The sequence below is a fragment of the Mesorhizobium sp. M1295 genome, from assembly GCF_040318135.1.
Classification (GTDB): Bacteria; Pseudomonadota; Alphaproteobacteria; order Rhizobiales; family Rhizobiaceae; genus Mesorhizobium.
The window spans coordinates 225,028-267,907 of record NZ_JAMYLU010000006.1; the positions used below are offsets into that span (position 1 = coordinate 225,028).

General features: G+C 62.9%; 45 protein-coding genes (1 of these 45 cut by a window edge). 17 read left to right on the top strand and 28 right to left on the bottom strand.

From position 1 onward, the window contains the following. From NKH29_RS11725 to NKH29_RS11770, 10 genes are all read right to left on the bottom strand, one after another. Window positions 1–84, bottom strand: partial view of an ABC transporter ATP-binding protein gene (locus NKH29_RS11725; RefSeq protein ID WP_352963652.1) — the beginning only. 981 nt of this gene lie to the left of the window's left edge; the window shows 84 of its 1,065 coding nt (coding positions 1–84); its start codon is at window positions 82–84; the stop codon falls past the left edge of the window. Between the two features lie 15 nt (window positions 85–99). Beyond that, window positions 100–894, bottom strand: coding sequence for an ABC transporter permease (locus NKH29_RS11730; protein WP_352494691.1), 795 nt, complete (start codon window positions 892–894; stop codon window positions 100–102). Then, window positions 891–1,784: an ABC transporter permease gene (locus NKH29_RS11735; protein WP_352494690.1), complete on the bottom strand. Its 894-nt coding sequence runs from the start codon at window positions 1,782–1,784 to the stop codon at window positions 891–893. The genes NKH29_RS11730 and NKH29_RS11735 overlap by 4 nt, the downstream gene beginning before the upstream one ends. Before the next feature lie 72 nt (window positions 1,785–1,856). After that, window positions 1,857–2,963, bottom strand: coding sequence for an ABC transporter substrate-binding protein (locus NKH29_RS11740; RefSeq protein WP_023719042.1), 1,107 nt, complete (start codon window positions 2,961–2,963; stop codon window positions 1,857–1,859). 244 nt (window positions 2,964–3,207) lie between these two features. Further along, window positions 3,208–4,380, bottom strand: a complete 1,173-nt coding sequence (locus NKH29_RS11745; protein ID WP_023719041.1) for an iron-containing alcohol dehydrogenase — start codon at window positions 4,378–4,380, stop codon at window positions 3,208–3,210. 37 nt (window positions 4,381–4,417) lie between these two features. Beyond that, complete coding sequence (locus tag NKH29_RS11750; RefSeq protein ID WP_352999631.1) at window positions 4,418–4,909, bottom strand: DUF2569 domain-containing protein; 492 nt, start codon at window positions 4,907–4,909, stop codon at window positions 4,418–4,420. A 42-nt stretch (window positions 4,910–4,951) separates the two neighbouring features. Then, window positions 4,952–6,340 carry an aldehyde dehydrogenase family protein gene (locus NKH29_RS11755; protein WP_352494687.1) on the bottom strand — a complete coding sequence of 463 codons (1,389 nt, stop codon included), beginning with the start codon at window positions 6,338–6,340 and terminating at the stop codon, window positions 4,952–4,954. Between the two features lie 137 nt (window positions 6,341–6,477). Next, on the bottom strand, window positions 6,478–7,848 hold the full coding sequence (locus tag NKH29_RS11760; RefSeq protein WP_352999633.1) for a glutamine synthetase family protein: 1,371 nt from the start codon (window positions 7,846–7,848) through the stop codon (window positions 6,478–6,480). A gap of 84 nt (window positions 7,849–7,932) precedes the next feature. After that, a complete protein-coding gene (locus NKH29_RS11765) occupies window positions 7,933–9,501 on the bottom strand; it encodes an amino acid permease (protein WP_352494685.1) in 1,569 nt (522 codons plus the stop codon). A 22-nt stretch (window positions 9,502–9,523) separates the two neighbouring features. After that, complete coding sequence (locus NKH29_RS11770; RefSeq protein WP_352484629.1) at window positions 9,524–10,348, bottom strand: N-formylglutamate amidohydrolase; 825 nt, start codon at window positions 10,346–10,348, stop codon at window positions 9,524–9,526. A gap of 145 nt (window positions 10,349–10,493) precedes the next feature. Between NKH29_RS11770 and NKH29_RS11775 the strand changes: the two genes are divergently transcribed. Next, window positions 10,494–11,321 carry a MurR/RpiR family transcriptional regulator gene (locus NKH29_RS11775; RefSeq protein WP_023719035.1) on the top strand — a complete coding sequence of 276 codons (828 nt, stop codon included), beginning with the start codon at window positions 10,494–10,496 and terminating at the stop codon, window positions 11,319–11,321. A 34-nt stretch (window positions 11,322–11,355) separates the two neighbouring features. Here NKH29_RS11775 and NKH29_RS11780 read toward each other — a convergent pair whose 3' ends face one another. Beyond that, entirely contained in the window at window positions 11,356–11,499 is a 144-nt protein-coding gene (locus tag NKH29_RS11780) for a hypothetical protein (RefSeq protein ID WP_352484631.1), read from the bottom strand. 338 nt (window positions 11,500–11,837) lie between these two features. On the opposite strand from NKH29_RS11780, the gene NKH29_RS11785 reads away from it, so the two are divergent. Both NKH29_RS11785 and NKH29_RS11790 read left to right on the top strand, forming a co-directional pair. After that, entirely contained in the window at window positions 11,838–12,653 is an 816-nt protein-coding gene (locus NKH29_RS11785) for an SDR family oxidoreductase (protein WP_023719033.1), read from the top strand. A gap of 39 nt (window positions 12,654–12,692) precedes the next feature. Next, window positions 12,693–13,187: a MaoC family dehydratase gene (locus NKH29_RS11790; protein ID WP_031194015.1), complete on the top strand. Its 495-nt coding sequence runs from the start codon at window positions 12,693–12,695 to the stop codon at window positions 13,185–13,187. Window positions 13,188–13,214: 27 nt separating this feature from the next. Here NKH29_RS11790 and NKH29_RS11795 read toward each other — a convergent pair whose 3' ends face one another. Continuing rightward, on the bottom strand, window positions 13,215–13,916 hold the full coding sequence (locus NKH29_RS11795) for a hypothetical protein (RefSeq protein WP_156948069.1): 702 nt from the start codon (window positions 13,914–13,916) through the stop codon (window positions 13,215–13,217). Window positions 13,917–14,109: 193 nt separating this feature from the next. Here NKH29_RS11795 and NKH29_RS11800 point away from each other — a divergent pair, with 193 nt between their 5' ends. Continuing rightward, window positions 14,110–14,751 carry a TetR/AcrR family transcriptional regulator gene (locus tag NKH29_RS11800; protein ID WP_352590534.1) on the top strand — a complete coding sequence of 214 codons (642 nt, stop codon included), beginning with the start codon at window positions 14,110–14,112 and terminating at the stop codon, window positions 14,749–14,751. 191 nt (window positions 14,752–14,942) lie between these two features. Further along, the gene (locus NKH29_RS11805; protein ID WP_352484636.1) at window positions 14,943–15,182 is read left to right on the top strand and encodes a DUF680 domain-containing protein; all 240 of its coding nucleotides are present in this window, start codon (window positions 14,943–14,945) and stop codon (window positions 15,180–15,182) included. 100 nt (window positions 15,183–15,282) lie between these two features. On the opposite strand, the gene NKH29_RS11810 is transcribed toward NKH29_RS11805, so the two are convergent. Genes NKH29_RS11810 through NKH29_RS11835 form a run of 6 tightly spaced genes read right to left on the bottom strand, consistent with a single transcriptional unit; the run spans window position 15,283 to window position 21,093 of the window. Further along, complete coding sequence (locus tag NKH29_RS11810) at window positions 15,283–15,507, bottom strand: hypothetical protein (RefSeq protein WP_023719028.1); 225 nt, start codon at window positions 15,505–15,507, stop codon at window positions 15,283–15,285. Window positions 15,508–15,560: 53 nt separating this feature from the next. Next, window positions 15,561–16,139, bottom strand: a complete 579-nt coding sequence (locus NKH29_RS11815) for a sarcosine oxidase subunit gamma (RefSeq protein WP_023719027.1) — start codon at window positions 16,137–16,139, stop codon at window positions 15,561–15,563. Beyond that, window positions 16,132–19,116 carry a sarcosine oxidase subunit alpha gene (locus NKH29_RS11820; RefSeq protein ID WP_352791353.1) on the bottom strand — a complete coding sequence of 995 codons (2,985 nt, stop codon included), beginning with the start codon at window positions 19,114–19,116 and terminating at the stop codon, window positions 16,132–16,134. Before NKH29_RS11820 ends, NKH29_RS11815 begins: the two co-directional genes overlap by 8 nt. Continuing rightward, entirely contained in the window at window positions 19,113–19,409 is a 297-nt protein-coding gene (locus NKH29_RS11825) for a sarcosine oxidase subunit delta (RefSeq protein WP_023719025.1), read from the bottom strand. Before NKH29_RS11825 ends, NKH29_RS11820 begins: the two co-directional genes overlap by 4 nt. An 8-nt stretch (window positions 19,410–19,417) precedes the next feature. Beyond that, complete coding sequence (locus NKH29_RS11830; RefSeq protein WP_352484640.1) at window positions 19,418–19,840, bottom strand: hypothetical protein; 423 nt, start codon at window positions 19,838–19,840, stop codon at window positions 19,418–19,420. Next, window positions 19,840–21,093, bottom strand: coding sequence for a sarcosine oxidase subunit beta (locus tag NKH29_RS11835; protein WP_352791351.1), 1,254 nt, complete (start codon window positions 21,091–21,093; stop codon window positions 19,840–19,842). The genes NKH29_RS11830 and NKH29_RS11835 overlap by 1 nt, the downstream gene beginning before the upstream one ends. 268 nt (window positions 21,094–21,361) lie before the next feature. Between NKH29_RS11835 and NKH29_RS11840 the strand changes: the two genes are divergently transcribed. The 8 genes from NKH29_RS11840 (at window position 21,362) to NKH29_RS11875 (ending at window position 28,425) form a co-directional block, all read left to right on the top strand. Next, on the top strand, window positions 21,362–22,120 hold the full coding sequence (locus NKH29_RS11840; protein WP_352999635.1) for an SDR family oxidoreductase: 759 nt from the start codon (window positions 21,362–21,364) through the stop codon (window positions 22,118–22,120). A 109-nt stretch (window positions 22,121–22,229) separates the two neighbouring features. Continuing rightward, window positions 22,230–22,628, top strand: coding sequence for an SET domain-containing protein (locus NKH29_RS11845; protein WP_352791348.1), 399 nt, complete (start codon window positions 22,230–22,232; stop codon window positions 22,626–22,628). A gap of 265 nt (window positions 22,629–22,893) precedes the next feature. Beyond that, window positions 22,894–23,166 (top strand): 30S ribosomal protein S21, encoded by a 273-nt coding sequence (gene rpsU, locus NKH29_RS11850; RefSeq protein WP_023675331.1) that lies wholly within the window; start codon window positions 22,894–22,896, stop codon window positions 23,164–23,166. A 161-nt stretch (window positions 23,167–23,327) separates the two neighbouring features. Next, a complete protein-coding gene (locus tag NKH29_RS11855) occupies window positions 23,328–24,173 on the top strand; it encodes a tetratricopeptide repeat protein (protein WP_352791346.1) in 846 nt (281 codons plus the stop codon). Between the two features lie 136 nt (window positions 24,174–24,309). Further along, entirely contained in the window at window positions 24,310–24,783 is a 474-nt protein-coding gene (locus NKH29_RS11860) for a DUF992 domain-containing protein (RefSeq protein ID WP_023719019.1), read from the top strand. A 470-nt stretch (window positions 24,784–25,253) separates the two neighbouring features. Then, on the top strand, window positions 25,254–25,901 hold the full coding sequence (locus NKH29_RS11865; RefSeq protein WP_352791344.1) for a DUF433 domain-containing protein: 648 nt from the start codon (window positions 25,254–25,256) through the stop codon (window positions 25,899–25,901). Further along, a complete protein-coding gene (locus NKH29_RS11870; RefSeq protein WP_352791342.1) occupies window positions 25,898–26,305 on the top strand; it encodes a DUF5615 family PIN-like protein in 408 nt (135 codons plus the stop codon). Before NKH29_RS11865 ends, NKH29_RS11870 begins: the two co-directional genes overlap by 4 nt. A gap of 653 nt (window positions 26,306–26,958) precedes the next feature. Then, the gene (locus NKH29_RS11875; RefSeq protein WP_352484644.1) at window positions 26,959–28,425 is read left to right on the top strand and encodes an MFS transporter; all 1,467 of its coding nucleotides are present in this window, start codon (window positions 26,959–26,961) and stop codon (window positions 28,423–28,425) included. Between the two features lie 18 nt (window positions 28,426–28,443). Here the strand turns inward: NKH29_RS11875 and coaBC are convergent, their stop codons facing one another. From coaBC to ubiE, 3 genes are all read right to left on the bottom strand, one after another. Beyond that, entirely contained in the window at window positions 28,444–29,907 is a 1,464-nt protein-coding gene (gene coaBC / locus NKH29_RS11880; protein WP_352484645.1) for a bifunctional phosphopantothenoylcysteine decarboxylase/phosphopantothenate--cysteine ligase CoaBC, read from the bottom strand. A 66-nt stretch (window positions 29,908–29,973) separates the two neighbouring features. Next, entirely contained in the window at window positions 29,974–31,548 is a 1,575-nt protein-coding gene (gene ubiB, locus NKH29_RS11885; RefSeq protein ID WP_352484647.1) for a 2-polyprenylphenol 6-hydroxylase, read from the bottom strand. 70 nt (window positions 31,549–31,618) lie between these two features. Next, complete coding sequence (ubiE, locus tag NKH29_RS11890) at window positions 31,619–32,395, bottom strand: bifunctional demethylmenaquinone methyltransferase/2-methoxy-6-polyprenyl-1,4-benzoquinol methylase UbiE (protein WP_352484649.1); 777 nt, start codon at window positions 32,393–32,395, stop codon at window positions 31,619–31,621. A 168-nt stretch (window positions 32,396–32,563) separates the two neighbouring features. Between ubiE and NKH29_RS11895 the strand changes: the two genes are divergently transcribed. From NKH29_RS11895 to NKH29_RS11905, 3 genes are all read left to right on the top strand, one after another. Beyond that, window positions 32,564–33,538, top strand: coding sequence for an adenosine deaminase (locus tag NKH29_RS11895; protein WP_352484651.1), 975 nt, complete (start codon window positions 32,564–32,566; stop codon window positions 33,536–33,538). 136 nt (window positions 33,539–33,674) lie between these two features. After that, window positions 33,675–34,304 (top strand): uracil phosphoribosyltransferase, encoded by a 630-nt coding sequence (gene upp, locus NKH29_RS11900; RefSeq protein ID WP_023675320.1) that lies wholly within the window; start codon window positions 33,675–33,677, stop codon window positions 34,302–34,304. A gap of 100 nt (window positions 34,305–34,404) precedes the next feature. Then, a complete protein-coding gene (locus NKH29_RS11905; protein WP_023719011.1) occupies window positions 34,405–34,965 on the top strand; it encodes a TIGR02281 family clan AA aspartic protease in 561 nt (186 codons plus the stop codon). Between the two features lie 3 nt (window positions 34,966–34,968). Here NKH29_RS11905 and deoA read toward each other — a convergent pair whose 3' ends face one another. From deoA to NKH29_RS11935, 6 genes are read right to left on the bottom strand one after another with little or no spacing between them, the layout of a single operon-like run. Further along, window positions 34,969–36,285: a thymidine phosphorylase gene (gene deoA, locus NKH29_RS11910; protein WP_023719010.1), complete on the bottom strand. Its 1,317-nt coding sequence runs from the start codon at window positions 36,283–36,285 to the stop codon at window positions 34,969–34,971. Continuing rightward, window positions 36,285–37,103: a purine-nucleoside phosphorylase gene (locus tag NKH29_RS11915; RefSeq protein WP_023719009.1), complete on the bottom strand. Its 819-nt coding sequence runs from the start codon at window positions 37,101–37,103 to the stop codon at window positions 36,285–36,287. The genes deoA and NKH29_RS11915 overlap by 1 nt, the downstream gene beginning before the upstream one ends. Continuing rightward, window positions 37,100–37,492, bottom strand: coding sequence for a cytidine deaminase (gene cdd, locus NKH29_RS11920; RefSeq protein ID WP_352642860.1), 393 nt, complete (start codon window positions 37,490–37,492; stop codon window positions 37,100–37,102). Before cdd ends, NKH29_RS11915 begins: the two co-directional genes overlap by 4 nt. A gap of 6 nt (window positions 37,493–37,498) precedes the next feature. Next, window positions 37,499–38,470, bottom strand: coding sequence for an ABC transporter permease (locus tag NKH29_RS11925; RefSeq protein ID WP_023719007.1), 972 nt, complete (start codon window positions 38,468–38,470; stop codon window positions 37,499–37,501). Window position 38,471: 1 nt separating this feature from the next. Then, window positions 38,472–39,611: an ABC transporter permease gene (locus NKH29_RS11930; RefSeq protein WP_352484653.1), complete on the bottom strand. Its 1,140-nt coding sequence runs from the start codon at window positions 39,609–39,611 to the stop codon at window positions 38,472–38,474. After that, entirely contained in the window at window positions 39,608–41,140 is a 1,533-nt protein-coding gene (locus NKH29_RS11935; RefSeq protein WP_023719006.1) for an ABC transporter ATP-binding protein, read from the bottom strand. The genes NKH29_RS11930 and NKH29_RS11935 overlap by 4 nt, the downstream gene beginning before the upstream one ends. Window positions 41,141–41,321: 181 nt before the next feature. Between NKH29_RS11935 and NKH29_RS11940 the strand changes: the two genes are divergently transcribed. Continuing rightward, window positions 41,322–41,531, top strand: coding sequence for a SlyX family protein (locus tag NKH29_RS11940; RefSeq protein ID WP_031194007.1), 210 nt, complete (start codon window positions 41,322–41,324; stop codon window positions 41,529–41,531). Between the two features lie 67 nt (window positions 41,532–41,598). On the opposite strand, the gene NKH29_RS11945 is transcribed toward NKH29_RS11940, so the two are convergent. Further along, window positions 41,599–42,588, bottom strand: a complete 990-nt coding sequence (locus NKH29_RS11945) for a BMP family lipoprotein (RefSeq protein WP_023719004.1) — start codon at window positions 42,586–42,588, stop codon at window positions 41,599–41,601. Between the last annotated feature and the right edge of the window lie 292 nt (window positions 42,589–42,880).

Below are 42,880 nucleotides of genomic sequence, written 5' to 3' on the forward strand. Positions count from 1 at the left end.
GACGTCGAGGTTGAAATCCTGCACCACGGTGATGGCGCCGAAGGATTTTTGCACCTGCTGTATTGAGAGGAATGGCTCGGCCATGACTTTTTCTTTCGATCAGTTCGGGCGGTTTGCCGATTTCGGCGCGAAGCGCGACAGGATCTGGATCAGCGACATGCAGCCCCAGGTGATGGCGAACGAAATGATCGCCAGTGCCGACGGCTCATAGGCACTGTTGGCGCCGATGTTCTGCAGATAGGGGCCGAAGGCTGGGCGATTCAACAGCGAGGCCATGGTGAACTCGCCGATGACGATGGCAAAACTCAGGAACGCGCCGGATAAGACGGCGATCAGTACGTTCGGCAGGATGATGCGGGCGATGATGGTGGTCCAGCCGGCGCCGAGGATTTGTGCGGCTTCGGTGAGCGTTCTGACGTCGATGGTCCTGAGACCGGTATCGACCGCCCGGTACATATAAGGCAGCGCCAGCACTGCATAGCCGATGACCAGCAGAACATCGGTGCCGCGCGCTGTCGCCAGGAAAGGCAGCGTTGAATTCGAACCGAACATTCTGATGTAGCCGAAGACGATGACGATAGCGGGAATAACCAGCGGCAGCAGAGTGATGAACTCTATGAGCGGCCGCAGATTCGGTAGCCGCAGCCGAATCCAGTAGGCCGTCGGGACAACGAGGAGCACGCCCAAAAGAATGGTGAAAACCGCCACAACGACGGAGTAGGTAAATGTCGTCTGGAAATTCGGATCTTCGAAGACTGAGCGGTAGGCGTCAAAGGAGTATTCCCCGCGCCGCTTACGCAAGGAGAATTCAAAGGTCGCCAAAAGCGGCAGGACAAAATAGGCGGTTCCCACGCCAAAAACGAGCCAAGCCCAAAAGCGGCTGCCTTGCTTCATTTCAGCCACCGCTCGGCTCGCCGTTGGAACAAGATATAGAAGAGGTTGGCCAAGCCGGTGATGACTATCATGCCGAATGCAAGCGCGTAGCCTAGATTCGGATTGTAAAGCACGTCGCCGCGAATCTGCGCGAACAGCTGGATGGGCACGATGTTGAGTGACGGCCCCGTCAGTGCATAGGCTGTTGCGACCGCCCCGAACGCGTTGGCAAAGAGGAGGACCGTCGTACCGAGAAAACTCGGCCATAAGACCGGGATGACCACCATGCGCCAATATTGCCAATTGCTTGCGCCGAGCGTGGCGGCAGCTTCACCCCATTCCTTCTTCAGCCCATCGACCGCCGGCGTGATGATGACAATCATCAATGGAATCTGGAAATAAAGGTAGGTGAGGATTAGGCCCCAAAACGAAAAGATACTGAAGCCGAGCGAATAGATGTTGATGCCGAAAATGTCTCGCAACAGGATTGTCGCCACTCCGAGCCGACCTAGCGTCGCGATGAACGAGAATGCCAGCGGCACGCCGGCGAAATTCGAGGCGACGCCCGAGAAGGTCAAGGTCGCCGAGCGTAACCACGACGGCAAACCTCCGCGAACGACTGCCACGGCCATTGCCAGGCCGATCAAGGCGCCAAGGATCGCAGAAACAAAGCTGATCTGAATGGATACCCAATAGGCCGCCGCGAGCTTGGGTTGCGACAACGCTATGATGTTATCGAGCGTATAGTCGCCAGCTGCATTTTTGAACGCGCCCGCGACCAGCCCTACCGTGGGCAAGATCAGAAAGAGCAGCGCGAAAATGAAGAACGGAGTTACGCCTAACCAATGCAGTGGCAGCCGAAGGCGGCTGATCTCCGGCGCGCCAGGACTGACGCTGGCTGTCTGGGACATTGTGGAATCTGCCATGGAGTTCCCGAAGTTGGCATAGGGCGCCGGGCGGCGAACCGCCCAGCGCCCTATGAATTACTTCACGACGGCGCCAACGATGGCATCCCAGTTCGTGCTGATTTCCTTCTTGGCAGCGTTCTGTTCCTCCAAAGTAGGGAAGACCGCTTTTTCATAGTTCTCGGCGGCCGGCAGCTTGTCCAGCATCTCCTTCGGGATCACGCCCTTCTTGGCGAGATCGTTGAAGCGGATCGGGTGGCAGTAGCCCTTCAGCCAACCGAGCTGGCCTTCGTCCGAATAGAGATACTCCATCCACAACTTGGCGGCATTCGGGTGCGGCGCATAGGCACTGATCGCCTGAACGTAGACGCCTGCGACCACCGCTCCCTTTGGCACGACGATTTCAATTTCCGGATTGCCGGCCATCTTGTCGCGCATGGCAAGCAGGTTGTAGTCCCAGTTCATCACGATCGGCGTCGTGCCCTGGGCGACAGCTGCCGCTTCAGCGTCGACCGGCACGAAGTTGCCGGCATCGTTGAGCTGCTTGAAGAATTGCAGACCCTTGGCGGCGGCGTCCTGGCCGCCGGTACCACCAGCCGCGAGGCCCGAGGCGTAGACCGACATGACGGCGTTGTTCGACGTGCGCGGGTCACCGGCGAGCGCCACCGAGTTGGCATATTCCGGCTTCTGCAGGTCAGCCCAGTCCTGTGGCGCGTTCTGCACGACGGCTTTGTTCACGCCGAAGGCGAGCACGCCGTAGTAGTCGCCGGTCCAGAAGCCATCGGCATCCTTGGCGCTGTCAGGGATCGTATCCCAGGTCGACACCTTGTAGGGTTGGATCAGGTTATCTGCCTTGGCGGACGGGCCGAAAGACAGGCCGACGTCGATGACATCAGGCGCCTGCGGGCCTTTATTGTCCTTGTTGGCCTTGATCGCCTCGATCTCGTCGCCGGAGCCGGCATCGGGATTGAGTTCGTTGACGGTGATCCCCGGATATTTTGCCTTGAAGCCGGCGATGACGTCGCCATAGCCGCACCAGCTGTGCGGCAGGGCGATCGTGGTGAGCTGGCCTTCCGCCTTGGCTGCGGCGACCAGTTCATCCATGGACTGGGCCGACGAGATGGCAGAGGTCGCCATCAGGGCGACGGCCGAAAGGGAAAGCAGTTTTCCCGTGAATTTGAACATGTGTTCTCTCCGTTGAACTGACGCCGTTGGACGCCTGCGATGCGGTATCGTTTTCGTGTGACAGCCAGATGAAAGCTTTGTGAAAGCGATGCCCTGCAGTACGAAAAAGTAAACTCTTTTTAACCGGCTGTAGCAATCGCTACGCCGTTATTTTTCCGGCTAACTAGTTTCGGCCTTGCCTTTCATCCTTTCCCCCTTTCTTCGCCTCTTTTTTCCCAAATGGATTTGCAATGCTGAAGTTGCCTCAGACGGCGCCGGCGATGGCGTTTTCCAGCAGCGTCAGCGCCGCCTTCTTGGTCAGCTTGACCGGGTTGCCGCCGGCGGTCGGATCGACCACCGCCATGTCGGCGATCAGGCCCTTGCGCTTCTTGTCCATGTCGAGCCCCTTGATCAGGCCGGGCAGCGCGTGCGGCACCTTGAGCTCCTTGCGCAGCTTGACGATCGCCTTGGCAAAGCCGTCGAAACCGCCCTTGATGCCGCAATAGGCGGCGAGCCGGGCGATGCGCGGCTCGATCGCCTCGCGATTGAAGGCCAGCACATAGGGCATGAACACTGCGTTGGTCATGCCGTGGTGGGTGTCGTAGAGCGCGCCGATCGGATGCGACAGCGAATGAATGGCGCCAAGCCCTTTCTGGAAGGCGGCGGCCCCCATGGCGGCGGCGCTCATCATATTGGCGCGGGCGACCAGATCCTTGCCGTTGGCATAGGCTTTCGGCAGGTTTTCGAAGACCAGCCTGATGCCTTCCACGGCGATGCCGTCGGCCATCGGGTGATAGCCCGGCGCGCAATAGGCTTCGAGGCAGTGGGCGAGCGCATCCATACCGGTGCCGGCGGTGATGAAACCGGGCATGCCGACCGACAGTTCCGGATCGGCAATGACGATCGCCGGCAAAAGTTTCGGATGGAAGATGACCTTCTTGGTGTGGGTCGCTTCATTGGTGATGACGCCGGCGCGGCCGACCTCCGAGCCGGTGCCGGCCGTGGTCGGCACCGCGATGATCGGCGCGATCGCATCGGCATCGGCGCGCGTCCACCAGTCGCCGACATCCTCGAAATCCCAGACCGGCCGCGTCTGCCCGGCCTGGAAGGCGATCAGCTTGCCGAGGTCGAGTGCCGAGCCGCCGCCAAAGGCGATGACGCCGTCATGCTTGCCCTTCTTGAACACGGCGATGCCGGCGGTCAGGTTGGAATCGACCGGGTTCGGCTTGACCTCGGAAAACACGCCATACGGCACCTTGGCGTCGTCGAGGATCTTCAGCGTCGAGGCCACCACCGGCAGCTTGGCCAGTCCCGGGTCGGTGACGAACAGCGGCCGCTTGATGCCGGTCGCCGCCAGCACCTCCGGCAGTTCCTTGATGCGTCCGGCGCCGAAGCGGACGGTCGTCGGGTAATTCCATTTGGAAACGAGTTTTGTCATTTCGACCTTCTGACTGCTTTCATGCTCTCGGCTGTTGTTAATTCACAAAGGTATTGGCCACACGGTCTGACCGCATCATGTACGGAATCCAGATGGCTGCGGCCCAGACCGAACGGTAAATGTCGCGCATCGTTTCTTTATCGAACGCATCGTCCAGCGATGGAAAGCTGTCGGGAAAAGCCAGATACCCGGCCCATGAATCGACAACGGAATATATCGGCATCGCGAATGCCCAAATCATGTACCAGCCGGGGAATATCTGCCAGCACTTGAACATGAAGAACAATAATAGGGCCGGGGCCGTAAGGTTTAGTATGCCGGATATCACCAATTCGACAACAATCAGCACACCTTGGGACAAACTGAAGGCCTGCCAGTTCTGTAACATGCCGAGATAGTCGGTATTGTGCAATTGTACCAACCCTAGTATCGGGGTGAGCATTAACCCGAGCATCGGCAGGACAAGCCAACCGCCGATACCCTCGGGACCTTCACGATCCGGCAGCGCCGATTGTTGCGTGTCCGCCATTACTCCCTCTCAACAGCGATCGTTGGCTTGCCGATCGCCACCTTAGATCACCTCGCGCAGATGGTATGATTTCGGCCTGGTCAGATTGTCGTAGCCGATGGCCGACAGTGCCGCGCCCTTGCCGGTGTCCTTGACGCCGGTCCAGACCAGCGCCGGATCGAGATAGTCGCAGCGGTTCATGAACACGGTGCCGGTCTCGACGCGATCGCCGATCGCCGCCGCATGGTCCGTGTCGCGCGTCCAGATCGAGGCCGTCAGCCCATAGGGGCTGTCGTTCATCAGCGCGATCGCCTCCTCGTCGTGGCGCACCTTCATGATACCGACGATCGGGCCAAAGCTTTCCTCGCGCATCACGCTCATCTGGTGGTCGACCTGGGTAAGCACTTCCGGCGCCAGATAGGGCGAGCCTTGCCTGTCGTTAGCCACCTTCATGTCGATGTGCGCCTTGGCGCCCTTGCGTAGCGCCTCCGCCTTTTGCTCGCGGATCAGGTCGGCGAAGCGCGCCTGCGCCATCGGCCCCATGGTGGTCGCCTGGTCGAGTGGATTGCCGACGACGTAGTTCCTGGTCTCGGCGATGAAGCCTTCGACGAATTCGTCGTAGACCTTCTCGTGGACATAGACGCGCTCGATGCCGCAGCAGCACTGGCCGGAATTGAAGAAGGCGCCGTCGACCAGATTGGCAACGGCATGGTCCATCTTGGCGTCCGGCAGCACATAGGCCGGATCCTTGCCGCCAAGCTCGAGGCCGAGCGTCATGAAGGTGCCCGCCGCCGCCTTTTCGATGGCGCGGCCGCCGGCGACCGAGCCGGTAAAGTTGACATGGTCGATCTTGCCGGAGCCGAGCAGCCTTTCGGTCTGCGCATGGTTCAGAACGAGGTTCTGGAACAGGCCCTTGGGCAGGCCGGCTCTGTCGAACGCCTGCTGAAACCGTTCGCCGACCAACAATGTCTGTGCCGCGTGCTTGAGGATGACGGCGCTGCCCGCCATCAGCGCCGGCACGATCGTGTTGACGGCAGTGAGATAGGGATAGTTCCACGGCGCGATCACCATGACCACGCCGAGCGGCACCTTCTTCACATAGCGGCGAAAGCCGTGCTTCGGGTTGGAAGCCATGACCGGCTTCAGTGCCGCCTCGGCGATCTCGACCATGTAGCTGACGCGTTCCTTGACGCCGCCGAACTCACCGCCATAACGCACCGGCCGGCCCATCTGCCAGGCGATCTCCGGCACGATCTCGTCGCTCATGGCGACCAGCGCTTCCAGCATGGCAAGCATGTACTTGCCGCGCTCGACGACCGGCGTCTGCGCCCACTTCTCCTGCGCCGCCTTGGCGCGTTCGACCGCGGCACCGATCGCCTGGTCCGTGGCCAGAGGCCGTTCGGCATAGATCGAACCGTCGATGGGGGATTTTATCTTGACCGTTTCGGTCATGCCTTGGGTCCTCGCATTCTACAATAATTCTCGTTGGTGACGCCGCTCTGGAAGGGACGAAACACCGGCGTTGGCCCCGTTCTTCACAGCGAGCGGGTAAAGGTGAGGGGCGGGCGGCGCCGACGTTGCCAGGTCATTTAATACCGCTCGAACCCCCTGTGCAGTTCCCAGTCGGTAATCCGGCGGTCGTATTCGAACTGTTCCCAGTGTGCCGTGTGGACGTAATGTTCCAGCACATCGTCGCCGAGTGCCTGCCTCAGCATCTTCGATTCCACCAGCGTCGCGGTAGCGTCGCGCAATGTCTTTGGAATTTCAGGCAACTGCGAGGCCTGGTAGGCGTCGCCGACGAAGGGCTTCTGCAGTTCAAGCTTTTCATCGATGCCGGCAAGCCCGGCCGCGATCAGCGCGGCGAAAGCCAGATAGGGGTTCAAATCGGCACCGCCGATGCGGCATTCCATGCGGATGCCCTTGGTGCCCTCGCCGCAAAGACGGAAACCGGCGGTGCGGTTGTCCTCGCTCCACATGATCTTGGTCGGCGCAAAGGTGCCGGCCTGGAAGCGCTTGTAGGAGTTGATGTAGGGCGCCAGGAACCAGGTGAATTCCTTGGCATATTTGAGCTGGCCGGCCGCCCATTGCTGGCCGAGTGTCGACAGCGTCCACTCAGCATTTTTGTCGTAGAACAACGGCGTCTTGCCGTCGGCGCTCCATAGCGAATTGTGGATGTGGCTGGAATTGCCGGCGAGTCCGTAATTGTACTTGGCCATGAACGAGATCGCCTTGCCTTCGGACTCGGCGATTTCCTTCGCGCCGTTCTTCAGGATGACGTGGCGGTCGGCCATGTCGAGCGCCTCGGCATAGCGAACATTGATCTCTTCCTGGCCGGGACCCCACTCGCCCTTGGAATTCTCGATCGGGATGCCGGCCGCCTCCATCTCGTTGCGCAGCCGGCGCATGACGCCCTCTTCCTTGGTGGTGATGCCGATCTGGTAGTCGCCGATATAGGGCGATGCCGTCTCGAGGCGTTGCCAGTGCTTCCTGCGGGCGGAATCGTAGGTCTCGCTGAACAGATAAAATTCGAGCTCGGACGCGAAATAGCCGATATAGCCGCGTTCCTGCAGCCGCTTGACCTGCTTCTTCAGCATGGCGCGCGGCGAATGCGCCAGGTCGTCATGGGTGTGGTGGTCGAGCACGTCGCAGATCACCAGCGCCGTCTTCTCCAGCCACGGAATGCGCCGCAGCGTCGCAAGGTCCGGCTTCATGACGAAATCGCCATAACCCTTCGACCAGCTCGCCGCCTTGTAGCCGGGCACCGGTTCCATATCGATGTCGGCGGCCAACAGGTAGTTGCAGCCATGCGTCTCGTCATGCGCGGAATCGACGAAATACCGGGCCAGGAACCGCTTGCCCGCAAGCCGCCCCTGCATGTCGACGATGCAGGCCAGCACGGTGTCGACCTCGCCGCTGGAGACCGCTTGCTTCAACTGATCGAACGAGAAATTTCCGGCCATTCTTACGGCACTCCAGCGCTAGTCGTTTTGAAAAGGGAATGAAACCATGGCCGGCGCGATGCCGGCCATGGTCATGAGAGAGCGTCAGGCGCCGGCTTCGCCGACAGCTATCTCGGCTGCCTTGATCGCCGCCTGGCGCTTCGCGATCTGGTCGCCGATGGGCGGACCCTGGAAGCGGCGGTTCTCGAAACCGAACCAAAGCACCGCAGTCAGTACAATGAAGCCCAGGGTGATATAGAGCACTTTGTCGTTCGGCGGCTGGATGGCGATGTAGAAGATGATCGCCATGCCGATGACCGACAGGATGCAAAACAGCTTGAACAGGCCGGCACCGAGATTCCATGGGCCGGGATTCGGCCATTTCGCCGTTCCGAAAGCCATCATGCCGAGCGCGATCGGAATGGTGAAGGACAGGAACAGGAACACCAGCGTCGAATTGACGACGATGGTGTAGATGTTGGTGCCGCCGATCGAAATGAACTGGGCAAGAAAGACATAGATGATCTCGAGGATCGCAGCTGTCCAGATGGCATTGACCGGCGTGCGCCAGGTTGGGCTGACTTTGGCGAGCCCGGCCGAACCGACCGGCATGCCGCCGTCGCGAGAGAAGGCAAACAGCATGCGCGAGGCCGAGGTCACCGTAGCGAGGCCGCAGAGGAACTGCGAGATCAGGATGGCCAGATAGAGCAGTGTCCTTAACCATCCTGGCAAGATCGCGTTCATGGTTTCGAAGAACACGGCCCACCCTTGCTTGGCGCCTGCCGCCATATCCGGAATTGCCAGCACGATCGCGCACAGCATCACCCAGCCGATCAGCGACGACCAGAGCACGGATGAAACGATTGCCCGCGGAACCGAGTGCGCCGCCCTCAACGTTTCTTCCGAGGTATGCGCCGACGCATCATAGCCAGTAATGGTGTAAACCGGCAGCAGCAGGCAGAGCAGGAAGAGATACGTCATGGAATCGGACTGCGGGAAAACACCGCCGCCCGCATCGCCCGAATAGTTCGTGAACGTCCACAACCGGGTGATGTCGATCGCTGGAGCAAACACCAGGCAGGCGACGATCAGCACCGCCGTCGCTCCGAGAATCAGGAAGCCGGACGCATCCGTCAGCATGGCGGTCAGCTTGATGCCGAAATGGTTGAACAGCGCCTGAAGGACCGTGATAATGGCAACAAAACCAACGACTTGAGCCGGAGACGCAACACCGTCGGTGGTAAGCCCTGCGCCGAAGGTCCCGTAGAAAAACAAAGACGTTCCGATGTTGATCGCGCCGAGCACGGTGATCAGGCCGAGCAAATTGAGCCATGCGGTAAGCCAGCCAGTGAAACGGTTCCCCAGAATGGATGCCCAGTGATAGAGGCCGCCGGCGGTCGGAAATGCCGAGGCGATCTGGGCCATGGCGAGCGCGAAAAATCCCGAAACCATGCACCCGACGATCCAGCCGATACCAGCGCCGGCGCCACCGATGGACGATGTCGCCTGCGCGAAGGAATTGATGCCGCCTGAGAGGATGCAGATGATCGAGAACGAGATCGCGAAATTCGAGAAGCGGCTCATGCTTCGCGACAGTTCCTGAGCATAGCCCATTCCGTGGAGAACTTTCAGGTCCTCCTTCTTGTCACCTTCGCTGTAACCCGGTGCTACCATTTTGAAGTCCCCTTTTGGTTTCTTAGCTGGCCGATTGAACTGACTTTCCGACTGCGCTTGGTCTGGAGGCCTTGGCCGCTTCGGGCTCCAGATTGAGAAAAATACCCGTGAGCAGATCCGCCCATTTCCGCTGCCCGGCTGCGCCGGAGATCTCGTCGTTGCGGATTTCGATCATTGCGCAGGGCAGCCCGCGCGAGCGGGCATGGCGTTCCAGCGTGAAATAGACGCGGTCGGCCGGCGAATAGGGTTCGTTGACGCCGACGGTGACGCCGGCGACCCGCTGCAGCGCCGCGATCAGCGGCGCCGCCAGCCGGCGGTCCTCGTCGTGGATAACGCCGATATGCCAGGGCCGGCTGCTGCCCTTGTAGACCGGGGTGAAAGAATGGACCGAGACCAGCCGCGTCTCCCGTCCGGCCGCCAGGCGCTCGTCGATGATCGTCGCGATCCGGTCGTGGAACGGCCGCCAAGCGAGCGCGATGCGCGCCTCCCGCTGATCGGCCGAAAGCCCCTGATTGGCCGGGACCACGGTTTTTTCGCTGGCGCTGACCGTCACTATCAGGTCCGGTGCATCGAGCGGGCGGTTGCAGTCGATGACGAGCCGCGAAATGCAGGTCTCGACCAGCGTCGCATCGAGTGCCTCGGCCATGCGGCGCGCCACCGGCAAGGCGCCGGGATCCCAGGCGATGTGGCGGGAAAGCTCCTCGGCGGCAAGTCCGAGCGTTCCGAATTCCGGCGGCAGGAAATTGGAGGCGTGGTCGCAGGTTAGCACGAAAGGGCTCAATCCGCCGGGGTTCGTCACCCTTACGGTTTCAGGCGATGCAAGGCTGGCGGGCCGTGCTGTCTCCATTGTCTGCCGTCCCCGGGGAGCGCTGTACCGTATGTTACGTATTTTGCCTCATTGCGTCCCTACGGATGATTTCATACAGTTTGGCCGGCTTTGTCAAACGCGATTTCGATAATGCGGTAACGGCCCGGCCAGGGTGGGGAAAAACATGGTTTCCAGCATTGCCGAACTGATCTCCGACCGCATCGGCACCATGCCGGCCGGCGAGCGGCGCGCAGCGCAAACGCTGATCGCCAGCTATCCGCTGATCGGGCTGAAGACGGTCGCCGAATTCTCGGCTGCCGCCGGCGTATCGTCGCCGACGATCCTGCGTTTCGTCGCCCGGCTCGGCTTCCAGAACTATCCGGAATTCCAGTCGGCGCTGCAGGACGAACTGGCGGCGCAATTGCAGTCGCCGGCCTCGCGCACGCTCAATCCGCCATCGCCGGGCAGCAGCGCCGTGTCGCCGATGCTGGAAGCGACGCTCGACAATATGCGCGAGACCTTCCGGCACCTTTCGGATAAGCAGCTTGCCGACATCGTCGCCAAGCTGGCCGACCGGCGCGGCAAGACATTCCTGATCGGTGGCCGCTTCACCGACCCGCTGGCGCGCTACATGGCCGCCCACCTCGCCATCATCCAGCCCAACGTTTTTCACCTCGGCGGGCAGGAAAGCGTCTGGCGCGACCGGCTGATCGACATGGGTAAACGCGACGTGCTGGTGATCTTCGACATCAGGCGCTACCAGGACAGCCTTGTCCGCTTCGCCGAGACGGCCAACCAGCGTGGCGTGCAGATCGTGCTGTTTACCGACCAGTGGCTGTCGCCGATCGCCCGCTTCGCCCGCCACGTCATCGCCGGGCGCACCGCCGTGCCTTCGGCCTGGGACTCATCCGCCGCACTTTTCGTCGTCGTCGAAACGCTGATCGGCGCCGTCACAAGGCAGCTCGAGGCCGACGGCACCAAACGCATCCGCGAGTTGGAAAGCCTACGGTAGAGCGGCCCTTCGGGCGAACGGTCTTCGTTGGGGTCTAGTCAACCAAAAGGCTGACCATCTGCAGGATCAGGATCAGCAAAAAGACGCCAAAGACAGACGCAAAGACCGCTGCCAACAGGACGATGCGTTGTTTCTTACCCACAGCTCCCTCGGGAAGGCATAGCTCCCCCACGATCACGAACGTCAGTCCTGCCTATCGCTCGGCTACCGTCCCAAGTCCTCAAGATCTGCCTGCGGCTTGGGCGGAGGAGTAATGACGAGTTGCTTCACGCGCGAAATGAACCGCTGGCCAAGGTGCTCGCTTAGGGGGACGGCTGCATCATTCATCCGACCCATGTCACGGCCGAATGACCACCTTGCTGCTGGGGCTTAACCATTTCAGCCGCAAGGCGTGCCATCGCCCCACTCCAGCTACTTTACCCGTGGCAAGGGTGATCGAAGTTCGGCTAGCCTTGGCGACGCGAAGCCGCTCATTGACCCACCATCAAACAGCGGTGAACTGCGCGGAGGAATTCGATGAGCTATCTGGACGAGCTGTTCTCAGTCGCCGGCAAGACGGCGCTGGTCACCGGCGCCGCCACCGGCATCGGCCGCATGGCGGCGACCGCTCTGGTCAGGGCCGGCGCCTCGGTGATGATTGCCTCGCGCAAGGGCGAGGATTGCGCCAAGGTAGCGGACGAGCTGAACGGGCTTGGGGCATCCGGCCGGGCCGAGGGTTTCGCCGGCGACGTCTCCAGCGAGGCCGGCATTGCAGCGCTTGTCGCCGAGGTCAGGGCGCGGACCGAACGGCTGCATATCCTGGTCAACAATGCCGGCATCTCCTGGGGCGCGCCGCTGGAAAGCTTTCCCTATCATGCCTGGGCCAAGGTGTTCGGCGTCAACGTCACTGCGGTCTTCTATGTGACGCGCGAATTGCTGCCTCTGCTCGAGGCTGCTGCCAGCGAGGCCGACCCGGCCCGGGTGATCAATCTCGGATCGGTGATGGGCACGCAGCCTTTGGCCGAAGACGCTTACTCCTACTCGGCCTCGAAGGCTGCGGTTCACCACCTGACACGCATCCTGGCGATCGAGTTGGCCGCCCGACGCATCACCGTCAACGCCTTTGCGCCCGGCCCTTTCCAGAGCCGGATGACGGCCTTCGCCACCGGCACCGAAGACCAGGCAAGACATGTCGGCAACCACGTTCCGATCGGCCGCATCGGCGCGCCGGATGACATTGCCGGCGCAACGCTCTATTTGTGCAGCCGTGCCGGCAGCTATGTCACCGGCGCCATCCTGCCGATCGATGGCGGGCAGTCGGTGCAACACGGGCTGACATTGTTCAAGGAATGAGACGCACGCCATCCGGCGAGTGAAATGCCGGGGGTGAAGATGGAGGACATCAGCGTGGAACCGATCAGTCTCGATGTGCTTCTGGCCAACGTCGGCAAGGAAGTCGGCGTGTCGCCATGGCGGGTGGTCACGCAGCGCATGATCGACCAGTTCGCCGATGCCACCGACGACCATCAGTTCATCCATTGCGATCCGGAGCGCGCCAGGCGCGAGACGCCGTTCGGCGGCACCATCGCGCACGGCTTCCTGTCGCTTTCGCTGTTGTCGGCAATGACCTTCGAAACCATGCCGCCGCTGGAAAACAGCAAGATGGGCGTCAATCACGGCTTCGATTCGCTGCGCTTCCTGGCGCCGGTGAAAACCGGCTCGCGCATCCGCACCCGCTTCGTGCTGGCCGATGTCAAGGTCAGGCCGTCGGGCTGGGTGCAGACTGCGCACGACGTGACGATCGAGATCGAGGGCTCGAAAAAACCGGCGCTGACCGCGCGCTGGCTGACGCTGACGCTGATCGAACGCCAGCCGGAAGCGGTTTGACTGGCATCCGGGCCTGGGAACCTAAATCTATTTGGCTTCGGCCGCGACGTACTTCATGTGGCGGCTCACCTGCAGCGCAATGTAGACGACCAATGAGCAACCGATTGGGAACACGATCTCGTTGAGGCCGGTTGCGATAGCCTGTGGCAGTGCCAGAGCAGCGTCGTTCGCCGCGGCCGTCTCAATCGTCAGCACCGTGATGCCGCCACCGAATACCGCGCCTATCAGGGCGCCTGCCAGCGCGAAATGAAGCGGTCGGGGTTCTTCCTTCGATGCCAGCGACGCCAGTATCCAGCCGAGCAGCCCGTATTCGATCGCCCGCAGGACGCCCAGCGTCGTGAGCGACAGGATGGCCGGCTTTGCCGCCGCGTCGAGCGCGCTGACCATGACCTTTTGCGTCCCCTTGGCGATGCCCATGGCCAGCGGTGCCGAGATCGCGGCGATCAGGCCGCCGAGCGAGGCTCGCACTTTGGCGAGCGCCGTGCCGAGGCTGACGCCGGCGCAGACGAAGAACGACCAGGTCACGCCTTGCGCCAGTTCGATCAGGATCAGCGTCGTCGCCGGGTAGGAACCTGCCGCAAATCTGACGGTCAGAATGAGAGCCTCCATGGCGAAGCCGAGCGCGATCGCCAGCCATGCGACCATGACGACGCGCCTGAGCGCCATCCTGGCGCGATGGGAAAGCGGGTTCACGTCCGGCACGCCGGACGAAAGCTCAGTCAGGGCCATGTTGGCCTCCCAGATCACAATTCTTGCAGAGCCGCGAATTAGCGTTTGTCTGTAACAGTCCGATGTTGCCGGCTTTATTGCCGGGTTACATCGTTTTGTGACGTCAAGCTTCTGCTTCGTGCCACCCTTGCCCGACGTCGTACAGCGTATATATGCTGCATCCAGCCATCAGTTATTAAAGGCAGTCGAACAATTGCAGCTAAGCGTCCAGGAGCGCCGCGAAAAACAAAAGGCCGAACTGCGTTCCGAACTTGTCGACGCCGCGCACAAGCTTGTCCAGGAAGAAGGCTATGACGGCCTCACCATCCGCAAGCTCGCCAAGCGCGTCGGCTATGCGCCGATGTCGGTCTATTCCTATTTCGCCGACAAGCAGGACATCCTGTTCGCGTTGGCCGAAAACGCCTTCGAGACCCTGGCCAGGCACATCGAAAATCATACGGCCGACGACCCGATCGAGGCGCTCAAGGCGGTGCTGGTCGAATATGCCGCCTTCGGGCTCGAGAATCCCAACGAATACCGCACCGTCTTCATGACCGAAAAAGTCAGGCCGCCGGCCGGCAAGACGTTCGCCGAAATGCAGAGCGGCAACCCGGCGATGAAAGTGCTGATCGAGAGGGTCGAGGCCTGCGTTGCCGCCGGCAGGCTCAAGGGCGATCCGCGCGCCATCGCCACCATGCTGTGGGCGGTCGGCCACGGCGCCATCTCGCTGCTGATCACCTTCCCGTTCTACCCGTTCGGCGACCAGACGACGTTCATCACACGGATCGGCAACATCATGCTCGAAGCGATCGCCGCGCACGAGATTGCGCCCCTCGGCCCGCCGGTCAACTGCTGAGGAGCGGCGCTCCTCCCGATCTGTAAAATCTTTCTCCGAACGATCCGCGCTCCGGTGCCGAGCGTCCGGCAATTCCTGCGCCTAATTTCTCCGTACGTGTACGATTTTTGCTTGAACTCCCTCAGCCTTGGGCGTATCTGTACGCAATACCGTACATGTACGAATTCACTAGCTGGAACCGGAGACCGATCATGAAGAAGGCAATTCTCACGCTCGCCGCCCTGCTGGCGCTCTCTGGCGCCGCAATTGCCGGCAGCAATCAGACAGGCAAGCAAGAAGCGGCCTGCATCGACACCAAGACCGATGTGAAGCTCGATTGCGCGCCGACCGGATCGCTTGAAAATGCCGATACCGAGACCCACAAGGCCGGCAGCAAGGGCCCGAGGCTCGGCATCGGCATCGACCCGTGGATCGTGCCCAGCAGCTTCTGAGCCGACCGGCGATAATATGCGGCGATGAACCGAAAGGGCGGCAGCAATTTCCGGCCGCCTATCTTGCCGGCCTCAGCCCTGCTTTATCGCGCCGTGCAGATCACTTCTTACGCTTCTGTCCCGCCACCCTCTTCGCCTTGCCGGGTCTTGCCGGCGCGCCGGGAATGGCCGTTCCGGTGATCGACACCGGATCGCTGGCCGGAAACGTATCCTCGAGGCCTTCCTCGAGTTCCTCTTCGACATCCGCCTCAGTGCGCTGCTCGTGTTCGAAAGAGCGCACGGCCGGCGTCTTGGCCGGCAACTTCGGCGCGGAGTTCGACGGCATTTGCATTCTCCCTCGGCTCGCTGTCGCAGAACTGCTGGGCGCGGCGAACATTGCTATGCTGCCGCGTCGCGCGCTGCCTCCGACAGAAAAGTAAAGACATAGTCGGAGAAGGAACGCCAGCATTCGACGCGGAACGCGTCGGCCGCCGTGCGCAACAGCACGATTTCGACCTTGCCGAGAATGGTGCGCGATGCCGCCCCGATCGGAAAGGCGTCGAGCGACAAATCCTGCGGGCAGCCGGCATTGATCGTCGTCGCGGCAGCCGGTCCGGTGACCGATACGGCGACGTTGCGGTGCGAGATGCCGACCGCCGAATGCAGCGCGGAAATCTTGGCGCAATCGGCGAGTGGATCTTTGCCGCTTTCATCGATGACCAGCCATTCGTCCGGCCCGAGCCACAAGGCGGTCCGTCCAGCCTTTGCCGCCGAGGTTTTCGGCCTTAGCGGCAGGGCGATGCCAAGTGCTTTCGAAAGTGCCGCGATCGAGGCGTCCGGCGCGCGCAGCGATATGCGTTCGGCCGGCGGCAGCACGACAAGTGTGACGCCGGTGGCGGAAAGCGACTGGCCGGCGACAGCCGGACGGCGTTCGACCGACGGCCCGGCGACGGCGGTTTTCACTGCGGCCTTAGCCATTGAGGCGCTCCCCCTTCTCGTCGAAGAACACCATACCGGTAACCTCCACCTCAATCACCCCGTTCGGCATCGGTACATAGAGCGTCTTGCCTATGCAATCGCGGCCGCCGGCAACCAGCCCCAGTGCGATCGAGCGGCCGCAATTTTGCGACCAATAGCTCGACGTGACATGGCCGATCATCTTCATAGGGATTGCCTGCTTCGGGTCCGCGACGATCTGCGCGCCCTCCTCCAGCACCACCTTGGCATCCCTGGTCTTCAGGCCGACAAGCTGCTTGCGGCCCTTGGCGACCAGATCCGGCCGCTCCATGCCGCGAATGCCGACGAAGTCGGCCTTCTTCTTGCCGACCGCCCAGTCGAGGCCGGCGTCGTTCGGCGTCACCGTGCCGTCGGTATCCTGGCCGACGATGATGTAGCCCTTTTCGGCGCGCAGCACATGCATGGACTCGGTGCCATAGGCACAGGCGCCGTGCTTCTGGCCCTCGGCCCATAGCGCTTCCCAGACCGCCTCGCCGTAATCGGCCGGCACGTTGACTTCGAAGCCGCGCTCGCCGCTGAACGACATGCGAAACAGCCTGGTCGGTACGCCGCAGATCCGGCCTTCGCGCACCGACATATGCGGCAGCGCCTCGTCCGACATCTCGATGCCTTCGACCAGCGGTGCGATGATGTCGCGAGACTTCGGCCCCTGCACGGCAATCACCGCCCACTGCTCGGTGATCGAGGTCAGCCAGACGTTGAGATGCGGGAACTCGGTCTGGAGATAGTCCTCCATATGGTTCATGACGCGCGGCGCGCCGCCGGTCGTCGTCGTCACATGGAAACGGTCGGGTGCAAGCCTGCCAACGACACCGTCGTCATATATGAAACCGTCCTCGCGCAGCATGATGCCGTAGCGGCAGCGGCCGGGCTCGAGCTTCTCCCATGGATTGGTGTAGAGCAGTTCCATGAATTTGGCCGCATCCGGCCCGACCACCTCGATCTTGCCCAGCGTCGAGGCGTCGAACAGGCCGGCCGTCTTGCGCACCGTGACGCATTCGCGGTCGACGGCCGCATGTATGTCCTCGCCCGGCTTCGGGAAATACCAGGCGCGCTTCCACTGGCCGACATCCTCGAACATCGCGCCTTGACGCTCTGCCCAGGGATGGATCGCCGTCTTGCGGGTCGGGTCGAACAGGGGACCCCGCGCATGCCCGACGATCGAGCCGAACGTCACCGGCGTATAGGGCGCACGGAACGTCGTCAGCCCGACCTGCGGGATCGGCTTGCCCAACGTCTCGGCGGCAATCGCCAGGCCGTGCATGTTGGAGGTCTTGCCCTGGTCGGTCGCCATGCCGTTGGTGGTGAAGCGCTTGACGTGCTCGATCGAGCGCATGCCCTCATGCACCGCCTGGCGGATGTCCTTGGCGGTGACGTCGTTCTGGAAGTCGACGAACGCCTTTACCGTCGTTTCTGCCCCGGCGCCGGGCGCCGCACCCAGCATGCCGCGCGACCAGCTCTCGCTGGCATCGACTTTCGGCTTGGTTCCCTTGGCTGGCTTGCTGCCGGCGTCCTTGGCGCCCGCTGCATAAGCCTCGTCGATCGTCGCCGACAGCCCGTCGGTGCCGTTGCAGGCGCCGACCGATACGCAGTCCTGCGCATAAATTCCGGGCACGAAGCGCTTGGTCTCGTCGTTGAAGGCGACCTTGCCGCGCGATTGCGAGAACAGATGCACCGATGGCGTCCAGCCGGCCGACATCAGAATCGCGTCAACCGGGATGGTGCGTTCGCCGCCGCCATTCTTCGGCTGCACAGTCATTGACGACACCCGCAGCTTGCCGCCGGCGCGGATCACCGCGCGACCGAAATTAACCTCGATGCCAAGCGCCCTCGCCTCGTCGATCGCCGGCCCGGTCGGATTGTCGCGCAGATCGACGATCGCCGCCACGTTGATGCCGGCCTTCTTCAGGTCGATCGCCGCCGCATAGGCGGAATCGTTCGCCGTATAGACGCCGATATTCCTGCCGACCGCGACGCCGTAATGGTTGAGATAGGTGCGCGCCGCCGACGCCAGCATGACGCCGGGACGGTCGTTGTCGGCAAACACCATGTGGCGCTCGATGGCGCCGGTCGCCAACACCACGCGTTTGGCGCGAACCTGCCACAGCCGCTCGCGCGGCAGGTCGCGGCCGGGGCTCTGCAGATGGTCGCTGACGCGCTCAACCAGTCCGACGAAATTCTGCGCGTAATAGCCGAAGGCCGTGGTGCGCGGCAGTACGCGGACATTGTCCATCGCGCTCAACTTGGCGAGAGCGGATTGCGCCCAGGAAAAGCCGTCCTGGCCTTCGATCTTCGCCCCGCTCTCGAAGCGAAGGCTGCCGCCGAATTCCGCCTGCTCGTCGGCAAGGATGACGCGCACGCCGGTTTCGGCGGCAGCCAATGCCGCGGCAATACCCGCCGCACCACCGCCAAGCACCAGCACCTCGCAATGGGCGAAGCGCGCCGAATAATGGTCGGGATCCGGCTGGTCGGGGGCGACGCCGAGACCGGCCGCGGCCCGGATCTTAGGCTCGTAGAGGTTCTTCCACGCAGCCTTCGGCCACATGAAGGTCTTGTAGTAGAAGCCGGCCGAAAGCATCGGCGAGGCGATGCTGCTGACCGCACCGATGTCGAAGGCGAGCGACGGCCAGCGGTTCTGCGACTGTGCCGTCAGCCCGTCATAGAGTTCCTGTACCGTGGCGCGGACGTTCGGCGTCTTGCGTGCCGCGTCGCGCTTGATCTCGACCAGCGCGTTCGGCTCTTCGGCGCCGGCCGACAGGAAGCCGCGCGGCCGGTGGTATTTGAACGAGCGGCCGACGAGATGGACGCCATTGGCAAGCAGCGCCGAGGCCAGCGTGTCGCCCTCGATGCCGGTATAGGGGCGGCCGTCGAAGCTGAAGCCAGCTATCTTTGCCTGCTTGAGCCGCCCGGCGCCGGCAATGCGGAACGTCGCGCTCATTTGGCGGCTCCCGGCAGCTTCGCCGGCTTTGGCTCGCCGGCCTTGTAGGTCATCAGGAACCTGTCGCTGACGGTGTCGCGCACGGCGTTGAAGAACCGCGCGCAGCCATGCATGTGCCGCCACCGCTCATAGATGATCCCCTTGGGATTGGAGCGGATGAAGAAGAACTTTTCGAAGTCGTCGTCGCTCTCGCCGGCGATGTTTGGGGAACGCGCAATATGCGCCTCACCGGCGTTGCGGAATTCGAGCTCGGGACGCTCTTCCTCGCAATAGGGGCAGCGGATGAGAAGCATGGTTGGTCCTACAGTTCGCCGTGGCCGACGCGAGCGCCGGCAGGTTGGTCGCAAAGCCTCTGACCCATCGTGACGAAAGGCGCGACGAGCCGGATGCGCTCCTCGATGCTTGCCGCAGGGCGAAACAGAGCGCGATTGGCCATGTTGCCGATGGTCAGTTGGATTGGATCGGTGGTGACGATGACGCCGCGCGGCTGGAAAGGCTCGTCCGGATCCAGATCGGAAGGACGGGCCTCGAAGAAGAGGACGATCTTTCGCCCGCCGCTCCAGACGCAGGTCAGCATGCCGTCATCGATGGAAAACGGCCAGTCGGCCTCGTTCCCGGCGCGACTGATCGGCTGCGTGCGCACCTCGTCCGGTGACGGAAAATGAAACAGGCCTTGCTCGCCGGCGAGCATCAGCGGCATGGCGACGGCCATCTCGGTCATCATCAGTGCGCCACCGCCGCCGCCGCCGCCTCGTCGATGAGGCGGCCGGTGCGGAAGCGCTCGATGGTGAAGGGTGCGTTGATCGGGTGCGGATCGTCCCTGGCGATCGTATGGGCAAAGACGTGGCCCGAACCCGGCGTCGCCTTGAAGCCGCCCGTGCCCCAGCCGCAATTGACGTAGAGGCCGGGCACCGGCGTCTTGGCCAGGATCGGCGAACGGTCCGGCGTCACGTCGACAATGCCGCCCCATGAGCGCAGCATCTTCATGCGGGTGAAGATCGGGAACATCTCGCAGATCGCGTCGAGCGTGTGCTGCAGGATGTGCAGCCCGCCGGTCTGCGAATAGGAGACATATTGGTCGGTGCCGGCGCCGATGACCAGCTCGCCCTTGTCGGATTGCGAGATATAGGCATGCACCGTGTTCGACATCACCACGCAAGGCACCACCGGCTTGACCGGCTCCGACACCAGCGCCTGCAGCGGATAGCTTTCCAGCGGCATGCGCACGCCGGCCATGTTCATGATCACCGAGGAGTGGCCGGCGGCGACCACGCCGACCTTCCTGGCGCCAATGAAGCCGCGCGTCGTCTCGACACCGGTAACCGCGCCGTTCGGCGCCCGTTTGACGCCGGTGACCTCGCAATTCTGGATGATGTGGACGCCGCGCGCCGAGGCGCCGCGCGCATAGCCCCAGGCGACAGCATCGTGCCGCGCCGTGCCGCCACGGCGCTGCAGCGCGGCACCCATCACGGGATAACGGGCATCGCGCGAAATGTTGAGCGGCGGGCAGAATTCCTTGGCCTGTTCCGGCGTCAGCCATTCATTGTCGATGCCGTTCAGCCGGTTAGCATGGACGTGGCGCTTCAGCACCTGAATGTCGTGGATGTTGTGGGCGAGCATCATGACGCCGCGCGGCGAATACATGACGTTGTAGTTGAGCTCCTGGCTGAGCCCGTCCCACAGCATCAGCGCATGGTCGTAGATGCCGGCGCTCTCGTCATAGAGATAGTTCGAGCGGATGATGGTGGTATTGCGGCCGGTATTGCCGCCGCCGAGCCAGCCTTTTTCCAATACCGCGACGTTGGTGATGCCATGCACGGTGGCGAGGTAATAGGCTGTGGCCAGGCCGTGGCCGCCGGCGCCGACGATGACGACGTCATACTCCTTCTTCGGCTCCGGCGAGGACCACTGTTCCTCCCAGCCCTTGTGGCCGCGCATGGCCTCGCGGGCGATAGCGAATACCGAGTATTTCTTCAACGTTGCAGGCCTCGCAAATGGCGGCCGGGCAGATCAGCCAACCCCGGCGCGCGAGCTGTATCACTAGCGAAACCGCACTGCCAGCCTTGCACTGTTTGCGACGGCGCTTGCCGTTTTGCGCCGTGACGAAAAAGAGGTATGCGACGTGACGGGCGATCAAACCAAATCCGAAGCACCTCGCGGGTATCGGGTGGCCCGCGCCGCCTCGATCTGCGACCAAGCATCCCGATTGCCGGCAAGGGCTGGCGCGAAGAAAAGGATGCAGAAAATGTTCGCACTTACCGACAAAGTCGCCATCGTCACCGGCGCCAGCTCCGGCATCGGCCGCGCCACGGCCAAGGTGTTTGCGGAGGAAGGCGCCAAGGTGGTCGTCGCAGCCCGCCGCCAGGCGGAGCTCGATGCGCTGGTTGCCGAAATCGAAGACGCCGACGGCACCGCCGTCGCTCTTGCCGGCGATGTCCGCGACGAAGCCTACGCAAAAGCCCTCGTCGACCTGGCGGTCGGGAAATTCGGCGGGCTCGACATCGCCTTCAACAATGCCGGCTCGGTCGGTAGGATGGGGCCGGTTTCGGAGCTGTCGCTGGAGGGCTGGCGCGAGACGCTCGATACCAATCTGACCAGCGCCTTTCTCGGCGCGAAATACCAGGTGCCGGCGATGATCGATCGCGGCGGCGGCTCGCTGATCTTCACCTCCACCTTCGTCGGCCACACCGTCGGCATGCCGGGCATGACCAGCTATGCCGCAAGCAAGGCCGGACTGATCGGGTTGACGCAGGTGCTGGCCGCCGAATATGGCGCCAAGGGCATTCGAGTCAACGCGCTGCTGCCGGGCGGCACCGACACGCCTTCGGCGACGTTCAAGACACCTGAATCGCGAGCCTTCGTCGAAAACCTGCATGCCTTGAAGCGCGTCGCCGAGCCTGAGGAGATCGCCCGCTCGGCGCTCTACCTGGCGTCCTACGCATCGAGCTTCACCACCGGCGCGGCGCTGTTCGCCGACGGCGGCGTCGCGATCACCCGGACGTGAGGGTTCGGAGGGCGCAACGCATGCCCGCCAGCCGAAATGTCGCGAACCGGCCCTTGATTTTTTCGGCGATTTGACGATTCCGTCTTCTCCTCGAAGACGGGTTGGAAACATGTTGCTGATCAGGACCTATATCGCTGCAAGCGCAATCGAAGGCGTCGGCGTGTTCGCCGCCGAGCCGGTCCGGAAAGGCGCGCAGATCTGGCGTCTCGATCCGGACTTCGACCGGCTGATCCCGATGGAAAAATACGAGACGGCGCCGCCGCACCTCAAGGAATTGCTCGACAGATATGCCTATCCCAGCCAGGACCGGCCGGGCTTCATGGTCTATGAGGTCGACAATGGCCGCTTCATGAACCATGCCGACAAGCCGAACACCGATTTTTCGCAATATGGCGGGGCCACCGCGACCCGCGATATCGCCGCCGGCGAGGAGATAACCTGCGACTACGGCGAGTTCTTCGAGGGTTTCGAGCAGCTCCACCTGGCCACGGCCCTGGCCACGGCATAGCGGCGCCTATCTGGCCCAAGGCGAATTTTGTTCTTGCTTTGTGCCGGCAGCTATGCTACTAAATTGCCTATGGTGATGATTCACACCAGAGACCCGCCGCCGAGGCGGGTTTTTCGTTTCGGGATCGGCACCGCCTCTCAATCGGCTGTGGACAGCGCCCCTTGATTCTGCTATCAGCCGCCCCAATTCGTGGTGTAACGCGCCGCGGAGGCTTGCGGCTATGGCCGCTTGCCTGTTGATTTCAAACCGAAAGACAGGATTGCACGTGCAGGTACTCGTCCGCGACAACAATGTTGATCAGGCGCTTCGCGCGCTCAAGAAAAAGATGCAGCGCGAAGGCATCTTCCGCGAAATGAAGATGCGCGGACATTACGAGAAGCCTTCCGAGAAGCGCGCCCGTGAAAAGGCGGAAGCCGTGCGCCGCGCCCGCAAGCTGGCCCGCAAGCGCGCCCAGCGCGAAGGCCTGCTGCCAATGACGCCGCGTCCGGTCGCGGCCGGTGCTGCCGGTGCCGGTGCTCCGCGTCCGCCGCGGTTCTGACGTCAATTTTTCGTCCTTTTCCAAGGATATCCAGGGTGGCGCGATGCGGAATCGCCGCCACCTTTTTGTTGTGATTTCGACCCGGTTCGAGAGGACCGGTTGGGAGAGATGCCGGTTCGGAGGGGGAACGGACCAGACGGCGCAGTAAGGACAGGGCAGACATGGACGCAATCACCGTAGAGCGCAGAACCGCGTGGCGCGGCCTCGCCCTGACGGCAGCCCTGCTCTCCGGGTTGACGCTTGCCGGCTGCCAGAGCGTTCCGACCGGCGAGTTCAACAACATCGACAAGGCGCAAGCCTCGACCGAGAACATTTCCTCACTGTCGGCGGTGATCCAGCGCAACCCCCAGGATCCGGAAGCCTACAACGTGCGCGGCTCGGCCTATGGCCGCGGCGGCCAGTACCAGGCGGCGCTGAAGGACTTCAACACCGCCATCCAGCTCAATCCGAATTTCTACCAGGCCTATTCCAACCGGGCGCTCATCCAGCGCTTCCTCGGTGATCAGGCAAGCGCGCTGGCCGACTACAACCGCTCGATCCAGATCAATTCCAACTACGACGCCGCCTATATCGGCCGCGGCAATCTCTACCGCAAGGCAGGCCGGGTCCAGGAGGCGTTCAACGATTTCCAGAAAGCGATCCAGCTCGACACGACCGACGCGCGCGCCTATCACAATCGCGGCCTGATCTACCAGAGCCAGGGCCAGCACGCCTTTGCCATCGAGGATTTCTCGACCGCCATTTCGCTGGCGCCGGATGCTTCCGAGCCTTACAACGGACGCGGCCTCTCCTACCTTGCCATGAACGACGAGGACAATGCCTTCGCCGACTTCAACATGGCCATCAAGCTCGACGGCAAGAACGCCGAGGCCTGGTCCAACCAGGCGCTGATCTACGAGCGGCGCGGCGACAAGGTCAGGGCCGCGAAGTCCTACCGCGAGGCAGTGCACCTCAATCCGAACTACCAACCGGCCAAGGACGGTCTGGCCCGCACCAGCGCCGGCTGACCGGGCCGGTTTATCGGGCCTCCGTTTCCGCACTCCGACAACCCTGCGTTTAGCCTTGCCTTGCTGGCGCCAAGTTTTCGGCGGAACGCTCGGCGTGGTCAGCCGTTGTTCAAAGCCATTTGGAAAGGACCCTCCCATGATCAAGCAACTTGCCTGTGCCGCCGCACTCGCCACGACCGTCGTTGCCGCTCCCGCCAGCGCCGGCAAGCTCCAGCTCGGCGTGCTCGACTGCACCATCGACGGTGGCACGGCCTATCTGGTCACCTCCAACAAGGGTGTTTCCTGTGTCTTTCGTCCGCATCGTGGCGGCCCACCCGAAGTCTATACCGGGGTAATTTCCAAGCTCGGCGTCGACGTCGGCCGGACGCATCAGGGCCAACTGGCATGGGCGGTTCTGGCGGCAACCCGCAACCACGATGAAGGCGATCTTGCCGGCAGCTACTATGGCGTGAATGCCGAGGCGAGCGTGGTCACCGGTGGCGGCGCCAACCTTTTGGTCGGCGGCCTCGGCAGCGCCTTTTCGCTGCAGCCGCTCAGTGTCCAGGCGCAGACCGGCGTCAATCTGGCGGTCGCCGTCACTTCGCTGGACTTGATCCATTCGTTCAAATAGCGAGCGGCCAACATACGATGCGTGCCTTCAGCATGTCATGGACGTCGCGTCGGCATGACGCACCTTGCCGGAAGTGCCTCAATCTTTCGACGTTCCACGGCATGATAGTCCGTCGCGCTTTCGCTTGCGCGCGGGCGGCAACGTTACCTGACCGCTGGCACGGTCTCACGTGTCGACCAAGTACAGGGACCGCTATCTTGCAGAGTTCACTTTCCAGTCGAACCGCCGCGTGATGCATAACGCGATGTTTGATCTGATTGTTGCTCGGGTTTGTTGACTTTGGGGGCCGCAGACAGGAAGGCGGCCTCGTCAACAGGCCGACGCCCTTAGCTTCTTGCTGGACAATAAATTCCTCCAAACGCCCACTTTTCAATGCTTCCGTAAGTGAGAATTGAGACTATTCCATCGGTTTAAAATGCCGCCTTGCGCGTTACAGCACAAGGAATACGATGCAACGTGAGGGAGTGGCAATGGCCAAGGCTGATTCGAAAACCCTGGTTTCGGCGTTCACCGAAGATCACGTCGAACGTCTTACTGGAGTCAGTAAGCGCCAACTTCGCTATTGGGATAACGATCAGTTTTTCGTTCCGACCCTGGCCTATGCTGATCGCAGCCGCCCCTACAGCCGCCTCTACTCTTTCCGGGATGTGGTTTCGCTTAAGGTTCTCAATGAACTTCGAAATGAGTCGAGGGTGCCGCTTGATCACCTCCGCGAGGTGAAGGAAAAACTGTCTCACCTTGGCGACGACATGTGGGCAAAAACGACGCTCTATGTTCTCAAGAAGCGCGTGGTTGTTGACAACCCAAAGACGCGGGCGAAAGAGGAAGTTGTGTCGGGACAGGGCGTTCTTCAAATCCCACTTAAGGTGGTCACCGGGGATATGAAGGAGGCCGTAAAGCAGCTCAGCCATCGCGATGCATCGTCAATCGGGAAGTTCGACCGTCGGCGCGGGGTGGCACATAATCAGCTTGTTATAGCCGGCACGCGTATTCCGGTGAGAAGCGTCAAGGCCTTTGCCGACGCTGGATACTCCGTCGAGAAAATCGCCAAGGAGTACCCGACCCTCACTGAAGACGATATTCGCGCGGCGATAGCTCACACCGCCGCCGCCGCTTGAATCCGGCGCCCCCCAAAATTCGGGTATTTCTCGATGCGGGAGTACCCGATTCAGTTGGCGGAGTCTTTGCTAAGCACGGATGCAAAGTCATCTATCATCGCAATGCATTGCCTGAGAGAACGCCGGACGAAGCTGTATGTGCAGCGGCGCTGGAGAATAAAGCAATATTGGTCGCCATTGACGGCGACATGAAGCAGATCGCAAAGCGATACGGCGTTACACCGAAAGGCGATCGCTTCGACACGCTGAGCGTCATTCGCTTGTGCTGCAATGAGGTGTTGGCGGCAAAGCGGCTTGAGCAAGCGATGTCCTTGATCCAGCATGAATGGGGTTTCAGCGAACAAAAGCCGACCCGCCGCATGTGGGTAGACGTTGGCCCGCATCACATGAGATCAAATCGATAAACGATCGTCGGGCGATAGACGGGACCGGCGTCCTTAGGCAGGCGGCGGCTCAACCCATCCGGGAACCAAGCCTTTTCGACCCGCATCATTGCAGATATTGATAGCTGCCCAGAGGCATTCGATTGCCGGTGGCCAATGATTAGCCTCGATATGCTTTTCGCACAATTGCATAAGCGCCTGACACTGGTCTTCCCACGGTCGCGGCCAAGGTTTCATCTGGAAACGATTTCCAATCTCGGCGCTGACAACATCGTAAATCGAGGGACCCTTCTCCCGCGGGCGTTCAACCTGCCAATTCTGAAAGGCCATTCCAAACATGCGCTGCGACACGACAAGAACTCTCCATGTGGCGAGTGAGCAAGTGCGCCGTATCCTTGGCTAAATTGCGACACTTGGCTCAAGAGATAATTTCCTAAAACAAAGACTTAAGACTTTAAAGCGCATCGCGTGAATCCGCGCAAAGGCCGCACGCTTTTGGCGCATTGGGCGAGTGGCCGTTCGACCGCGATCCCGCGTCGCGCAAGCACATTCAAAAGAACCCTTGAGCTCAACCGCGGTTGAGGTTTTACAAGCCCTTTCAGGCAGTGCGCCGCGCGTCCTTGGACACGCGGGACGACAATTTGACGTTTTGGACAGCGCGCGGGGAGATCGATGTGACCAAAACAAGCACAAACAGGGTCGATTGGCGCGCGCTGTGGGCGAGCGGCGATCTGGCGCGCTTCTGCTTCATCAGCCTCGGCATCCTGTTGCACGCCACCAACGAAACCATGGTGGCAACGGTCATGCCGGCCATGGTCGGCGAGCTCGCCGGCGTGCAGCTGGTCGGCTGGTCGCTGGCGATCTACGAGCTCGGCGCCATCGTTGCCGGTGCGGCCGCCGGACGGCTGGTGAGCTATGTCGCGCTGCGCACCAACATGACGGCCGCCGCCCTGCTCTATGCCGCCGGCGCGCTGGTCTGCGCCACCGCGCCGTCGATGCCGCTGTTCCTCTCCGGCCGCCTGATCGAAGGGCTTGGCGGTGGCGCGCTGGTGTCGCTGGCCTTCGTCTCGGTCGAGCGGCTGTTTGCCCGCGCGATCTGGCCGCAGCTTTTCGGCGTTATGTCGGCGATCTGGGGCGTCGCCGCCTTCAGCGGGCCGGTGCTCGGCGCGGTCATGACCGAATTGCTGTCCTGGCGCTGGGCCTTCGGCGTCTTCACCCTCGGCGGCACGGCCATGGCGCTGGCAAGCTTCCTCGTGCTCGATACACCTAAAGCAACAAGGCCGCAGGCGACCGGCGGGTCGGCGCCGCCCTTCCCGTTTGCGGCACTTGGCTGTCTTGCCGTCAGCGTCGTGCTGATCGCCACCGCCGGCGTCGACATCGCCCTGCTGCGCTCGTCGCTGCTGCTCACCCTCGGCATGATCGGCCTGGCGCTGTTCGTCTATATCGACGCGCTGAAGCCGCGCTCGCGGCTGTTCCCGTCGCGGCTGTTTTCATGGCGCTCGCCGGTCGGCGCGGGCATGACCATGGTCGCGGCGTTTTCGGTGGCGACCTGCTCGTTTGCGGTCTACGGGCCACTGCTCCTGACCAGCCTGCACGACATTCCGATCCTCACCACCGGCTATATCATCGCCGCCGAATCGATCGCCTGGTCGATCCTGTCGATCCTCGTCGCCAATGCCCCGCCGGAGCGCGAGCGGCTGATCATCGTCGGCGGGGCGCTGATGATCGCCACGGGCGTCGCGGGTTTCGCCTACACGGTGCCGGCGGGCTCGATCCCGTTGATCCTGCTTTGTGCCTTGCTGCAAGGCGGCGGTTTCGGCATCGCCTGGCCGTTTGTCACGCGTGTCATCGTGGCATCGGCCAAGGAAGGCGAGCAGACGATCGCCTCGGCCGCCGTGCCGACCATGCAGCGCATCGGCTATGCCGTGGGTGCGGCACTGACCGGCATCGTCGCCAACGCCAGCGGCTTTTCCGAAGGCCTGAACCGCGAGGCCGCGGCAAACGTCGCCGCCTGGCTGTTCCTCGCCTTCATACCGCTCGGCATCCTGGGATGCCTTGCCGCCTTGCGGATTTCGGGGGCTCGCGACGACGCGCGGCCGGCGAAGCTGCCAATCTCCCCCACGAGAGGTGAGATCGGCTAAACACCCGAGGGGAGATCGCTAAACCACGACCGTCTTCAGCCGGTCGGCGATCAGTGCCGCGAGCCGCGTCGCCACCTCGTCCTTGCTCATCTCCGGCCATTCCTCAACGCCGGCCTTCGAGACGATCCGCACCTTGTTGCGGTCGCCGCCCATCACGCCCGGGGAACCATCTTCATGCGAGACATCATTGGCGACGATAAGATCGGCACCCTTTTTCGCAAGCTTGGCCTCGGCATTCCTGACCAGGTCCTGCGTCTCCGCGGCGAAACCGACCACCAGCATCGGCCGCCTTTTGTGATGCCCGACACCGGCAAGAATATCGGGATTTTCCACCATCTGCAGCGCCGGCGGCCCCTCGCCCGCCACCTTCTTGATCTTTTCCCCGGCCGAACTTTGAGTGCGCCAGTCGGCGACAGCCGCGACGAACACTGCCGCGTCGGCCGGCAGCAGCTGTTCGACCGCATCCTTCATCTCGACGGCCGTTTCGACATGCAGCGTGGCGACGCCGGCCGGATCCGCAATGCCGACCGGACCGGAGACGAGACGCACGTCGGCGCCGAGCCTGGCCAGCGCCGCCGCGATGGCATGGCCCTGCTTGCCCGACGAACGGTTGGCGATGTAGCGGACCGGGTCGATCGGTTCATGCGTCGGCCCAGAAGTGACAAGGATCTTCCTGCCCGCCAGCGGCTTTGGCCGACTGTCGAGCAGCGCCTCGATCGCGGTCACGATCTCCAGCGGCTCGGCCATGCGGCCCTCGCCCGCTTCGTTGCTTTCGGCCATCTCGCCTTTCGCCGGGCCGACGAATGCGACGCCATCCTTGCCCAGCGTCGAGCGGTTGCGCCGGACCGCCGAGTGTGTCCACATTTTCGGGTTCATAGCCGGCGCCATCAAAACCTGCTTGTCGGTTGCGATGAGCACCGTCGAGGCAAGATCGTTGGCGTGGCCGTTGGCGAGCTTTGCCATCAGGTCGGCGGTGGCCGGCGCCACGACCACAAGGTCGGCCTCGCGCGAAAGCCGGATGTGGCCGATGTCGTGCTCGTCCTGCCGGTCGAACAGCTCGGTGAAGACATGATGGGCGGACAACGCTCCGGCCGACAGCGTGGTGACGAATTGCTGCGCCGCGGCGGTCATCACCACGCGCACCGAAGCACCGCGCTCGCGCAGCCGGCGGATCAGGTCGAGCGCCTTGTAGGCGGCGATACCGCCGCCGATGATCAGCAGGATGCGCTTGCCGGAGAGGACACCTCGCGCGACTTGGCTGGGGACCGCGACCACCGGAGCTGCAGGATTCTGCAAGCTTGTCAGTTCGCGCAACGTTTTCTCGATCTGGTCGATGCGGCCGGACGAACCGAGTTGACCTTCGACCGCTGCGCGGATCATGACCCGCGCCTGGTCTTCCATCGACCGGCCATTCTCCGCAGCCAATCGGCGCAGCATATCCTTGACCTCGTGATCAAGGTTGCGGATGGTGATGCTGGCCATGTGATTGCACTTTGCCCGAGATCGCTGCAAGCAATGATATCAATGCGATCAATCGGGAACAAGCCGCTAAAGCAGCTTCCAGGCGATGTACACCAGCGTCAATGCGATTACCCACAGCGCCAGCCGGCCGGAGCGGGTGTAGCGCGCCTCGGCCTTGCCGATCGCGTGCGCGGTCCTTTCGTCGAAGCGCAGGCCGTGTTCGGCCATCAGGTCGATCTCGCGCGACAGCCGCTCGGTGCGGGCGGCGAGGTCCGGCGCCTGGCGGGCCAGCGCCAGCAGCGCGTTGGCGCCGTCGCGCGCATCGGCCAGCAAAGCGCGCGGGCCGAGATTGCGGGCAATCCAGCCGCTGACCACAGGTTCCGACGTCTTCCACATGTTGAAGGCCGGGTCGAGGGTGCGGGCGACGCCCTCGACAACGACCATGGTCTTCTGCAGCAGCACCAGCTCGGATCGCGTCGCCATGTCGAAGAGCTCGGTCACCTCGAACAGCAGCGTCAGCAGCTTGGCCATCGAGATGGTCTCGGCCGGCTGGCCGTGGATCGGTTCGCCGATCGCCCGGATCGCTTGGGCGAAAGCTGCGACATTGTGCTGGCGCGGCACGTAGCCGGCCTCGAAATGGACCTCGGCGACGCGCTGATAATCGCGCGTGATGAAGCCGTAGAGGATTTCGGCGAGGAACCGGCGCTCCTTCCTGCCGAGCCGGCCGGCAATGCCGAGGTCGACGGCGACGATGGTGCCGTCGGCCTCGACGAACAGGTTGCCCGGATGCATGTCGGCGTGGAAAAAACCGTCACGCAGCGTATGGCGCAGGAACGACTGGACCAGATTGGCGGCGATCGCCTTCAGGTCGTGGCCGGCGGCGGTCAGGCCGACAATATCGTTCATCTTGATGCCGTCGACCCACTCCATGGTCAGCACATCGCGGCCGGTGCGCTCCCAGTCGACCGACGGCACGCGAAAGCCGGGATCGTCCTTGGTGTTTTCGGCGAGCTCCGAAAAAGCCGCCGCCTCCAGCCTCAAATCCATTTCGATCTTGGTGGTCTGGGCCAGCGTCTCCGTCACCTCGACCGGCCGCAGCCGGCGCGACGACGGGATATATTTTTCCTGCAGCCGGGCGGCGAGGAAATAGCTCTCGAGATCGCGAAAGAAGCGGCGGCGCACGCCCGGCCGGATGACCTTCACCGCCACCCGGGTAACGACGCCGTCCTGCAGGGTTTCGGCGGTATGGACCTGGGCGATCGAGGCGGCGGCGACGGCCTCGCCAAAACTGGCATAGAGCTCGCCGACCTTGCGTCCGAGCGAGGCCTCTATTGCCGCTATGGCTTCGGCCTTCGGAAATGTCTGCATCTTGTCCTGCAGCATGGCGAGATCGAGCGCTATGTCGTTGCCGACGACGTCCGGCCGCGTCGCCAGGAACTGGCCGAGCTTGACGTAGGATGGGCCGAGCCGCACGACCGCCTTGGCCAGCCGGTCGCCGCGCTCGTAGGCAAGCGCGCGGCGACGGGTGAACAGCCGGGCCATGCGCCAGCCGAATTTCGGCAGGCCGAAGAGTTCGTCGCCGGGCAACGCCGCGATGACACCCTCGCGGACCAGCACCCAGCCGGCCCGCACGAGCCTGAAACCAGCGCCTATGCTGCTCATGGCTGGCTTTGCCTTGCCGGTTTCCTGAACTGGCGAAAGGCACGTCGGGCTATGAAAATGCGGGCCAGCCTCAAAGCTTCCAGCCCGAATGAAGCGCGGCGATGCCGCCGGAATAGTTGCGGAATGAGGCGCGCTCGAAGCCCGCGCGCGAGATCATCGCCGCGAAATTCTGCTGATTGGGAAATTTGCGGATCGATTCGACCAGATAGGAGTAGGGCTCGCCGTCGCCGGTCACCGCCTTGCCGATCCGCGGGATGGCGTTGAACGACCATGCCTCATAGACCTTGTCGAGCAGCGGCATCTCGACCTCGGAAAATTCAAGGCAGAGAAAGCGCCCGCCAGGCTTCAGCGCGCGATAGGCTTCGGCAAGCGCCACATCGATGCGCGGCACGTTGCGGATGCCGAAAGCAATGGTGTAGGCATCGAAAGTAGCGTCGGCAAAAGGCAGTTCCTCGGCATTGGCCTCGACGAAATCGGTATTTGCCGACAGGCCCTTTTTCTCGGCTCGGTCGCGGCCGACGGCGAGCATCGAGCCGTTGATGTCGAGAACCGTTGCATGGGCGTGCCTGGCGCTCGCCTCGACGATGCGGAAGGCGACGTCGCCGGTGCCGCCGGCAACGTCGAGAACGCGCCAGCCCGGCCGCTTCGGTGGATTGAGCCAGGCGACCATGGCGTCCTTCCACAACCGATGCAACCCGGCCGACATCAGGTCGTTCATCAGGTCGTACCGGTTCGCCACCTTGTGGAAAACATCATTGACCAGGGGCTGCTTGTCGCCTGGCCCTACCCGCTTGAAACCATAGGAGGTTTCCATGCCGCCCGCAGCCGTGGTTCTTTCAACCGACATCGTTTTGATCCGCCATAAAATCGGCGGGACCATAGCCGATCGATGGTGCGGACGCTATTGTTTAAGGCGCGGTGTTCGGCCGCGCTTCGAAGCAGGTTCCGGAAAAGCGTCGCACGGTTTTCCGACCAGAACCTGCGTCATAAGAAAAAGGCCTGACGGGATAATTGAATGCCTTTGAAAGCAGAACTGCACTGCCACATCGAAGGGGCAGCGGCGCCTGAACTCGTCCTCCGCCAGGCCGAGAAATACGGCAGGGATGCCTCGCCCTATATCCAGAACGGCTCCTTCGTCTGGCACGATTTCACCTCTTTCCTCGCCGCCTACGACTTCTCCTCCGACCTGTTCCGCACCGAAGAAGACTATGCGCGGCTGGCCGATCACTACCTGACCAGCCTCGCCCGCGACGGCGCCATCTATTCCGAGGTTTTCACCTCGCCCGACCATGCCGGCAAGGCCGGGCTGTCGCCGAAGGCCTATACCGATGCGCTCGGCGAAGGCATGGCCCGCGCCAAGGCGAAGACCGGCATCGAAGGCCGCATGATCGTCACCGGCGTGCGCAATTTCGGTGTCGAATCGATCGAGCGGGCGGCGCGTTTCGCCGCCCGCAGCGGGCATCCGCTGGTCACCGGCTTCGGCGTCGCCGGCGACGAGCGGATTGGCGATTTGGAAGATTATGTCAGGGCCTTCGAGATCGCCCGCGAGGCCGGCCTCGGCATCACCGTGCACGCAGGCGAATTGATGGGCTGGGAGAGCGTCGAGGCGGCACTCGACCATATCCGCCCCTCTCGCATCGGCCACGGCGTGCGCGCCATCGAGAACCCCGATCTCGTGCGGCGCATCGCCGACGAAGGCGTCGTGCTCGAATGCTGCCCCGGCTCCAACATCGCCCTGAAAATCTTCGACAGCTTCGCCAACCATCCCTTTCCTGCTTTGAGGGCGGCGGGCTGCAAGGTGACGCTCAACTCCGACGACCCACCCTATTTCTGGACCTCGCTGAAGCGCGAATACGACATCGCCGCCGAACATTTTGCGATGGATGACAAGGCGCTCACCGCCGTCACCAGGACGGCCATCGAGGCAGCTTTCGTCGACAGGAAGACCAGGGCGGCGCTGCTGGGCAGGCTCGGCGCCAAGGGCAGGTGAATGGTGAATTGCGAGCCTGGCGCTTCGGTCCGTCAACCGCGAGTTTTTCCGCGCAACCAAGGACTCGCAAACCAGTTCACTATTCACTATTCACCATACACCATTCACTATTCACCTGCGCAGTTCGGAGAACACCATGAAGGGCGTCACCGTCGTCGACCATCCGCTTGTCCAGCACAAGCTGACCATCATGCGCAAGAAGGAAACCTCGACGGCCGGGTTCCGGCGGCTGCTGCGCGAGATCTCGCTACTGCTCGGCTATGAGGTCACCCGCAACCTCGAACTGACCACGACGACGATCGAGACGCCGATCGAGACGATGGAGGCGCCGACGCTGGAGGGCAAGAAACTCGTCTTCGCCTCTGTGCTGCGCGCCGGCAACGGCTTGCTCGAAGGCCTGCTCGATCTGGTGCCGGCGGCGCGTGTCGCCCATATCGGCCTCTACCGCGACCATGAGACGCTGGAAGCGGTCGAATATTTCTTCAAGGCGCCGGGCGACCTCGCCGACCGGCTGGTGATCGTCGTCGATCCGATGCTGGCGACCGCCAATTCGGCGATCGCGGCGATCGACAAGCTGAAAGGCCGCGGCGCCACCAACATCCGCTTCCTCTGCCTGTTGGCGGCACCAGAGGGCCTCGAGCGTTTTACCCAGGCGCATCCCGATGTTCCGGTCTTCACCGCTTCCATCGACCGCCAACTCAACGAGAAGGGCTACATCATGCCCGGCCTCGGCGATGCCGGCGACCGTATGTACGGCACCAAATAGGTCCGTTTACCGATTGTTTACGCAAACGGCTGGTTTCCGCATTCGTTAAAGCGGCAAACACCTTGTCGGACTAAGGATCGGCAACCACAAAGGCCGGTCCATGCTGCGCAAGCTTCTCATCCTTGGCGTGTTTGCCGGAACGTCGGCATCGCTGCCGATCGTCTATCAGTCGAATCCACAGACGATCGAGCGGCTGTTGAAATCCGCCATCGGAGCCAAGCCGGCCGACACCCAAACCGACCTGAACCTCGCCGCCGTCCCGGACAGGCCGGCGACGCCGCAGCCGCTCGGCCGCAAGGTCGTCGTCACCGCGGACGCGCGCGGGCATTTCATGTCGGTCTTCAAGTTGAACGGCCGCCAGATCGAAGGCATGATCGATACCGGTGCGACGCTCGTCGCCATCAACAGCTCGACCGCGCGCAGGATCGGCATCTCGCTCAATTCGACCGACTTCAGCCATCAGGTCAACACCGCCAACGGTGCGATCAAGGCCGCCGTGGTGACGATCGACCGCCTGCAGATCGGCCGGATCACCGTCGAGGGCGTCGAGGCCGTCGTACTCGACGACAGGGCGCTGCACACCAACCTGATCGGCATGAGCTTTCTGCAGCGGCTCGAAAAATATCAGGTCGAAGACGGCACGCTGCTGCTGGTTCAGTGACTATCAGCGCGGCAGGATCCGCCGGATGACGGTTTTCTCCGCGGCCGGTTTGGAAGTCCCGATCGTATAGGCCGAAAGCACGGCGGCCGCGGCCGCCTCGGCATCCCCGGCATTGCGGGCATGGACCAGCGCCAGCGCCTCGCCGGTCCGCACTTCAGCGCCGACCGGCAGCAGCCTGGTGACGCCGACGGCGTGATCGATCCTGTCGTCCGGCCGCGTCCGCCCGCCGCCAAGCCCGACCACGGCAAGCCCGATCTCGCGGGTTGCTATGCCGGTGACAAAGCCGTTCGCGCTCGCCTTGACGGCGAATTCCGTTGCCGCTTTCGGCAGATATTTTTCCGGATTCTCGATGAAATCGGCGGGACCGCCAAGTGCCGCCACCATGCGCGCGAAGATGGCAGCGGCGCGACCGCCGGCCAGCGTCTCGGCGGCGCGACGCAGGCCGTCCTGGTTGGACGGCACCAGGCCTGCCGATTGCAGCATCTCGGCGGCCAGCGCCAGCGTCACTTCCTCCAGCCGCCGGTCGCGGAAGCGGCCGGTGAGGAAGTCGACGGCGTTGCGCACCTCGACCGCATTGCCGGCAGCGGACGCCAGCGGCTCGTTCATGCCGGTGACCAGCGCCGAGGCCCTAAGGCCGGCGCCATTGGCGACGTCGACCAGGCTGTTGGCCAGCACCGTTGCATCGCGCGATTTCTCCATGAAAGCGCCGTTGCCGACCTTGACGTCGAGCACCAGCGAATTGATGCCGGCCGCCAGCTTCTTCGACAGGATCGAAGCGGTGATCAGCGGCACCGATTCCACCGTTCCCGTCACATCGCGGATGGCGTAGAGCCTGGCGTCGGCGGGTGCGAGGTCGGCGGTCTGGCCGATGATGGCGCAGCCGGTTTCGAGCACGGTCTTGCGGAAGCGTGCAACATCCGGCTGGCTGATGTAGCCGGGGATGGCATCCATCTTGTCCAGCGTGCCGCCGGTATGGCCGAGGCCCCTGCCGGAAATCATCGGCACATAGGCGCCGCAGGCAGCGACGATCGGTGCCAGCATCAAGGAGACATTGTCGCCGACGCCGCCCGTCGAATGCTTGTCGGTGACCGGGCCGGGCAGATCCGACCAGTCGAGCACATCGCCGGAATCGCGCATCGCCATAGTCAGCGCCACCACCTCGTCGCGGCTCATGCCGTTGAAGAACACCGCCATGGCGAAGGCGCCGACCTGCGCGTCGGTAACGGTGCGGGCGGTCAGGCCCTCGATGAAAGCCGATATCTCCTCAGCCGAGAGTTTTTGACCGTCGCGCTTGCGGCGGATGATTTCCTGGGGAAGCATCAGGCGTCTACCCTGTGCTCCGGAAGCCCGTCCTGAAAAACACGCTGCAGAATGGTCGCCAGCCGCGCGCCGCCGACCGGCGCCATGTCCTTGGTCTCCTGGTGCGACAGCTCGGCTCCGGTCATGCCGGCGGCAAGGTTGGTGACGACCGAACAGGCTGCGACGCGCAGCCCGAGGAAGCGGGCGAGAATGACCTCCGGCACCGTCGACATGCCGACCGCGTTGGCGCCCATGATGCGAGCCATGCGGATCTCGGCCGGCGTCTCGAAGCATGGGCCGGAGAACCACATGTAGACGCCCTTGTGCAGCCTGGTACCGGTGGCCTTCGCGGCTTGCTCGATGGCGGAGCGGAGACCGGCGTCGTATGCTTCGGTCAGGCCGACGAAGCGGCGGTCGCTCGGCTCGCCGATCAGCGGGTTGGAGCCTGAGAAATTGATGTGGTCGGTGATCAGCATCACCGAGCCCGGGCCCATCCCGGGATCGACCGAACCGGCGGCGTTGGTGAGGATCAGCCTGGAGATGCCGAGGCCGGCGAGCACCTCGAGTGCAGGCCGCATCGCCGCCGCGTTGCCGTGCTCGTAATAGTGTGCGCGACCGGACAGCATCAGCACCGGCGTGCCGGCAAAGAGCCCCGCCACCACCTCGCCGGCATGGCCGCTGACGCCGCTTCTGGGGAAGCCCTGCAAGTCGGCATAGGAAATGCGCACCGCATCCTCGACCTTGTCGACAAGCCCGCCAAGCCCCGATCCCAGCACCAGCGCAGTGGTCGGCGCCAGCCCGTCCAGCCTTTCGACGAGGTGATCGAGTGCTTCCTTCATTTCAACACATCGCCCTGGAAGCCGTATGGCAGCAACTCGCCCATGGTCACGGTCTCGACCACGCCGCTATCATCGCAGAGATAGAACTTCGTTTCCGGCCGGCAGAATTCGGCCAGCCGCTGCCGGCAGCCACCGCAGGGCGAGCATTTTGCCACGCGTTCGGCGATCACGGCGATTTCCGTGATCTTGCCGCCGCCACCCATGATGTAGTGGCCGAGCGCGGTGGTTTCGGCGCACCAGCCCTCCGGATAGGACGCGATCTCGACATTGGCGCCGGTGAAGACACGGCCGTCCTCGGTGCGCAGCGCCGCGCCGACCGGAAATTTCGAATAGGGCGCATAGGCGTTGGCCATGGCGGCTTTCGCCGCTTCGAACAGATCATGAGCCATGATAGATCAGCGTTCCTTGACATAAGGCACGCCGCCGGCACGCGGCGGGATTGCCTTGCCGATGAAGCCTGCAAGCAGGATGACGGTCAGCACATAGGGCAGCGCCTGCATGAATTGCACCGGCACCTTGCCGATCAGCGGCAGCGGCGTGCCTTGCAGGCGGATCGACGCCGCGTCGAGGAAGCCGAACAGCAGGCAGGCGAACATGGCGTTGACCGGTTTCCATTTGGCGAAGATCAGCGCGGCCAGCGCGATGTAGCCCTTGCCGGCGGTCATGTCCTTCACGAAGCCGCCATTCTGCACCATCGACAGATAGGCACCTGCAATGCCGGTGAGCACGCCGGTGCAGATCAGCGCCCGATAGCGCAGCCAGGCGACCGATATGCCGGCGGTATCGACCGCGGCCGGGTTCTCGCCGACGGCGCGCAGGCGCAAGCCGAAGCGGGTGCGGAACAGCACCCACCAGGTGAACGGCACGGCCAGGAAGGCGAGATAGACCAGCACTGAGTGGCCGGAGATGAGTTCCGAATAGATCGGCCCGAGGATCGGCACGCTCCTGAGCGCATCCGCGCCCGGCCAGATGATTGTCTCGAAGCGCTCGCCGGCGGCCAGCGCCGGCGTGCGCCCGCCTTGCTGGAACCAGGCCTGGCCGAGCATGATCGTCGATCCGGCGGCGATGAAATTGATCGCGACGCCGGAAACGATCTGGTTGCCACGATGGGTGATCGAGGCAAAGCCATGGATCAGCGCGAAGGCGACCGAGATGAGTATGGCCATGCCGAGGCCGACATAAGCCGAGTGGAAGACCGAGGCGGCGGCGGCACCGGCGAAGGCGCCAACCAGCATCTTGCCTTCGAGCCCGATGTCGAAGACGCCGGCCCGCTCTGAATAGAGGCCGGCGAGGCAGGCGAGCAGCAAGGGGACCGACAGACGGATGGTCGAGTCCAGGACCTGTACGATGGCGTTGAAGAAATCCATCTCAGGCGCCCTTCCCCTTGACCGCTTCCATGCCGACCGATCTCGGGCTGAGCGAGGCGAACAGCGCCTGGACATAGGGCCGGAACATATGCTCGAGCGCGCCGGCGAACAGGATGACCAGGCCCTGGATGATGACGATCATGTCGCGGCTGATCGCCGGCATCTCGAAGGCGAGCTCGGCGCCGCCCTGGTAGAGCATGCCGAACAGGATTGCGGCAAGCACGATGCCGACCGGGTGCAGTCGCCCCATCAGCGCCACCGCGATGCCGACGAAACCGGCGCCCGAAACGAATTCGAGCGCGACATTGTGCTGGTCGCCCATCGTCGGGTTGAGCGCCATCATGCCGGCCAGCGCGCCCGAGATCATCATCGCAATGATGATGATGCGGATTTCCGAAATCCCGGCATAGCGCGCCGCTTTCGGGCTGTGGCCGTAGGTACGCATCTCGTAGCCGAGCTTGGTGCGCCAGATCAGGACCCACACCAGAAAGGCCATGGCCAGCGCCAGCAGCGAGCTGACGTTGAACGGCGCCGAACGGATTTTGGCGCCGAACAATTCGATGATCCAGTTGAGCTTCGGCAATTGTGCGCCTTCGAGGAAGGTGCGCGTCTGCGGCGCCATCGAGCCGGGCGGCTTCAGCATGCCCACCAGCGCATAGACCATGACGCTGGCGGCGATGAAATTGAACATGATGGTGGTGATGACGATGTGCGAGCCGCGCTTGGCCTGCAGATAGGCCGGGATCAGCGCCCACAGCGCGCCCATCGCCGCGGCGGCGATAATGGCGATCGGGAAGGTCAGCCACCAAGGCAGCACGCTGTCGAAGGCCAGGCAAACGATGCCGATGCCGAGACCGGCGATATAGCCTTGGCCCTCGCCACCGATGTTGAACAGGCCGCAATGCGCCGCAACCGCCACCGACAGCCCGCTGAAGATGAAGGTGGTGGCATAGAAAAGCGTGAACGCGATGCCTTGGCCGCGACCGAAGGCACCCTCGACCAGGATGACCGCAGCACGCAGCGGGTTCTCGCCGACCAATATGACGACGAAACCGGCAACGACGAAGGCGACGAACAGATTGATCAGCGGGATCAGCACATAATCGGCCCAGGCCGGCAGCTTGGCATAGGGAGTGCTCATTCCGCGGCCTCCCGGTGCTCGACGCCGGCCATCAGCAGGCCGAGTTCGCCCTCGGTCGCGTCGGGGCCGCGCTCGCCGACGATGCGGCCGGCAAACATCACCAGAATGCGGTCGGAAAGCGAGCGGATCTCGTCGAGCTCGACCGAAACCACCAGCACCGCCTTGCCCTGGTCGCGCATCGCGATTAGGCGCTTGTGGATGAATTCGATGGCGCCGACATCGACGCCGCGCGTCGGCTGGCCGACGATCAGCACGCCGGGATCCTGCTCCATTTCCCGCGCCAGCACGATCTTCTGCTGGTTGCCGCCGGAGAAATTGGCGGTCTTGAGGCGGCAGTCCGCCGGTCGGATGTCGTATTTGACGATCTTGTCCCTGGCATCGTTACGGATGGCATCGATGTCGAGAAACGGCCCCTTCAGATAGCGCTCGTCGTCCTGGTAGCCGAGAATCGAATTCTCGTTCTCCTCGAAGGCCAGCACCAGGCCGACATGATGGCGGTCCTCCGGCACATGGGCAAGGCCGCGCTCGCGCAGTTCACCGGGATCGGCGGCGCCGGTGAGGTCGATCGGCTTGCCGTCCAACGTGACCGAACCCGAAACGGCGCGCCTGATGCCGGAAATCGCCTCGAGCAGTTCGGATTGTCCGTTGCCGGCGACGCCGGCAATGCCGACGATCTCGCCGGCATGGATATCGAAGGAGACGTCGTCGACCATGGTGACGCCGCGGGAATCCTTGACCGTCAGGTTCTTGACCGCGAGCTTGACGCCGCCGGCCTTCGCCTCGCCTTTCTCGACGCGCAGCAGCACGCGCCGGCCGACCATCAGCTCGGCCAGCTCCTCGACCGTGGTCTTCCTGGTTTCGCGTGTCGCCACCATGGTGCCCTGGCGCATCACCGAGACCGTGTCGGTGATCGCCATGATCTCGCGCAGCTTGTGGGTGATCAGCACGATCGTCTTGCCCTGCTCCTTCAACTGCCTGAGGATGCGGAACAGATGGTCGGCTTCGGCCGGCGTCAGCACGCCGGTCGGCTCGTCGAGGATCAGGATCTCGGCGCCGCGATAGAGCGCCTTGAGGATTTCGACGCGCTGCTGCAGGCCGACCGGCAACTCCTCGATGATCGCGTCCGGATCGACTTCGAGCCCGTATTCGCGCTCGAGCCGCTCCAGCTCGGAACGCGCCTTGGCGATGCTTTTCTTCAGCAGCGCATCGCTTTCGGCGCCGAGAATGACATTTTCCAGCACCGAGAAATTGTCGACCAGCATGAAGTGCTGATGCACCATGCCGATGCCGAGCGCGATCGCATCGTTCGGTGTCTTGATCGATGCCGGCTGGCCGCCGACACGGATTTCGCCGCTGTCGGCCTGGTAGAAGCCGTAAAGGATCGACATCAGCGTCGACTTGCCGGCGCCGTTTTCGCCGACGATGCCATGGATGGTGCCGCGCGTAATTTCCAGATTGATGTCGCGGTTGGCGCGCACGGCGCCAAAGCTCTTGTCGATGCCGATCAGCTCGATTGCGGCTTGCGCCATGCAGCCTGTTCCCACTGTTATTTTTTTACCGCTTGGTCAAACGCCTAGCATGACGCCCAGTCTGTGCCAATTGGGTCTGTGCCAATTGGCCGGAGCACGGTTCACTCTCGACAAATCCCGTCATGCTTGTCAATTTCCAACGTGGCCGCACCCTGCACAATCGCCTGATCGAGGATTTCAAATGACCATGCCCGACGACCGGCTGACGACGCTGGAAATCCGCGCCGCCGAGCAGGAGAAGACCATCGAGGAACTGTCCGGCCAGATCGCCGAGCAGTGGAAGGTGATCGAGCGCATGCAGCGCAAGCTCGACGCGCTGGCCGAGCGCTTCCTGGCGCTGGAGGAACAGGCCGCACCCGACGTGCCGGTGACTAAGCCGCCGCACTGGTGAGCGGCCTGACAATGCAAAACCGCCGGGCTTTCACCCGGCGGCTCGTCAGCTCAGCAATGTCTGTCGATCAATACGGGCAGGCATTGTCCGACATGTAGTCGTGCACCTTGATGGTGCCGGCGATGATGTCGGCCTTGGCCTTTTCGACCGCTGCCTTCATCGCATCGTCGACAAGCGCCTTGTTGTTGTCGTCCATGGCGTAGTCGACGCCGCCTTCCTTGAGGCCGAGATCGTTGATGCCGGCCGTGAACTTGCCGTCCTTGGCATCCATGAAGGTGTTGTAGACGGCAACGTCGACACGCTTGACCATGGAGGTCAGCACCTTGCCGGGCTGCAAGCCGTTCTGGTTGGAATCGACACCGATGCCGAGCTTGCCCGCGTCGGCCGCCGCCTGCAGCACACCGACACCGGTGCCGCCAGCCGCAGCATAGATCACGTCGGCGCCCTGGTCGATCTGCGTCTTGGCGATCTCGCCGCCCTTGGCGGGATCGTTCCAGGCTGCGGGCGTATCGCCGGTCATGTTCTGGATGACGTCGGTGGCGCCGGCCGCTTTGGCGCCGCCGACAAAGCCGCAGCCGAATCTGCGGATCAGCGGAATATCCATGCCGCCGATAAAGCCGACCTTCTTCGACTTCGAAGCCATCGCCGCCATCACGCCGACGAGATAGGAGCCTTCCTGCTCTTTGTAGACGAGGGAGCGGACATTGGGCTTGTCGACGACCATGTCGATGATGGCGAATTTGGTCTCGGGGAATTCCGTGGCAATCTTGTCAAGCGCATCCGACCAGGAGAAGCCCGCCATGACGATCGGATTGCGGCCGTCCTCGGCGAAACGGCGCAGCGCCTGCTCGCGCTGGGTGGCGTTGCTGACCTCGAATTCCACATAGGGGATGCCGGTCTCGGTCTTGAACTTTTCGGCGCCGTGGAAGGACGCCTCGTTGAACGACTTGTCGAACTTGCCGCCGAGATCATAGAGAAGCGCGGGTTGAATGTCCGCGGCGAAGGCCGGAAGAACCATTGCAGCTGCGGCCATGAGGCCGAGTACGATACGTTTCATGTGATCCACACCCCTGTCGGTTATTTGTCCATTATGCACCGCATGCCGGCCCGGTTCTCCGGCAGGCATTCGGCGTCAGGCAGGAGTGTCTTCCTCCCGCTTCGGGCCAATCTGGCACGGCCCGAAACAAAATTCACGTGGAATTTTGACCCTTTGGAAAAGCGTGGCGCCCCACAGACGCGCCCCCCCAAAATAAAATGGGGCAGGGGGACAAAAAAAGGGGTGCCCGCGCGCCGGCAATGCGCCGCGCCGCCGGGTGACGGGCGAGCCCCAAAACCATAATTGGTTTTTT

Excerpts from the sequence above, each read along its gene's own strand:
- NKH29_RS11730 (WP_352494691.1), bottom strand. The coding sequence starts at position 894 with ATGAAGCAAGGCAGCCGCTTTTGGGCTTGGCTCGTTTTTGGCGTGGGA.
- NKH29_RS11735 (WP_352494690.1), bottom strand. The coding sequence starts at position 1,784 with ATGTCCCAGACAGCCAGCGTCAGTCCTGGCGCGCCGGAGATCAGCCGC.
- NKH29_RS11740 (WP_023719042.1), bottom strand. The coding sequence starts at position 2,963 with ATGTTCAAATTCACGGGAAAACTGCTTTCCCTTTCGGCCGTCGCCCTG.
- NKH29_RS11745 (WP_023719041.1), bottom strand. The coding sequence starts at position 4,380 with ATGACAAAACTCGTTTCCAAATGGAATTACCCGACGACCGTCCGCTTC.
- NKH29_RS11750 (WP_352999631.1), bottom strand. The coding sequence starts at position 4,909 with ATGGCGGACACGCAACAATCGGCGCTGCCGGATCGTGAAGGTCCCGAG.
- NKH29_RS11755 (WP_352494687.1), bottom strand. The coding sequence starts at position 6,340 with ATGACCGAAACGGTCAAGATAAAATCCCCCATCGACGGTTCGATCTAT.
- NKH29_RS11760 (WP_352999633.1), bottom strand. The coding sequence starts at position 7,848 with ATGGCCGGAAATTTCTCGTTCGATCAGTTGAAGCAAGCGGTCTCCAGC.
- NKH29_RS11765 (WP_352494685.1), bottom strand. The coding sequence starts at position 9,501 with ATGGTAGCACCGGGTTACAGCGAAGGTGACAAGAAGGAGGACCTGAAA.
- NKH29_RS11770 (WP_352484629.1), bottom strand. The coding sequence starts at position 10,348 with ATGGAGACAGCACGGCCCGCCAGCCTTGCATCGCCTGAAACCGTAAGG.
- NKH29_RS11775 (WP_023719035.1), top strand. The coding sequence starts at position 10,494 with ATGGTTTCCAGCATTGCCGAACTGATCTCCGACCGCATCGGCACCATG.
- NKH29_RS11785 (WP_023719033.1), top strand. The coding sequence starts at position 11,838 with ATGAGCTATCTGGACGAGCTGTTCTCAGTCGCCGGCAAGACGGCGCTG.
- NKH29_RS11790 (WP_031194015.1), top strand. The coding sequence starts at position 12,693 with ATGGAGGACATCAGCGTGGAACCGATCAGTCTCGATGTGCTTCTGGCC.
- NKH29_RS11795 (WP_156948069.1), bottom strand. The coding sequence starts at position 13,916 with ATGGCCCTGACTGAGCTTTCGTCCGGCGTGCCGGACGTGAACCCGCTT.
- NKH29_RS11805 (WP_352484636.1), top strand. The coding sequence starts at position 14,943 with ATGAAGAAGGCAATTCTCACGCTCGCCGCCCTGCTGGCGCTCTCTGGC.
- NKH29_RS11810 (WP_023719028.1), bottom strand. The coding sequence starts at position 15,507 with ATGCCGTCGAACTCCGCGCCGAAGTTGCCGGCCAAGACGCCGGCCGTG.
- NKH29_RS11815 (WP_023719027.1), bottom strand. The coding sequence starts at position 16,139 with ATGGCTAAGGCCGCAGTGAAAACCGCCGTCGCCGGGCCGTCGGTCGAA.
- NKH29_RS11820 (WP_352791353.1), bottom strand. The coding sequence starts at position 19,116 with ATGAGCGCGACGTTCCGCATTGCCGGCGCCGGGCGGCTCAAGCAGGCA.
- NKH29_RS11825 (WP_023719025.1), bottom strand. The coding sequence starts at position 19,409 with ATGCTTCTCATCCGCTGCCCCTATTGCGAGGAAGAGCGTCCCGAGCTC.
- NKH29_RS11830 (WP_352484640.1), bottom strand. The coding sequence starts at position 19,840 with ATGATGACCGAGATGGCCGTCGCCATGCCGCTGATGCTCGCCGGCGAG.
- NKH29_RS11840 (WP_352999635.1), top strand. The coding sequence starts at position 21,362 with ATGTTCGCACTTACCGACAAAGTCGCCATCGTCACCGGCGCCAGCTCC.
- NKH29_RS11845 (WP_352791348.1), top strand. The coding sequence starts at position 22,230 with ATGTTGCTGATCAGGACCTATATCGCTGCAAGCGCAATCGAAGGCGTC.
- NKH29_RS11855 (WP_352791346.1), top strand. The coding sequence starts at position 23,328 with ATGGACGCAATCACCGTAGAGCGCAGAACCGCGTGGCGCGGCCTCGCC.
- NKH29_RS11860 (WP_023719019.1), top strand. The coding sequence starts at position 24,310 with ATGATCAAGCAACTTGCCTGTGCCGCCGCACTCGCCACGACCGTCGTT.
- NKH29_RS11865 (WP_352791344.1), top strand. The coding sequence starts at position 25,254 with ATGGCCAAGGCTGATTCGAAAACCCTGGTTTCGGCGTTCACCGAAGAT.
- coaBC (WP_352484645.1), bottom strand. The coding sequence starts at position 29,907 with ATGGCCAGCATCACCATCCGCAACCTTGATCACGAGGTCAAGGATATG.
- ubiB (WP_352484647.1), bottom strand. The coding sequence starts at position 31,548 with ATGAGCAGCATAGGCGCTGGTTTCAGGCTCGTGCGGGCCGGCTGGGTG.
- ubiE (WP_352484649.1), bottom strand. The coding sequence starts at position 32,395 with ATGTCGGTTGAAAGAACCACGGCTGCGGGCGGCATGGAAACCTCCTAT.
- NKH29_RS11895 (WP_352484651.1), top strand. The coding sequence starts at position 32,564 with ATGCCTTTGAAAGCAGAACTGCACTGCCACATCGAAGGGGCAGCGGCG.
- upp (WP_023675320.1), top strand. The coding sequence starts at position 33,675 with ATGAAGGGCGTCACCGTCGTCGACCATCCGCTTGTCCAGCACAAGCTG.
- NKH29_RS11905 (WP_023719011.1), top strand. The coding sequence starts at position 34,405 with ATGCTGCGCAAGCTTCTCATCCTTGGCGTGTTTGCCGGAACGTCGGCA.
- deoA (WP_023719010.1), bottom strand. The coding sequence starts at position 36,285 with ATGCTTCCCCAGGAAATCATCCGCCGCAAGCGCGACGGTCAAAAACTC.
- NKH29_RS11915 (WP_023719009.1), bottom strand. The coding sequence starts at position 37,103 with ATGAAGGAAGCACTCGATCACCTCGTCGAAAGGCTGGACGGGCTGGCG.
- cdd (WP_352642860.1), bottom strand. The coding sequence starts at position 37,492 with ATGGCTCATGATCTGTTCGAAGCGGCGAAAGCCGCCATGGCCAACGCC.
- NKH29_RS11925 (WP_023719007.1), bottom strand. The coding sequence starts at position 38,470 with ATGGATTTCTTCAACGCCATCGTACAGGTCCTGGACTCGACCATCCGT.
- NKH29_RS11930 (WP_352484653.1), bottom strand. The coding sequence starts at position 39,611 with ATGAGCACTCCCTATGCCAAGCTGCCGGCCTGGGCCGATTATGTGCTG.
- NKH29_RS11935 (WP_023719006.1), bottom strand. The coding sequence starts at position 41,140 with ATGGCGCAAGCCGCAATCGAGCTGATCGGCATCGACAAGAGCTTTGGC.
- NKH29_RS11940 (WP_031194007.1), top strand. The coding sequence starts at position 41,322 with ATGACCATGCCCGACGACCGGCTGACGACGCTGGAAATCCGCGCCGCC.
- NKH29_RS11945 (WP_023719004.1), bottom strand. The coding sequence starts at position 42,588 with ATGAAACGTATCGTACTCGGCCTCATGGCCGCAGCTGCAATGGTTCTT.